Below are 57,671 nucleotides of genomic sequence, written 5' to 3' on the forward strand. Positions count from 1 at the left end.
GCTCGTCCAGCCGCACCGCGAGCCCGCCGCGCCCGACCCCCGGATCGATGAGCGTGCGCGCCCGGCAGGAACGATCCTGCTGGCGGCGGCCCGCGAACGTCACGGCCTGGTCGTCCAGCGACGCCCCGCGCGCCCGCAGCGTCAGCCAGCCCGGCCGCTCCGTGGTCGAGAAGTACCCCTCGGGCCGGGAGCGCACCGACAGCCAGTGCGGATGCAGCCGCGCGGCGTCGAAGTCGTCCCTGGCCGGCGGCGCGGGCACCGGCCGCGGCGGCCACGGCGGTGCCGCCATCGCCGGGGTGGCCGCGCCGATCACCGGCCACCCCCCATCCGTCCAGGTCACCGGCGCCAGGAAGGTCTCGCGGCCCAGCACGTGCCAGCCCGGGCTGCCGCCGCCGGGCCGCACCCCCAGGAACACCAGCCACCACGACCCGTCCGGGGCCTGGACGAGATCCCCGTGCCCGGTGTTCTGGATCTCCTCATCGGTGCTGCGGTGGCTCAGCACCGGATTGTCCGGGCAGGGCTCGAACGGCCCGTACGGCGCGGGCCCGCGCGCGATCGAGATGCCGTGGCCCCGTTCCGTACCGCCCTCGGCGATCAGCAGGTACCAGTGGTCACCGATCCGGTACAGGTGCGGCGCCTCGGGGGCCTTGGCCCCCGGCGTGCCGGACCACAGCCGGCGCGGCGCGCCGATCGTCTGCCCGGTGGCGGTGTCGATGGCGATCTGGCTGATCCCGGCCGTGGTGACCCAGCAGCGGCCGTCCTCGTCCCAGGCCAGGTCGGGGTCGATGCCCTTCACCCCGGGCAGCCGCACCGGGTCCGACCAGGGGCCGGCCGGGTCGGCGGCGCTGAAGAGCACGTTGCCGTCGTGCGAGACGTCCGTGGTGATCAGCCAGAACCGGCCGTCGTGGTGCCGCAGCGTCGGCGCGTACACGCCCCCGGAGGAGGGCGCGGTGTCCGGCAGCCGCAGCTGGGCCGGGCGCTCCATGACGTTGCCTATCTGCTCCCAGTGCACCAGGTCCTTGCTGTGGAAGACCGGCACGCCGGGGAAGTACTCGAAGCTGGAGCAGACGAGGTAGTAGTCCTCGCCGACCCGGCAGATGCTGGGGTCGGGATGGAACCCGGGGATCACCGGATTGCTGAATGTGCCGCCTGCCCAACCGTCAGCCGTCGCCTTCATGGGGCACCTTTCCTCATTGGTCACGGCCGTCTGGGTACCGGGATCCGGTCCAGGTCCTCGGCCACCGTCAGTTCGCCCGTGAACCCCGCCGCGCGGGCCTGCGCCCCGAGCGGGGCCGGGTCGGGGTAGCGCTGCGAGAAGTGCGTCAGCACCAGGTGCCGTACGCCGCACTCCGCCGCCACGGCGCCGGCCTCACCGGCCGTCAGATGGCCGTACTTCTCGGCGAGAGCGGCGTCCTCGTCGAGAAAGGTGGCCTCGATGACCAGCAGGTCGCAGCCCTGGGCGAGGGTGTACACCCCGTCGCACAGCCGGGTGTCCATGACGAACGCGAACCGCTGTCCCGGCCGTTCCTCGCTCATCTCCTCAAGACGCACCCCGCGCAGTTCGCCCTCCTGCTGCAACCGCCGCACCTCGGCCCCGCGGATGCCGGCCTCCGCCAGCCGCCGCGGCAGCATGCGGCGGCCGTCCGGCTCCACCAGCCGGTAGCCGAAGGACTCCACCGGATGGGAGAGCCGCGCCGCCGACAGGGTGAAGCGCTCCCCGGCGTCCAGCACGCCGTCCTCGCGCACCGGGTGCTCCTCGATGACGGCCCGCTCCTGATAGGCCGTCGCGTACCGCAGCCGCTCGAAGTACACCTGGCCGCTGGCGGGATAGTGCGCGCGCACCGGGTGCGGCACCCCGTCGCCGTTGATCCGCTGGATCACCCCGGCCAGGCCGAGCGAGTGATCGCCGTGGAAGTGGCTGACACAGATGCGGGTGATCTCGGTGGCGGAAACCCCGGCGTGCGTCATCTGCCGCTGGGTGCCCTCCCCCGGATCGAACAGCAGCCCCTCCCCGTCCCAGCGCAGCAGATAGCCGTTGTGGTTGCGGCGCCGGGTGGGCACCTGGCTGGCGGTGCCCAGCACCACCAGTTCGCGTACGGACATGGTGCCGGTTACCCGGGCGGCCACTCGAAGCCGCGCCCGCCCAGCACATGGGCGTGCACGTGGAAGACGGTCTGTCCGGCGCCCGCGCCGGTGTTGAGCACGACCCGGTAGCCGCTGGCGTCGATCTTCTCCTGCGCGGCGACCTCCGCCGTCTCGCGCAGCACATCGGCCGTCAGCCGCGGATCGGCGGCGGCCAGCGCGCCCGCGTTGGCGTGGTGGGCGCGCGGCACCACGAGCACATGGGTGGGCGCCTGGGGGTTGATGTCCCGGAAGGCGACCGTCGTCGGTGTCTCACGGACGACGGTCGCCGGCACCTCCCCGGCCACGATCTTGCAGAACAGGCAGTCCGCCTGGGCTTCTCCCGCCATCGCCGGGCTCTCCTCGGTGCGTTGGTCGTGCGTTCCCCGGGATGCTACCGGGCGCGGCCGGGGACCCGGGGCGGTACGGAGGCGGGCCGCTCGTCGAGTGCGGCCAGGAGGTGCCGTACGGCTTCGTCCAGTTGCGGGTCGGCACCGCTCGCCCAGTCCTGCGGGCGGCGCACCACCTCGATGTCGGGGTCCACGCCGTGGTTCTCGACGCCGAAGCCGATGCCGCCCTCCAGCCAGGAGGCGAAGGAGGGCTGGGTGACGCCGGTGCCGTCGGCGAGCTGGGGGCGCCCGCCGAGGCCGATCAGCCCGCCCCAGGTGCGGACGCCGATCACCGGGCCGAGGCCCAGCAGCCGTACCGCCGCGTTGATCTTGTCGCCGTCCGAGCCGGAGTACTCGTCGGCGAGCACCGCCAGCGGGCCGCGCGGGGCGTTCGCGGGATAGGTGTGGGTCTCCCGGCTGCGCGGGAACTCCCAGCCCAGCACCCGGCGGGCCAGCCGTTCCACCACCAGCTGGGAGGTGTGGCCGCCGCGGTTGCCCCGGACGTCCACCACCAGGCCCTCGTGCGTGGTCGCCGGCCGCAGGTCGCGGTGGAGCTGTGCCCAGCCGCTCCCCATCATGTCGGGGATGTGCAGATAGCCGAGCCGGCCGCCGGAGCGTTCGGCCACCTCGGCACGGCGCCCGGCCACCCAGGCGTGGTAGCGCAGCGGCTCCTCGTCGGGCAGCGGGACAACCACGGGATGCCGTACGGGGCCGCCGTCCGCCGGCGCGACGGTCAGCTGGACGGGCCGCCCCGCCGTACCTTCCAGCAGCGGTGCCGGGCCCGTCACCGGGTCCACGGGACGGCCGTCGACGGCGGTGACGGCGTCGCCCGCGCGGACCGCCACTCCAGGTGCGGCCAGCGGGGAGCGGGCGTGCGGGTCGGAGGGCTCGGCGGGCAGCACACGCGTCACCCGCCAGCGGCCGTCCTCCCCGGGCGCCAGGTCGGCGCCCAGCCAGCCCTGCGGGCGGGCCGGCTTCGGGGTGGCGGGGATGACGTAGGCGTGCGAGGTGCCGAGTTCGCCCTGCACCTCCCACAGCACGTCCACCAGATCGTCGTGGCTGCCGATCCGCTCCAGCAGCGGCCGGTATCGGGCCAGCTGGGCGGCGTAGTCGACGCCCGACATGTCGGTGCGCCAGAACCGCAGGCGCATGAGCCGGCCGGCTTCGTCGTACATCTGGCGCCATTCGGCGGCGGGATCGACGGTGAGCCGGATGCGGGACAGGTCGGGGGCGCGCTCGGGTCCGCCGTCGCCGGTGAGCGGCAGGACGCTCAGCCCGCCCGCGGTGTGCAGGACGGCGTGCCGCCCGTCGCCGCTGACGGTGGCGGTGGCGACGCCGGTGGCGATCTCCTCGGCCGTCGCGTCGTCCGCGCCGTCGAGCGGGAAGCGGTGCAGCGTCTGCCGGGGCTCGGGCGGTTCGCCGAGGGTGATCCAGGTGCCGTCGAAGCCGGTGACGGGGTGGGCGAGCCACAGCACGCCGCCGTCGTACGCGCACAGTCCGCTGTAGCGGCCGGCCGGTACCGGGAACGCCTCCACGCGCTGATCGAGGCCCTCGGTGTCCACCCGGACCTCGGGGGTGCCGGCGGCGGGTGCCGGGGGGACCGGTCCGAGCGGCGAGGGGACGTCGGCGGCCAGGGTGAGCAGGTGGGGCCGGGCGGCGACCGGGAAGGACACCTCGAAGACATGGGCGTCGTACACCGGCTCGAAGCTGCGCTCGGACAGGAAGGCGAGGTGCCGGCCGTCGCGGGTGAAGGCGGGCGCGTAGTCGCGGAATCGCAGGGGCGTGGCCTCGATGACGGTGTCGTCGGCGAGCCGGGCCAGCTTGAGCTGGCGCAGCGGCTCCGGGCCCGGGTGGGACCAGGCCAGCCAGGCCGCGTCGGGTGAGAACGCCGGTCCGGTGATGGGGCCGTGCGGGCCGCTGTCCAGCTCGCGTACGGTCTCGCGATCCAGGTCGGCCAGCAGCAGCCGGCCGTCCAGGAGGGCGAGGGCGGCGAGCCGCCCGTCCGGGGAGGCGGCGAGTTCGAAGACCTGGCCGAGTTCGCCCGCGCCGATGAGGGTGGGGGCGGTGCCGTCAGCCCCGGGCCCGGTGGGGCGGACGGCGAGAGCCTCCTCGCCTCCGGCGTCGGTGATCCACAGCGCGCGGTCCCCGGCGATCAGCGGCAGCCTGGCCCGGACGCCCGGCTCGGCGGCCAGCGCCCGGGCGGGGCCACGGCCGTGCGGCAGCAGGTGGAGGGCGCCCCGGGTCTCCACCAGGCTGGCGTCACCGGTGTGGTCGGGGGCGACGGCCGCGAGGTGGTCGGCGGCGGCCGGGTGGTGGGGGCGGCGGCCGGTACGCGGGCCGCCGAGGGTGATGTCCGGGCGGTACGGCTCGGTGCCCGGCTCCAGGTCGTCCAGCAGCCACAGCTCGCCGTGCGCGGCGTAGCTCACCCGGACGCCGTCGCCCGCCGCGTGCCGGGCGTAGGCCCCGCCCAGGGGGGTGTGCCGGCGCAGTCCAGTGCCGTCGGGGAGGGAGGAGTACAGGGCGCCGGTGCCCTCGTGGTCGGAGAGGAAGGCGATGCGCTCGCCCTGCCAAAGCGGGTATTCGATGTTGCCGTCGAGGTCCGGGTGGATCCGCGTGAAGTCGCCGCCGCCGGTGCGGTCGATCCACAGCTTGCCGGCCGCGCCGCCCCGGTAGCGCTTCCACGCCGAGGCGTCGCGGCCGCGCCCCATCCGCCCGGAGCGCAGCAGGACGCCGCCGTCCGGGCCGTACGCCACGGCGCCCACCGAGCCGTACGGGAGGGTGCGGGCCGGGCCTCCGGTCAGCGGCACCGCCCGGGCCCAGGTCCAGCGGAAGTCGGGCTGGCCCACGCCGCTGATCGCCAGTACCTCGTCGGGGCCGCACCAGCCGCGTACCGAGGTCTCGGGGTGGCCCCACCAGGTGAGCCGGGTGGCCGGGCCGCCGTCGACCGGCGCCATGTAGATCTCGGGGGTGCCGTCCCGCCACGAGGTCCAGGCGACCCGGCTGCCGTCGGGGGATATCCGGGGGTGGTTGGCGGGGGCGTGGTCGGTGCTGATCCGCCGGGCCCGGGCGGGCCCGCCGTCCACGGGGGCGACCCAGACGTCGTCCTCGGCGACAAAGGCCAGCAACGCGCCGTGCACATGCGGGAATCTCGCGTAAAAAGGCAGACTCATCCACCGACCGTAGCCGCGGGTCACCCGGCTGTCACCACCCTTTCCGTCCCCTGGTTGGACTCCTGATGCCGTACATTCATCACACTGGTACGGTTCGCGCAGTTGTACAGGGACGATAAGGACGCTCGAACCATGACCGACCAGCCGCCTCGCGAACAATGGGGAACCCGACTCGGGTTTCTCATGGCCGCGATCGGGTCAGCCATCGGACTGGGGAATATCTGGCGATTCCCCAAAGTCGCCTATGACAACGGCGGCGGATCCTTTCTGCTGCCGTATCTCATCGCGCTGCTCACCGCCGGAATCCCGCTGCTGATTCTCGAATACACGATCGGCCGCAAATACCGCGCCTCGCCACCCGCCGCACTGCGCGCGCTGTACCGCCCCACCCAGGTCATCGGCTGGTGGCAGGTGGCGATCTGCTTCGTCATCGCCACCTACTACGCCGTGATCCTGGCCTGGTCGCTGCGCTACGTCGGCTTCTCCTTCACCAGGGCGTGGGGGGACGATCCGAACGGCTTCTTCTTCAACGACTTCCTGAAAGCCGCCGATGAGCCGGGCACCATCGGCGCCTTCGTGCCGGGTGTCATGGTGCCGCTGATCGCCATCTGGATCGTGGTGCTGATCATCCTGGGCCTCGGTGTGCGGCGTGGCATCGAACGCGCCAATAAGATTTTCATTCCGCTCTTGGTGGTCTTCTTCGGCGCACTCGTGATCCGCGCCGTGACCCTGGACGGTGCGACGGAGGGGCTCAACGCCCTCTTCCAGCCCGACTGGGGAGCGCTCACCAACGGCAGCGTCTGGGTCGCGGCCTACGGCCAGATCTTCTTCTCGCTGTCCATCGGCTTCGGCATCATGATCACCTACGCCTCGTACCTCAACCGCCGCTCCGACCTCACCGGATCGGCGATGGTGGCCGGGTTCGCCAACAGCTCCTTCGAGATCCTGGCCGGCATCGGCGTCTTCGCCGCGCTCGGCTTCATGGCGACCCAGGCCGGGGTCGGGGTCAACGATGTGGCCAGCGACGGCGTCGGGCTCGCCTTCGTCGCCTTCCCGCAGGTCATCTCGGAGATGTGGTTCGGCCAGGCGTTCGGCGTGCTGTTCTTCGTCTCGCTGGTGATCGCGGGGCTGACCTCGCTGATCAGCATCGTGCAGGTCATCGTGGCCGCCGTGGAGGACCGCACCGGGATCAGCCGCACCCGCTCGGTGCTGATGGTCGGCGGCGCCACCGGCGTCGTGTCCATCCTGCTGTTCTCCACCGACGGCGGTCTGTACTTCCTGGACGCCGCCGATCACTTCATCAACCAGTACGGCATCGCGCTGGCCGGTCTGGTGCTGCTGATCGTGATGAGCTGGATCGCCCGCAAGCTCCCCATGCTCCAGCGGAACGCGGACGCCACCTCGGCGATCCTGCTCGGCCGCTGGTGGAAGATCTGCCTGGGCGTCATCACCCCCGTCGTGCTCGGCTGGATGATGATCGACAGCCTGGTGCACGAGTTCCAGCAGAACTACGGCGAGCTCCCCACCTCGTTCCTGCTCTACGCGGGCTGGGGCGTGGCGCTGGCCGCGCTCGTCGTCGGCATCGTGCTCTCCCTCATTCCCTGGCGGCGGCCGAGCCCGGCGCTGGCCGACGAGGACGAGGACCGTACCGACCGGCTGTCGAAGGGAGATCCGCGATGAGCACCGGAGCCATCATCATGATGATCGTCTCCATGATCATCGTCTGGGGCGGCATGATCGGCGCGATCATCAAGCTGGTCCGGCACCCGGACACCCCGGAGGACTGACACCCGTACGCACGCGCCGGAGGCCGCCGTCCCTGTGGGGGACGGCGGCCTCCGGAATGTCGTGCGGGGCTCAGCCCCAGCGGCCGGTCCTGGTCAGCAGCAGCGCCGCCGCCGCGGTCCCGGCCGTGGAGGTGCGCAGCACGGTCGGCCCCAGCCGGTACGGCCGCGCCCCGGCCGCCGCGAACGCCTCCAGCTCCTGCGGCGCGACCCCGCCCTCGGGGCCCACCACCAGGACGATGTCCCCCTCGGGGGGCAGTGGCACCGTGGCCAGCGGCTCGGTGCCCGATTCGTGCAGCACCCCGGCGAACGCCGCGCCCGCCAGCAGCTTCGCCACCGCCGCCGTCGCCATCGGCTCGCCGACCTCCGGGATCCACAGCCGCCGGGACTGCTTGGCGGCCTCGCGGGCGGTCGCCCGCCACTTGCCCAGGGACTTCGCGCCCCGCTCGCCCTTCCACTGCGTGATGCAGCGGGCGGCGGCCCAGGGCACGATCGCGTCCACGCCCGTCTCGGTCATGGTCTCCACGGCCACCTCGCCGCGGTCGCCCTTCGGCAGGGCCTGCACCACCGTGATCCGGGGGGCGGCCGGCGGCTCGGAGCGGACCGCGTCCACCGTCACCACCAGCCGGTCCTTGCCCTCGACGGCGGCGACCGTGCCGGCGGCGCCGGTGCCCGCGCCGTCGGTGAGGACGACCTCCTCGCCCACCCGCAGCCGCCGCACCGACACCGCGTGCCGGCCCTCGGCGCCGTCCAGGGTCAGCGAGGAGCCCGCCCGGGCCCCCGCCAGCGGTCCGTCCGTCACAAAGACCGGAGCCGTCATCGTTCTTCCGTAACGCCTTTCCTAGGTGCGGCCGTTGAAGGCGTCCTTCAGCCGCGAGAAAAGCCCCTGCTGCCCCGGCTGAAACTGACCGAGCGGCCGCTCCTCACCCCGGAGCTTCGCCAGCCGCCGCAGCAGCTCCTCCTGCTCGGGGTCGAGCTTCGACGGAGTCTGCACCTCGACATGGACCACCAGATCACCGCGCCCGTTGCTGCGCAGATGCGTCACACCCCGGCCGTGCAGCGGGATCGACTGGCCGGACTGCGTCCCGGGCCGGATGTCGACCTCCTCCGTGCCGTCCAGCGTCTCCAGCGGCACCTTGGTGCCGAGCGACGCCGCCGTCATCGGGATGGTGACCGTGCAGTGCAGATCGTCACCGCGCCGCTGGAAGACCGGATGCGCGCTCTCGCGGATCTCCACGTACAGGTCGCCGGCCGGTCCGCCACCGGGGCCGACCTCGCCCTCGCCCGCCAGCTGGATGCGGGTGCCGTTGTCGACACCGGCCGGGATCTTCACCGTGAGCGTGCGCCGCGACCGTACCCGGCCGTCGCCCGCGCACTCGGGGCACGGGGTCGGGACGACCGTGCCGAAGCCCTGGCACTGCGGGCACGGCCGCGAGGTCATGACCTGCCCCAGGAAGGAACGGGTGACCTGCGAGACCTCGCCCCGGCCCCGGCACATGTCACACGTCTGCGCGGAGGTACCGGGCGCGGCGCCCTCACCGTTGCACGTGTTGCACACGGTGGCGGTGTCGACCTGGATTTCCTTGGTCGTGCCGAAGGCCGCCTCCTTGAGGTCGATCTCCAGCCGGATCATGGCGTCCTGGCCGCGCCGGGTGCGCGACTTCGGGCCGCGCTGCTGCGCGGTGCCGAAGAAGGCGTCCATGATGTCCGAGAAGTTCCCGAACCCGGCCGCCCCGCCGAATCCAGCGGCGCCCGCCCCGCCGCCGGGACCCATCGGGTCCCCGCCGAGGTCGTACATCTGTTTCTTCTGCGGGTCGGAGAGCACCTCGTAGGCGGTGTTGATCTCCTTGAACCGCTCCTGGGTCTTGGGGTCCGGATTCACATCCGGGTGCAGCTCCCTCGCCAGTCTGCGGAAGGCCTTCTTGATCTCGTCCTGTGAGGCATCACGCTGCACGCCCAGGATCGCGTAGTAGTCCGTCGCCACCTAATTCTCCGCGAGGATCTGTCCGACGTACCGTGCCACTGCGCGCACCGCTCCCATCGTTCCGGGGTAGTCCATGCGGGTCGGTCCGACCACGCCGAGTTTCGCGACCGCCTCGTTACCGGAACCGTAGCCGACCGCCACGACCGATGTGGAGGTCAGCCCCTCATGAGCGTTCTCATGCCCGATGCGCACGGTCATACCCGTGTCCTTGGCCTCGCCGAGCAGCCGGAGCAGCACCACGTGCTCCTCCAGCGCCTCCAGCACCGGCCGGATCGTCAGCGGGAAGTCCTGGCCGAACCGGGTCAGATTGGCGGTGCCGCCGATGACCAGCCGTTCCTCGGTCTCCTCGACCAGGGTTTCCAGCAGGGTGGACAGCACCGTGGACACCGTGCCCCGGTCCTCGTTGTCGAAGGACTCGGGCAGGTCCTGCACCAGCCGGGGCACCTCGGCGAAGCGCTCCCCCACGATCCGGCTGTTCAGCCGGGCCCGCAGATCGGCCAGCGAGGTCTCCCCGAACGGCGCGGGGCAGTCCACCATGCGCTGCTCGACCCGCCCGGTGTCGGTGATCAGCACCAGCATCACCCGGGCCGGGGCCAGCGAGAGCAGTTCGACGTGCCGCACCGTGGAGCGGCTCAGCGAGGGGTACTGCACCACGGCGACCTGCCGGGTGAGCGTGGCCAGCAGCCGCACCGTACGGCCCACGACGTCGTCGAGGTCGACGGCGCCCTCCAGGAAGCTGGAGATGGCGCGCCGCTCGGCGGTGGTCAGCGGCTTGACGTCGGCGAGCTTGTCGACGAACAGCCGGTAGCCCTTGTCGGTGGGCACCCGTCCTGCGCTGGTGTGGGGCTGGGCGATGTAGCCCTCCTCCTCCAGCGCCGCCATGTCGTTGCGCACCGTCGCCGGGGACACCTGGAGGTTGTGCCGCTCCGTCAGCGCCTTGGAACCCACCGGCTCCTCGGTGCCGACATAGTCCTGGACGATGGCCCGCAGCACTTCCAGTCTGCGTTCACTGAGCATGCAGCGACACCTCCCGTCCGGCCGCATTCCCGTCAGTACCGTCCTGGCACTCATCCACTCCGAGTGCCAATCCCTGGTCCAGTGTACGGCCGGGTAGCAAGGCCAGGGAAAGCGCGACCGCCCGACGGTATCGCGGGAGTAGCCCCGTAAGGCAGAGCATGCCCCGCTCCGTGACGTTAACTTCGCACTGTGGAGACCTCTTGGGAAGAGCTTGCCCCGGGCGTACTGCGGATCCGGCTGCCCGGCTGGGACGAGACGGTGGGCGCGATCGCGGGCGCGCGCGGGGTGCTGCTGGTGGACGCGGGCCCCTCCCCGGGCGCGGCGGCGGCGATCCGGGCGGAGCTGCGCGGCCTGCTGGGACTGCCGGTGCGCTGGGTGGTGCTGACCCATCCGCACTTCGATCACGTCCTCGGGGCGGGCGGTTACCCCGGGGCACGGGTGTACGGGGAGCTGGGCGATCCGGTGGAGCTGGCGGCGGACGCGGTACGGCACGGGATGCCGGAGGCGGAGGCGGCGAAGGGCGCGGCGGCGCTGGCGGGGGTACGGGCGCAGCCGGTGGAATCGCGGCTCTCGCTGTACCTGGGGGGCGGGCGCACCGTGTCGGTGGCGCGGCTGGGCCCCGCGCACACCCCCCACGACGTGGTGGTGAAGGTGGACGACATCGTCTTCTGCGGCGACCTGGTCGAGGAGTCGGGCGAGCCGCAGGCGGGGCCCGACGCGGACCCGGCCGCCTGGCCCGCCGCGCTGGACCGGCTGCTGGAGCTGGGCGGCCCGGAGGCCCGCTACGTCCCGGGGCACGGCGCGGTGGTGGACGCCGCGTTCGTACGCGCCCAGCGCGCCTTTCTCGCCGCACGCGCCGGGGCACAATGACGGCCATGCGCAGCAGAGAGTACGGCCCCGACCTGACCCCGCCGTGGAAGCGGTCCGCCCCGGTGCCCGAGGTGCCGGCCGAGCCCGGTCTCGTCGTGGAGGAGGCCGGCACCGGGTACTGCGGGGCGGTGATCCGCTGCGAGAAGACCGCGCAGGGCCCGACGGTGACGCTGGAGGACCGGTTCGGCAAGCGGCGGGTGTTCCCGCTGGAGCCGCGCGGCTTCCTGCTGGAGGGCAAGCCCGTGACGCTGACCCTGCCCAGGCCGGCCGGCTCCCGTCCCGCGTCCGGGCCGGCGCGTACCGCCTCCGGCTCGGTGGCCGTCCCGGGGGCGCGGGCCCGGGTGGCGCGCGCCGGGCGGATCTATGTGGAGGGGCGCCACGACGCGGAGCTGGTGGAGAAGGTCTGGGGCGACGACCTGCGGATCGAGGGGGTGGTCGTCGAGTATCTGGAGGGCATCGACGACCTCCCGGCGATCGTGCGGGAGTTCGGGCCGACCGCCGACGCCCGGCTCGGGGTGCTGGTGGACCATCTGGTGCCGGGATCGAAGGAGTCCCGGATCGCGGCCGGGGTGACGGACCCGAACGTGCTGATCGTGGGCCACCCGTTCATCGACATCTGGGAGGCGGTCAAGCCGTCCTCGGTGGGCATCGCCGCCTGGCCGCGGGTGCCGCGCGGCCAGGACTGGAAGACGGGGGTGTGCCGCGCCCTGGGCTGGCCGGCCAACACCGGCGCCGCCTGGCGGCACATCCTGGGGAAGGTGCACAGCTTCCGCGACCTGGAGCCCACCCTGCTGGGCCCGGTGGAACACCTGATCGACCACGTCACGGTGGGCGGCCCGGTGCCCTGAGCACGGATGCCGGACAATGGAGGGCATGCCCTCCGTCCTGCCCGATGGCGAGCCCGTCCCCGAGGACGGCTCGCTGCCCGCCGCCGCCCTGACCGGGGCCGCCGGCCGGCCGCTCGCGTTCTACCTGCACGTGCCGTACTGCGCCACCCGCTGCGGCTACTGCGACTTCAACACCTACACGGCCGCCGAGCTGCGCGGCGCGGACGGGGCGATCGCCTCCCGGGAGAACTACGCGGCGACCCTCGCCGAGGAGATCCGGCTGGCCCGCAAGGTGCTGGGCGATGACCCGCGCCCGGTGTCGACGGTCTTCGTCGGCGGCGGCACCCCCACCCTGCTGCCGGCCGCCGATCTCGGCGCGATGCTGGGCGCCGTGCGCGAGGAGTTCGGACTGGCGCCGGACGCCGAGGTGACCACCGAGGCCAACCCGGACTCGGTGGACCCCGGCTACCTGGAGGAGCTGCGCGCGGCCGGCTTCAACCGGATCTCCTTCGGCATGCAGAGCGCCAGCCCCCACGTGCTGAACATCCTGGAGCGCACCCACACCCCGGGCCGCCCCGAGGCGTGCGTGGCCGAGGCCCGCGCCGCCGGGTTCGCGCACGTCAATCTCGACCTGATCTACGGCACCCCCGGCGAGTCCGACGCGGACTGGCGCGGCACGCTGGAGGCGGCGGTGGCCGCCGGGCCCGACCACGTCTCGGCGTACTCGCTGATCGTCGAGGAGGGCACCCGGCTCGCCGGGCGGGTGCGGCGCGGCGAGATCCCGATGACGGACGACGACGTGCACGCGGACCGCTATCTGATCGCCGAGGAGACGCTGTCGGCGGCCGGCTTCGGCTGGTACGAGGTGTCCAACTGGGCCACCTCCGAGGCCGCGCGCTGCCGGCACAACGAGCTGTACTGGACCGGCGCCGACTGGTGGGGCGCCGGGCCCGGCGCCCACAGCCACGTGGGCGGCGTCCGCTGGTGGAACGTGAAGCACCCCGCCGCGTACACCCGGGCGCTGGCCGCCGGCCGCTCCCCCGGGGCCGGGCGCGAGCTGCTGTCGGCGGAGGACCGGCGGGTGGAGCGCGTCCTGCTGGAGCTGCGCCTGGTGGACGGCTGCGAGCTGACGCTGCTGCGCGAGGCCGGAACGGCGGCGGCCGCCCGCGCGCTGGCGGACGGCCTGCTGGACCCGGCGGCGCACGCCGCCGGCCGGGCGGCCCTCACCCTCAAGGGCCGCCTGCTGGCCGACGCGCTGGTCCGCGACCTGATCGACTGACGCACCGCCCGGCGGCGGTGCGCTCGCCGTCTCAGGTGCGCGGGGCGTACATCTCGTCGATCAGTTCCTTGTACTCGCCCTCGACGACCGGCCGCTTCATCTTCAGGCTCGGCGTCAGCTCCCCGTGCTCCACATCGAGGTCGCGGGGCAGCAGCCGGAACTGCCGGATGGTCTGCCAGCGCTGGAGGCCCTCGTTCAGCTGCCCCACGTACCCGTCGATCAGTTCACGGGTGCGCGGGTCGGCCATGACCTGGGCGTATGTCTTGCCGGCCATGCCGTTCTCGGCGGCCCAGCCCAGGATCATCGCCTCGTCCAGGCCGATCAGCGCGGAGCAGAACTTCCGGTCCGCGCCGATGACGAGCACGTTGGAGACGTAGGGACAGACCGCCTTGAAGCGCCCCTCGATCTCGGTGGGCGCCACGTACTTGCCGACCGAGGTCTTGAACAGGTCCTTCTTGCGGTCGGTGATCTTCAGATAGCCGTCGTCGGACAGCTCACCGATGTCCCCGGTGTGGAACCAGCCGTCCTCCTCCAGGACCTCCGCCGTCAGCTCCGGCTTCCCGTGGTAGCCCTCCATGATCCCCGGGCCGCGCAGCAGGATCTCGCCGTCCTCCTCCGCGATACGCACCTCGCAGCCGGGCAGCGCCTTGCCGACCGTCCCGGTGCGGTAGCCGACCTCGGGGTTCACGAAGCTCGCCGCGGCGGATTCGGTCAGCCCGTAGCCCTCCAGGATGTGGATCCCGGCGCCGGAGAAGAAGTAGCCGATGTCGGGGGCCAGCGCGGCCGAGCCCGAGACCGTACCGCGCAGGTTGCCGCCCATGGCGGTGCGCAGCTTCGCGTAGACGAGGGTGTCGGCCACCTTGTGCCGGGCCGACAGGGCGAAGGGCACGGACGCGGAGCCGGTGCGCCGGTAGTTCTCCTGCGAGACCTTCGCGTACTCCACGGCCGTGCGCGCCGCCCACTCGAAGATCTTCAGCTTGGCGGCGCCGCCCGCGCGCGCCTTGGCCTGCGCGCCGTTGTAGACGCGCTCGAAGATGCGGGGCACGGCGGCCATGTAGGTGGGCCGGACCACCGGAAGGTTCTCGACGATCTTGTCGGCGCGGCCGTCCACCGCGCTGACGTGGCCGACCTTGATATGGGCCGAGATCAGCACCTTGCCGAAGATGTGCGCCAGCGGCAGCCACAGGTACTGCACGTCGTCGGGGCGCAGCAGGTTGATGGCCTCGATCGCGTGGCCCATGTAGGACCAGGTGTCCTGCTTGAGCCGGACGCCCTTGGGTCTGCCGGTGGTGCCCGAGGTGTAGATGAGGGTGGCCAGCTGCTCGGGGCGCAGCGCGGCCACGGCCTCCTTGACGGCCTCGGGGTGCTTGTCGAGGTAGGCGGCGCCGCGCTCGGCGAGGTCCGACAGGGAGAGCACCCAGCCCTCCGGGTCGCCCTCGGCGGGCACCGCGTCGGCGTCCTCGATCACCACGACGTGTTCGAGGGCGCCCAGCTCGGCGCGGCGCTCGCGCGCCTTGGCCAGCTGCTCGGCGTCCTCCGCGATCAGGATTTTGCTGCCGGAGTCGGCGAGGATGTACGCGGTCTCGTCGGCGTTGGTCTGGGTGTAGATGGTGGTGGTGGCCGCGCCGGCGCACATCACGCCCAGGTCGGACAGGATCCAGTCCACGCGGGTGGTGGAGGCGATGGCGACGCGCTCCTGCGGGCGCACCCCGAGGTCCATCAGCCCGGCGGAGATGGCGAAGACCCGGTCGGCGGCCTGGGCCCAGGTGTACGAGGCCCAGTCGGCCGGTCCGGTGCCGGAGGCCGGCGGGACGGGGTAGCGGAACGCCTCCCGGTCCGGGGTGGCGGCCACACGGTCGAGGAACAGCTGCGCCAGGGACGGTGGACGGTTCTCGATCGACTGGTGCTGCTGCTCGCTCACGGCTTCCTCCGGTCCCGCGCCCATGCGGGCGACACATGGGTGACTGATGAGTAACTCATGGGTAACTTGGGACGATCAGATTACGGGCCAACCCTCCCGGGCGTAAGGCCCGTAACGCCCACACCTCGCTCTACTTCTTGTTCTTCCCGTCGGCGCCGCCCGCGCCGTCGGAGTCGGAGGACAGCGCGGCGATGAAGGCGTCCTGCGGGACCTCCACCCGGCCCACCATCTTCATGCGCTTCTTGCCCTCCTTCTGCTTCTCCAGCAGCTTGCGCTTGCGCGAGATGTCACCGCCGTAGCACTTGGAGAGCACGTCCTTGCGGATCGCGCGCACCGTCTCGCGGGCGATCACGCGCGAGCCGATGGCGGCCTGGATGGGCACCTCGAACTGCTGGCGCGGGATGAGCTCGCGCAGCTTGGAGGCCATCTTGACGCCGTACGCGTACGCCTTGTCCTTGTGCACGATCGCCGAGAACGCGTCGACCGGGTCACCGTGCAGCAGGATGTCGACCTTCACCAGCTGGGAGGGCTGCTCCCCGGTGGGCTCGTAGTCCAGCGAGGCGTAGCCGCGGGTCTTGGACTTCAGCGCGTCGAAGAAGTCGAAGACGATCTCGGCCAGCGGGAGGGTGTAGCGCAGTTCGACCCGGTCCTCGGAGAGGTAGTCCATGCCCTGCATCGCGCCGCGCCGGCTCTGGCACAGCTCCATGATCGCGCCGACGAACTCGTTCGGGGCGATGAGGGTGGCCCGCACCACCGGCTCGCGCACCTCGGCGACCTTGCCGGTGGGGTACTCGCTGGGGTTGGTGACCGTGTGCTGCGAGCCGTCCTCCATGGTCACCTGGTAGACGACGCTGGGGGCGGTCGCGATCAGGGAGAGATCGAACTCGCGCTCCAGGCGCTCACGGATGACCTCCAGGTGCAGCAGCCCCAGGAAGCCGACCCGGAAGCCGAAGCCCAGCGCGGCGGAGGTCTCCGGCTCGTACACCAGGGCGGCGTCGTTCAGCTGGAGCTTGTCGAGGGCGTCGCGCAGGTCGGGGTAGTCGGAGCCGTCCAGCGGATACAGCCCGGAGAACACCATCGGCTTGGGGTCCTTGTAGCCGCCCAGCGCCTCGGTGGCACCGCCGCGCTGCTGGGTGACGGTGTCGCCGACCTTCGACTGGCGGACGTCCTTCACGCCGGTGATGAGGTAGCCCACCTCGCCGACCGCGAGCCCGTCGGAGGCGGTCATCTCCGGCGAGTTGGTGCCGATCTCCAGCAGTTCGTGGGTGGCGCCGGTGGACATCATGGCGATGCGCTCACGCTTGCCGAGCCGGCCGTCGACGACCTTGACGTAGGTGACGACGCCCCGGTACGCGTCGTACACCGAGTCGAAGATCATCGCGCGGGCCGGGGCGTCGAGCTGCCCGACGGGGGCGGGCACCTGGCGCACCACCTCGTCCAGCAGTTCGGTCACGCCCTCGCCGGTCTTGGCGGAGACCTTCAGCACGTCGGAGGGATCGCAGCCGATGAGATGGGCCAGCTCGGCGGCGAACTTCTCGGGCTGGGCGGCCGGCAGGTCGATCTTGTTGAGCACCGGGATGATGGTGAGGTCGTTCTCCATCGCCAGGTAGAGGTTGGCGAGAGTCTGCGCCTCGATGCCCTGCGCGGCGTCCACCAGCAGGACACAGCCCTCACAGGCGGCCAGGGAACGGGAGACCTCGTAGGTGAAGTCCACGTGCCCCGGGGTGTCGATCATGTTCAGCACGTGCGAGGTGCCGCCGGTGTTCTCCGAATTCCAGGGCATCCGGACGGCCTGTGATTTGATCGTGATGCCGCGCTCGCGCTCGATGTCCATCCGGTCGAGGTACTGGGCGCGCATCTGCCGCTGCTCGACGACCCCGGTCAGCTGTAGCATCCGGTCGGCGAGCGTCGACTTGCCGTGGTCGATATGGGCGATGATGCAGAAGTTGCGGATCAGTGCCGAATCCGTGTTACCGGGCAGATGCACGTACTCTGACCTGCACTTTCTTCAATGTCTCGGTGATGTCGTGGTGCTCTTGGCGCCCTGCGGGAGCCGCACGCGGTGACCGCCGCGGCGCGGGGCGGCCGGGCCATTGTCCTGCGGCCGGCCCGGAGGCAGCCCATGGAAGCCTACGGGACCGTACGGGGGCGCTGGTAAGCTGGCCCACTGTGTCTGCTGGCGGACCCGGCGGACACGGAAAGCACATCAAAACCTGTAGCGAATCTGTAGAGGCTCCTTCGTGGCGAACATCAAGTCCCAGATCAAGCGGATCACGACCAACGAGAAGGCGCGGCTGCGCAACAAGGCGGTCAAGTCCGAGCTGAAGACCGCCGTCCGCGCCGCCCGTGAGGCCGTGGCCGCCGGTGACGTCGAGAAGGCGGAGGCCTCGTACAAGGTCGCCTCCCGCAAGCTCGACAAGGCCGTCAGCAAGGGCGTGCTGCACAAGAACAACGCGGCCAACAAGAAGTCCGCGCTGGCCACCCAGGTCAACGCGCTCAAGGGCTGACCTCTTCACCTCTCCGCTTCTCGTACGTCCCACCGGCTCCCGGGCAAGGCGGCCCCTCTCTCCGCCCCGGACGGTCCCGAGCGCCGCGTTGTCCAACGTTCGCCACGCGGACGCGGCGCCCGACGTACGGCCTGTACGGCACACGTACAGCAGCAGCGTTCCGAAGGCCCTGGATCCTCCCCTTCCCCGGGACGGTCTGGGGCCTTCGGCATGGAGGCGGTAGGTTACCGCTCATGTCCATACCGGGGGGCTCGCCCAATCCCTACATGCAGCCGCAGCAGCCGAATCCGTACGGCGCGGGGTACTCCCCGTATCCGCCGCCGCCCGCTCCCGCGCCGGGTGGCAGGGGCGGTGGCGTCCCCGGCTGGCTGTGGGGGATCGGCGGCGTGCTGCTCGCCTCGGCCGCCTGGGGCGGTGTGCTGTTCGCCACCGGCGCGCTCGGCGGCGACGACAAGCCCGACCTGGCCGGCCACGCCTTCACCGACGACCTGTGCGCGGCCGCGGACATCTCGGCCTTCGAGGACGACTACGACCTGGACTCCGAGCCGCTGGCACGCTCCTTCAACGGCGACACGCTCGCGATCGGGACGTGCGACTTCACCCTCGCCCCGATCGGCGACGACGACTACAACTCCGCGTACGTCACCTACGACGCGAGCTGGCACCGGGGCAGCGACCCCGCGCCCGAGTTCGCCGACTCCTACCGGTTCTTCGAGCAGTACGGCGACGACGGCTTCGCGTACACCGTGGAGGAGCTGTCGGGGCTCGGCCAGGAGGCGTACCTCGTCACCCGCACCAATGACGCGGAGGAACTCGACTGGGTGATCCTGGCCGTGCGGGACGGCTGGTTCCAGGCCAGCGTGACCTGGAACGCCTTCCTGGACACCCCGGAGTACGCGGAGCTGGTGGACCCCCGCCGGGTCACCGAGATGCTGCGCTCCGCCACCGAGACCACGCTGGCCGCGCTCAAGGAGTAGGCCGGCTGCGGTGGATCTTCGCGGGGCCGCGCCTCCCCCGGCCCCCGGCCGGGGAACAGCCTGCTCCACGGAGACCGACAGGGAACGGGCCCGGGCGGAACGGACCGCGGCCCGGGACCGGGACCCGGCGCTCAGCGGGTGCGGGCGGCCCTGGCGATGGTGACGACGGCCTTCTCCAGGGCGTAACCGGGGTCCTGGCCGCCGCCCTTGACCGCGGCGTCGGCCTCGGCGACCGCGCGCAGCGCGACCCCGACCCCGTCCGCCGACCAACCGCGCATCTGCTGCCGCACCCGGTCGATCTTCCACGGCGGCATGCCCAGTTCGCGGGCCAGATCGCCGGGCCGCATGCCGCCGGGGGCCGAGGCCAGCTTGCCGATCGCGCGCACCCCCTGGGCCAGCGCGCTGGTCACCAGGACCGGCGCCACCCCGGTGGACAGCGCCCAGCGCAGCGCCTCCAGCGCGTCGGCCGCCCGCCCCTCCACCGCCCGGTCGGCGACGGTGAAGCTGGACGCCTCGGCCCGGCCGGTGTAGTAGCGGGCCACCACCGCCTCGTCGATGGCCCCCTCCACATCGGCGGTCAACTGGGCGACCGCAGAGGCCAGTTCGCGCAGGTCACTGCCGATGGCGTCCACCAGTGCCTGGCAGGCGCCGGGGGTGGCGCTGCGTCCGGCGGACCGGAACTCCCCGCGCACGAAGGTCAACCGGTCGGCGGGCTTGGTCATCTTCGGGCACAGCACCTCCCGCGCCCCGGCCTTGCGCGCGGCGTCCAGCAGCCCCTTGCCCTTGGCGCCGCCGGCGTGCAGGAGCACGAGGGTGATCTCCTCGGCGGGGTCGGCGAGATAGGACTTCAGCTCCTTGACCGAATCCGCGCCCAGATCCTGCGCCCCCCGGACGACGATCACCTTGCGCTCGGAGAACAGCGAAGGGCTGGTCAGCTCGGCCAGCGTGCCGGGCTGCAACTCGCCGGGCGCCAGGTCCCGCACGTCCGTGTCGGGGTCCACCGCCCTGGCGGCGGCGGTGATCTCCCGCACGGCGCGGTCCAGCAGCAGCTCCTCCTGCCCCACGGCGAGCGTGAGGGCGGCGAGCGGGTCGTCGGCGGTGTTCTGCGTCTTCCTGGCCATCGCCCCCAGCATCCCACGCGCCACTGACACGCACGGGCGGCGACAATGGGCCGGTGACCGAAGCGACCACCCTGATCCTGGTACTGCCCGACCGCGACGCGGCCGAGGAGGTGGCGGGCGAAGTGACCGAACGCTTCCCGCTGCCGAGCGAACCCCGGCTGGTGCGGGAGGCCCTGGCCGGCGAGGACGACGCGGAGGACGCCCAGTGGCTGGTCGTCCTGGAGCCGGCCCCGGCCACCCTGGACGTGGCGGCACTCGCCGCGCTGGCGGAGGCGCACGAGGGCTGGCTGGAGCGGTCCTAGGAGGTGCCCGGACGGCACCTCGCAGCGTCGTCGCATCGACCGGATGACCCGTGACGAGGGCGATGCGCCGCCGTGCGGCGCTCCCCCGGCACAGAACGCCGTGCTCCCCGTACCAGTGCGCGGAATCAGGCGCGCGGATCGACCAGCACCTTGGCATGAGCGCTCTTGCCCGAGTCGAGCTCCTCCAGCATGGCGCCGAGCTGTGACAGGCCGACGGTGCCGGTGTGCAGGGCGGCGACGTCGATCCGCTTCTGGGTGATGGCGCGCATCGTTCCCACGAAATCCTCGTGGTTGTAGGCGAGCGAACCGATGACGGTCAGTTCCCTGCTCTGCCAGTCCCCGTAACTGACCGTCGACTCGGTCAGGGGGAAGCCGAGCAGCGCGAGGACTCCGCCGCGCCGGACCAGCTCGGCGGACGGCTGCAACAGGGACGCGACACCCGCGCACTCGAACAGCACGTCGGCTCCGAGTCCACCGGTGGCCTCCGAGAGGAGCTCCGGCAGGTCCTGGGGCGCCACCACCTCACTGAACCCCAGCTTCTCGGCCGCGTTCCGGCGGGCCGGCGAGGGCTCCGAGACGATGACCTGGCCGGCGCCCGCGTTGCGCGCGTGCTGGGCGGTGAGCAGGCCGATCGGCCCCGCGCCCTGCACCACGACCACGGACCCGGGCTCCAACGCGGTGCGCCGCACCGCGTGGAAGGTCACGGTCGCCGGCTCCACCAGTGCGGCTTCGACATCCGAGATGCCTTCGGGCACGGGGATCACCCGACGCTCCGACACCCGGACGCGCGTCGCGAAGGCGCCGTGCGCGGGAGCGGCCTCGTCCACGCCGTTGGCCTCGGCGAACGCCGTGTCGCACTGCCGGTAGTGGCCGGCCAGGCACTGGCGACACGCCCCGCAGGCGGGTCCGACGCCGCCGATCACGCGCTGGCCGACCCGCACGGTGGACACCTCGTCCCCGATCGCCCGGACGGTCCCCGTCCACTCGTGCCCGAAAACGGCGGGCGGCAGCATGTGCCCGTCGGTGTATCCGTGGACGTCCGTGCCACAGATCCCGCTGTACGTGATGTCGACGACCACCCCGTCCGGCGCGGGTCGCTGCTCGTCCCCGGCCAACTCCTCCAACTGCCGCGGCCCCGACACCCTCACATAGCGCTGTTCAGCATTCATGACACTCGTGTTCCTTCGGTCCAGGTGCCGCACCAGGGAATGAGTCCGGCACATCGGACCCAGTACAACACCTCCGGGGAAAGAGCCCTGTCACGCCCCTACCCGTTTGACCTGCGGGATCATCGACCCGGGCGAACAACGGCCGCTCCGGCACGGCTCCGGCGCGCTCGCCGGACACGTTCACTCCGACGCAAGAGGCCCGTGCCACGCCCCGCTCCCACGGCGCCGTCCCGCCGGGTGCCCTCCGGGCCTGGCGGCCACGCTCGTGTACGCCTCCCCCGGCACCTCGTGGCGGCGCTCGCCACACCGGCAGAGGAGCACGGGGGCCGGCTGGAGCGGTCCTAGGACCGCTGCCCGATGTACCGGTTCGTGTGCGCCGCTACGTTGTCGATCATGACGAACCAGGCAGAGAGCGCAGACCCACCCCCGGCACGGCCGATCAGCCGACGCAAGCAGGACGCCCTGGCCCGGCTGGCCGGGGACGAGGACGCCTGGGTCGCCACGGCGAGCCAGGACGGGGTCCCGACCATGGTCCCGCTGTCCTTCCTGTGGACGGCCGGCACCCTGCTGATGGCGACCCGCACCACCAACCCCACGGCGGTCAACATCGGCCGGATCGGCCGAGCGGTGATCTCGCTGGGCACCACCCGCGACGTGATCCTGATCGAGGCCGACGCCGAACTCCTCACGAGCGACAAGGTCCCCGAGGCCGAGCACGACGCCTTCGCGGCCAAGCACCACTGGGACCCCCGCGGCTACTCCGCCTGGAGCCACCTGCGCTTCCACCCCCGTGCCCTGCGCGCCTGGCGCGAGGAGAACGAACTCTCCACTCGCCTTCTGATGCGGGACGGCGTCTGGCTGACCTGAACCTTGACTTCGGAATACGTTCCGAAGTAGTCTCTGGTGTTATGGCCACTCCCACGGTGTCGTTCTCCGAGCTCTCGAAGAATTCGCGGCATGTCGCCGAGACTCTGGACCGGGTCCAGCGCCTGCACGTCACCCGACGGGACGGCGAAGACTTGTTTCTCACCACAGCACGCCACGACCAGCAGCGCGAGGAAACCGCCGAGATCACCGCCCGGCTCATCAGCGCGCTGATGGCCAGTGAAGAGGGCAGCCGGGCGGTGCGGCGCGCGCTGCCCACCGTCTTCCCCTGGACCCGCCATCTGTCGGCGGCGGAGAGCCGCGAGTTCGCCACCGAACTCATCGCCGCCACCAGTGATGTCGCCGAACTGGACGTGCACGTCAACCTGCACCGGGTGATCGTGGAGTGGCGCGCCACGGCGCGCATCCTGGCGGACCCGGAGCTGGCCGCGCAGCTCACCCGCCCCCTGCCCGACGAGGACCACGGCGAGGTGCCTGCCCCGTGACGCCCAAGCGCGGCGACGAATGGCGCTTGAGGTTCGCCACCAACGAGGCCGCGAAGGGCTGGGGCGAGCTGTGCGCCGAGGCACCGGGAAACTCCCGGCGCTGCTACGAGAGCCTCCGGCTCCGCCCGGCCTCGCACCACGACCCGGATCGCCAGCATCAGTTACGTGGCCGACTGGCCACCGGCGTACTCGGAGGCCGGGAACTCCCCCAGTGGGAGTACGAGGTGACCTCCGGCGGCCGGGTCCGCTACCTGGTGGACCAGGACCGCCGCACCGTTCACCTCGTGTACGCCTCGCCCCGGCACCCCAGGGACACCGACCGCTCCGGATGATGCCCACGGGCCCGGACCGGCCCTCGACAACGGCCAGTGCGCCGTGCAGATCCGTGCGCAGGACCGTCGCTCCGACGGCCTCAAGAGCGTCGAGGGTGGGGGCGGCCGGGTGGCCGTAGGCGTTGTCCGCGCCGACCGGGATCAGTGCCAGCCGGGGCCGCAGCCGCTCCAGCAGCGGCCCGTACTGCTCGCCCGAACCATGGTGCGCGACCTTGAGCACCGCCACCTCGCCGAGGTCCGGATGCGCCGCGAGCAGCCGCCGTTGGGCCGGTGGCTCCAGGTCGCCCGGCAGCAGGACGGTCAGCCCGCCGGTCCGCACCCGCAGCGTCACGCTCGCGTCGTTGGCCCCGTACCCCTGCTCCGCCGCGTCCGCCGGCGGCCACAGCACCTCCCAGCTCAGCTCCTCACCCACCGCTGCTCCGGCGCCCACGGCCACCGGCAGCACCGGAACGCCCTCCTCGGCTGCGGTACGCGCCACGAATTCCGCCTGGTCGGCGTCCCGCCGTACCGGTGAGGTGTGGATCGCGTCCACCGTGCGGCCCCGCAACACCCCGGGCAGCCCGGCGACATGGTCGGCGTGGAAGTGGCTGAGCACGAGCAGCGGGATGTGCCGCACGCCCAGCTCCCGCAGACAGCGGTCCACCGCCACCGGGTCGGGGCCCGCGTCCACCACCACCGCGGAGCCCGCCCCGGCCGCGAGCACCAGCGCGTCCCCCTGCCCCACGTCGCACACCACCAGCCGCCAGCCCGCCGGCGGCCAGCCACTCAGTGCCCGGGTCAGCCCGTCCACCGGGGCGGGCCGCAGCACCGCCGCCAGCAACAGCAGGGCGCAACCCGCCCCCAGCACCGGCCGGCGCAGGGCCCGGCGCAGCAGCGCCACCACCGCCACGGTGAGGACCCCGAGCAGCGCCGCACCGGCCCAGCCGCCGGGCCAGGCCAGTTCGGCGCCCGGCAGCCCGGCCCCGGTGCGGGCGATCAGGGCGATCGCCCCGGCGGGCCAGCCCGCCAGCCAGGCCAGCGCCTGGGCGAGGGGCATGGCCACCGGCGCGCACACCAGGGCCGCCCAGCCCGCCACCAGGGCGGGGGCGAAGGCGAGTTCGGCCAGCAGGTTCGCCGGCACCGCCACCAGACTCGTCCGCTCCGTGAACACGACCACCACCGGCGCGCACACCGCCTGCGCGGCCCCGGCCGCGGCCAGCCCCTCCGCCAGCCGCCCGGGCACCCCGCGCCGCCGCAGGGCCGCGCTCCACCGGGGTGCGAGGACGAGCAGCGCGCCGGTGGCCAGCACCGACAGCAGAAACCCGAAGGAACGGGACAGGGTGGGGTCATGGAGGATCAGCAGCAGGGCGGCGGCGGCCAGCGCGGGCAGCAGTGAGCGGCGCCGGCCGGTGGCGACGGCGAGCAGCGCGATCCCGCCGCAGACGGCGGCCCGCAGCACGCTGGGGCCCGGCCGGCAGATGAGCACGAACCCCACCAGGAGTCCGCCGCCCAGCACGGCGGTGGTCCGCAGCCCGATCCCCAGCCGCCCGGCCAGACCGCCGCGCTCGGCACGCCCGGCCGTCCCCGCGGGCCCGATCAGGACGAACAGGACGATCGCCAGATGGGCGCCGCTGACGACGATGATGTGCGTCAGGTCGGTCGCCTGGACGGCTTCCCGCAGTTCCGGGGTGATCCGGGAGGCGTCCCCGATGACCAGCGCCGGCACCAGGGCGCGGGCATCGGGCGGCAGACCGTCCGTGGCCTCGCGCAGCGACTGACGCAGCAGTCCGGCGAACCGCTGGGGCCCGCTCGGCGAGGCCGTGAGCAGGGGCGGCCCGTCCCCCAGGACTTTCAGCACGGCCGCGAACTCGCTCTCCCGGCCGGGCATCGGCTCACCCGTCCTGGCCTCGACCAGTACGCGGGTGGAGGGCAGCAACGCGGCCCACTCCGCCCGGTGTTCGGCCGCCGGGGCGGCCACCAGCACGACGGGGCCGCTGCCTTCCGCCTCGCCCGTCATCACGATCACCTCTCCCCGCCGGTTCGCGGCCACCTTCGGGTCGCCGCTGATCTCCACCTCGACGGTGGCCCGTTCCCCGATCGACTGCGCGAGCGGGCTGCCCCGTACCGCCGCGCCGTGCAGCGCGGCCACCACCGCCCCGGCGGCGGCCGAGACCAGCGCCATGGCCACCGCCACCCACACCCCCGAGCGGGAGCACAGCAGCACCGCCAGGGCCAGCCCGACCGCGCCCGCCGCCCCGCCCAGCGCCCACGGCAGCGGCCCGCCGAGGGCGAGCGCGGCGGCCGCCCACGCGGCGACGGCCGGGGCCACCAACCGCAGGTCCGCCGTGCGGCCCCCGAAGTCCCCGCCGACCGCGGCCAGTGCTCCGGAGGGCAGGAAGCCGCCACGGGAACCGGCCTGCTCCGTCGCGGCCACCGCGCCTGCGTCCCCCGCCCCCGGGCTCTCCCTGCCGTCCTCCCCCGCTGCGGGTGCCGTTCGCGGGGCGGGCGGCTCAGAGCGTGACACGGGATTCCAGATCGCTCAGCCGGCGTTCGCCGATGCCGGAGACGTCGAGCAGTTGGTCGACGGAGCTGAAGCCGCCGTGCTGTTCGCGGTAGCCGATGATGTTGCCGGCGAGGACCGGGCCGACGCCCGGCAGCGTCTGCAACTGCTCCGAGGTGGCGGTGTTGAGACTGACCGGCCCGCCCACCCCGGCCCCCGCCGCCACTCCGTCGGCGGCGAGCGGCTCGGGCCTGACGCCGACCAGGATCTGTTCGCCGTCGCTCAGTGCCCTGGCCCGGTTGAGGCCGTCCGTGTCCGTGCCGGGCAGCACCCCGCCGGCCGCCTCGACCGCGTCCGCCACCCGCGCGTCGGCGGCCAGGGTCTGGAGCCCGGGGCTGCGTACCTCACCCGCCACATCGACGACGAGCGTGGCCGGCCCGCTCTCCTCGTCGGCCGCCTCCCCCGCCCCGGCCCTCTCCCCCACCCCGTCCTCGGACGCGGCAGGCGAGGGCAGGGCGACCAGCTCCGTGCTCGCCGTGACGGTACGCGGCCGGCCGCTCCAGTAGTGGTGCGCGGCGAATCCGGCCGCCACCACCAGCACCACGGCCAGTGCCGCCAGCGTCCGTGGTTCCACGGCGCAGCGGTCCAGCAGGGCGAGCCGTAACCGCACCCGCCACGACAGCGGTGCCCCGCCCACCGCCTCCCGTGGCGGCGGCGGATCGGGGACGGCCGGTGCCCTCGACAGCACCCGCGCGCCCGCCGCCCCGGCATCCGGCAGCGGAGGCCCCGCCGTCCCGATGGCCCGGCTCACCTCTTGGGGGAACAGCTCTCCGGCCCGCCGCCGGGCGCCCGGGGCGCCGGCGTTCGGCGGCCGGCCCGCCCCCGGCCGCCGGATGGTGGCCGCACTCTTGCCGCCCCGGCTCGCCCTACCGGCCCCGGAGCTGCTCGTCTTCCCGCTGTCGATCTCCATGGGCAGGACCGTACGGACATTCCCCCAGCAGCGGGGAACAGCGCCGGATTCTGTGGACAACCCGGCACCTGTGGATAACTCCGTCACTCATGTGGGTGACCACCGCCCCCTCACGGCCGCCCACCGGCCCGCTTCCCGCCTACTTCGGGGCGATCACGGCCCCCAGCAGCCCCGGCCCGGTGTGCGCACCGATCACCGCGCCCACCTCACTCACCCGCACGTCCTCAAGACCCGGAATCCGCTCCCGCAGCCGCTCGGCGAGGGCCACCGCCCGTTCCTCCGCCGCCAGATGGTGCACCGCGACCTCCACCGGGCCAAGTCCCGCGTGACCGGCGGCCAGTTCCTCCAGCCGCGCGATCGCCTTCCCGGCCGTGCGGACCTTCTCCAGCGGCTCGATCCGCCCCTCCACCAGCTCCAGCAGCGGCTTCACCGCCAGCGCGGACCCCAGCAGCGCCTGCGCCGCACCGATCCGCCCGCCCCTGCGCAGATGTTCCAGGGTGTCCACGTAGAAGTACGCCCGCGTTGACTGGGCCCGCTTGACCGCGGCCGCCACCGCCTCGTCCGCCGAGCCGCCCGACTCCACCGTCTCCGCGGCGGCCAGCACGCTGAACCCCAGCGCCATGGTGACCATGCCGCTGTCCACCACCCGCACCGGCAGCGGCGCGTCCCGCCCCGCCAGCACCGCCGCGTCGTACGTCCCGGAGATCTCCGCCGACAGGTGCAGCGACACCACCGCCTCCGCGCCCTCCTCGGCCGCCCGCCGGTACGCCGCCGCGAACGTCTCGGGGCTGGGCCGGGAGGTGGTCACCGGCAGCCGCTCCCGCAGCGCCCGCTCCAGCCGCCGCGCCGCGTCCGGCGTGCCGTCCGGCACGGCCTCGCCGCCCAGCACCACCGTCAGCGGGACGGAGGTGATCGCGTGCCGTGCCAGCTCCGCCGGCGGCAGATAGGCGGTGGAATCGGTGACGATGGCGACAGATCGGGGCATGGTCCGGAGATTAGCGGACGTCCCTACCGGCGCTCCTGCGGCCCCTTGCCGCCCTCGAGACCGCCCTCGACTCCGCCTTCGATGCCGGGCTCCGGCTGCGCGGCGGGCGCCCAGTGGCGCAGCGCGCTGGCCTCCACCGCGATCTGTTCGTGCAGCGCGTTCAGCGCGTCCGCGTCGTGCCGGTGCGCCCGTTCCAGGGCCGCCTGCCGCAGCGAGTCGGCCGACCGTACGATGCGCTGGGCCCGCTCCCGCAGCGCGGGCAGCCGGGAGGCCACCCACCCCCGGTCCGGGTCGCCCGCCACCAGCGTCTCCAGCTCCCCGTCCAGCTGCCGCCCGTGCGCGTACAGCTGGTCAAGCAGCGCCAGCGATTCGCGCAGCGCCGGATCGTCCGCCGCCCCCGCGCGCAGCACGCCCCGCGTGCCGTCCAGCGCCGAGCGCAGTTCCCTGCGGGTCCGCGCGGCCTCCCCGATCACCCCGGGCTGCACCGCGCGCGCCGCCAGGGTGGCCTCGGAGACCGTGCGGTTCACCTTCTGACGCAGCTCCCGCCCCGCCCGCTCGGCCCGCCGTTTCACCGACCGCACCGTGCGGACCGCCAGCGCCACGAACACCAGGAAGGTCAGCACCATCACCGCGACAGCGATCTCCATCCCGCCCTCCACACATCCGTGCCACACACAGTCCTGGCCACCAGCCTAGGCGGACCGCCCCCGAATGGGGACGGGGCCGGACCCGGAAGAAACCCGGATCCGGCCCCGCACCACCCCTCAGCCGCTCAGCCCCTCACGCGGGGACGATGTTCACCAGCTTCGGCGCCCGCACGATCACCTTGCGCACCCCGGCCCCGCCCAGCGCCGCGACGACACCGGGATCGCCCAGCGCCAGCGCCTCCAGCTCGGCGTCGCCGATCCCCGGCGGCACCTCCAGCCGCGCCTTCACCTTCCCCTTCACCTGCACCACGCACGTGACCGTCTCCTCAACCACGTACGCCGGATCTGCGACCGGGAAGTCCGCGTGCGCGACGCTGCCGCCCTCGTGCCCCAGCCGGTGCCACAGCTCCTCGGCGATGTGCGGGGCCAGCGGCGCCGTCAGCAGCACCAGCGTCTCCGCGACCTGGCGCGGAACGGCCCCGCCCCGCTTGGTCACGTAGTTGTTCAGCTCGGTGATCTTGGCGATGGCGGTGTTGAAGCGCAGCCCCTGCAGATCGCGGGTCACCCCGTCGATCGCCCGGTGCACGGCCCGCAGCATCTCCTCGTCCGGCGCGTCCTCGGTCACCGTCACGGCGCCGGTGGTCTCGTCCAGCACGTTGCGCCACAGCCGCTGCAGCAGCCGGTACTGCCCGACGACCGCCCGCGTCTCCCACGGCCGCGAGACGTCCAGCGGACCCATCGCCATCTCGTACAGGCGCAGCGTGTCCGCGCCGTACTGCGCGGCGATGTCGTCGGGCGAGATCGCGTTCTTCAGCGACTTGCCGATCTTGCCCAGCTCGCGGGTGACCTGCTCGCCGCCCCACCAGTACGTGCCGCCCTCGCGCTCCTCCACCTCGGCGGCGGGCACCGGGAAGCCGCGCGCGTCACGGTAGACGTACGCCTGGATCATGCCCTGGTTGAACAGCTTGTGGTACGGCTCGGCCGAGGACACGTGCCCCAGGTCGAACAGCACCTTGTGCCAGAACCGCGCGTACAGCAGGTGCAGCACCGCGTGCTCGGCGCCGCCCACGTACAGGTCGACGCCCCCGGTGGGCATGCCCTCGCGCGGGCCCATCCAGTAGCGCTCGATCTCCGGGTCCACCAGCCGCTCGCTGTTGTGCGGGTCCAGGTAGCGCAGGTGGTACCAGCAGGAGCCGGCCCAGTTGGGCATGGTGTTGGTCTCGCGCCGGTAGCGCTGGGGGCCGCGCCCGTCCCCCAGATCCAGGGTGACGTGCACCCACTCCTCGTTGCGGGACAGCGGCGTCTCGGGCTGGGTGTCGGCGTCCTGCGGGTCGAAGGTGCGCGGCGTGTAGTCGTCGACCTCCGGCAGTTCCAGCGGCAGCTGGGAGGCGGGCAGCGCGTGCGCGATGCCGTCCTCGTCGTACACGATGGGGAACGGCTCGCCCCAGTACCGCTGCCGGCTGAACAGCCAGTCACGCAGCCGGTAGTTGACGGTGCCCTCGCCCAGGCCGCGGTCCGCCAGCCAGGCCGTGATCGCCGCCTTGGCGTCCTCGACCCCCAGCCCGTCCAGCGACACCTCGGCGGAGGCCGAGTTGATCAGCCGCGCGTCCTTGGCGTTGAACGCGTCGTCCCACGCGGCCGGGTCCGTGCCCCGCCCGTCCGTGGGCTCCACCACGCAGCGCATCGGCAGTTCGAAGGCGCGCGCGAAGGCGAAGTCCCGGCTGTCGTGCGCCGGCACGGCCATGATCGCGCCGGTGCCGTAGCCCATCAGCACGTAGTCGGCGATGAACACGGGAACGCGCTCGCCGTTGACCGGGTTCGTGGCGTAAGCGCCGGTGAACACCCCGGTCTTGACCTTGGCGTCCGCCTGCCGCTCCACGTCCGACTTGGCCGCCGCCTGCTTGCGGTACGCGGCCACCGCCGCACCCGGCGTGGCGTGCCCGCCCGTCCACACCGCGTGGGTGTCCTGCGGCCACGCGGCCGGCACGATCGCATCGACCAGATGGTGCTCGGGCGCCAGCACCATGTAGGTGGCGCCGAACAGGGTGTCCTGACGCGTCGTGAAGACCGTGACCGTGCCTCCGTCACCCGGCTCGCCGGCCTGGAAGTCGACCCGCGCGCCCTCCGAGCGGCCGATCCAGTTGCGCTGCTGCAGCTTGATGGCCTCGGGCCAGTCCACCGTGTCCAGGTCGTCCGCCAGCCGGTCGGCGTAGGCGGTGATCCGCATGTTCCACTGGCGCAGCTTCGACTTGAAGACCGGGAAGTTGCCACGCTCGGAGCGACCGTCGGCGGTCACCTCCTCGTTGGCCAGCACCGTGCCCAGCCCGGGGCACCAGTTGACGGGCGCGTCGGAGGCGTACGCCAGCCGGTACCCGGTCAGCACGTCGGCCCGCTGCGCCGCCGTCAGCTCGCTCCACGGCTGCCCGTCCGGGGTCTCGCGGGTGCCGGCCTCGAACTCGGCGACCAGCTCGGCGATGGGACGGGCCCGGCCGGCGCCGGTGTCGTACCAGGAGTTGAAGATCTGCAAGAAGATCCACTGCGTCCAGCGGTAGTACTCCGGGTCGATGGTGGCGATGGTGCGCCGCTTGTCGTACCCCAGGCCCAGCCGCCGCAGCTGCGCCTCGTACTTCTCGATGTTCGTCTCGGTGGACACCCGCGGGTGGGTGCCGGTCTGCACGGCGTACTGCTCGGCGGGCAGGCCGAACGCGTCGTACCCCAGCGTGTGCAGCACGTTGTGGCCGCTCATCCGCAGGAAGCGCGCGTACACGTCGGTGGCGATGTAGCCCAGCGGATGCCCCACGTGCAGGCCCGCGCCCGAGGGGTACGGAAACATGTCCATGATGAACTTCTTGGGCCTGGCCGCCTGCGCCGGGTCATCCGCCAGGTCGCCCGAAGGGTTGGGCGTGCGGTACGTGCCGTGCTGCTCCCACCAGTCCTGCCAGCGCGCCTCGATGTCCGCTGCCAGGGCGGCGTCGTACTTCTGTGTCTCGCTCATGGTCCTCGAAGCTCCATCGGGTCGTCTCTGCCGCGCCATGAAAAAACCCCTCGCACAGGAGGGGGTCGCCGCGCCGATTCCGGGCCCGGCTCAGCGGCGGGCACCGGCGGTGACTCAGCGCGGCCGGCTAAGCAGAAGGCGTACGGCACGCATGGCCTCAGAATACCGCACGGGGACAAACCGAAAGCGGGTCATCCATCAACTGGATGACCCGCTTGGTGATTGTGGAGCTAAGGAGAATTGAACTCCTGACCTCTTGCATGCCATGCAAGCGCTCTACCAACTGAGCTATAGCCCCTTGTTCTGTTGTTCCCCGCCGGGCTTCCTTCCGGTTTCCCTTCCGGCCCCTTGCGGCGATGCCCTTACTCTACACACTCACCCGGGTGGTTTGCCAAATCGGCTGCGGCGGCCCGCCGTCCGGGGGTTCATCAGGCACTCGCGAAGGAGTAGAACCGCTTCAACGCACAGTGCTCGTCCAGCAGCCGGCCATAGATCGGCTCGCCCTCCAGCTCCCGGTACACCTCGATCGGGTCGCCCTTGATGATGAGCGCCCGCGCGCACTCCACGCACCAGTACTGATAGCCCGTGTTCACGGGCTGGAGATCACGGACGATGGGCGTACCGCAGCCGCACCAGTCGCACTTCCTGCTGTGGGCACCCAAGGGAAACGCCTCCGTCAACGCCGGACAGGCCAAGCCGGGGACCCCTCGCCCGACGCCTTCCGATTGTGCCACGCGGGACCCCGGCGAATAAGTCCCGCGTCACACGTCGTGAGCGAAGGGAGACGCTTTCGAGATCGGCGTCACCCTCGCCGCCCGCGCCGTACGTGCCCACCAAGCCGTACGGGCGTCGGCTACCCGCCGACGCCCGTGCCACACCCCGCCGCCGGGTCGCCCCGGCTCTCCCGCTCCCCCGTGGGTCCCCCCGGCCGCGTTCCGCCGTCTCAGACGTCGTCGCCGATGACCGGCTCCGGCAGCGAACCCGCGTTGTGCTCCAGCAGCCGCCAGCCGCGCTCGCTCTCGCCCAGCACCGACCAGGAGCAGTTGGCGAGCCCGCCCAGCGCCTCCCAGGTGGCCGGCGCGAGGCCGAGCAGCCGGCCGATGGTGGTCCGGATCGTCCCGCCGTGGCTGACGACCACCAGAACCCCGCCCGGCGGCAGCTTCTCCGCCGTGCGCTCCACCAGCGGCGCCGCCCGGTCGGCGACCTCGGTCTCCAGTTCGCCGCCGCCGCGCCGCACCGGCTCGCCGCGCTTCCACGCCGCGTACTGCTCGCCGAAGCGGGCCTTGATCTCCTCGTGCGTCAGCCCCTGCCACTCGCCGGCGTACGTCTCGCGCAGCGCCTCGTCATGGGTGACCGGCAGCCCGGTGACGGCCGCGAGCTCGGCGGCGGTGGCCACCGTACGCCGCAGGTCGGAGCCGATGATCGTGTGCGGCGACAGTCCGGCCAGCAGCCGCGCGGCCCGCTTGGCCTGGGCCACGCCGGTCTCGGTCAGCTCGATGTCCAAGGTGCCCTGGAAGCGGTTCTCCAGGTTCCAGGCGGTCTGTCCGTGCCGCCACAGGACGATGCGCCGTCCGTGGCTCCGCGCGGCGCTCAGCTGAACTCACCGCCGGGCGCCGGACCCTCGTCCGCCGTACCCGCCTCGCCGGCGTGCGCGGCTGCCTTGCCCCGGGTCGCCTTGGCGTCCTCGGGCAGTTCCAGCTGCGGGCAGTCCTTCCACAGCCGCTCCAGCGCGTAGAAGACGCGCTCCTCGGCGTGCTGCACGTGTACGACGATGTCGACGTAGTCCAGCAGCACCCAGCGGCCGTCGCGCTCGCCCTCGCGGCGCACCGGCTTGGCGCCCAGCTCCTTGTTCAGCGTCTCCTCGATGCCCTCGACGATGGCCTTGACCTGCCGGTCGTTGGGCGCGGAGGCGAGCAGGAAGGCGTCGGTGATGGCGAGGACGTCACTGACGTCGTAGGCGATGATGTCGTGCGCCAGCTTGTCGGCCGCGGCCTGGGCGGCGGCCTCGATCAGCTCGGTGGCGCGATCCGTTGCGGTCACAGGCGAAGCTTCTCCATCGTTACGGCGGCAGTGGTGGTTCGGCAGCGTCAGCGGATTTCTCCGACGATGTCCCCCCAAGGGTCTCACGGCCCACTGACAGGCTCAGCCCGGTTTACCCCTGAGCCTGTCACCCACCGCTACCGCACTTACTCCCCGTAGTCCTCGCCCAGCACGATCGTCACATCGGCGTTCGGCGCGCCGTCGCCCGCCTCCACCACGTCCTCCGGCAGCCCCAGCGTCCTGGCGGCCTCCACCGCCGTCTCCCGGTGCTCCTGCGCCCGGTACGTGATCCGCGAGGTCTCGCCCGGCTCCGGCGCCGTACGGCTGTCGACGACCGAGAAACCGCCGTTGATCAGGGCCACCCGGGCGGTTTCCCCGCCCGCCTCGCTGCCGGTCGCGTCGGTGACCGAGATCCGCAGCGCCGCGCCCGGGTCGGCGTTGACGACCGTGCCGCCCAGCACGTCCAGCACCAGGCCCTCGGCCGTCTCGGTGCTCAGCGTGCCATCGCTCTCCACCGGCAGCAGCAGGGTCTCGTACGCGTCGTCCTGCGCGTAGCCGCCGAGCTGGGCCAGGCTCAGCGCCAGCTCCTCCTCGGACAGCGAGGGGTCCGCGATCAGCCCGACCGCGTTGATGGTCCTGGTGGCGCCCTCGGCCCCCGTCGGCATCTTGGCCAGCATCCCGGCCAGCACCTGCCCGAACCGTTCCAGGCGCGCGTTCTCCGGCTCCTCGGGCTCCCGGTAGGTCACGTAGGCGACCGCGGCCTCGCCGCTCAGCGACACGTTCTCGCCCAGCGGCACCAGCGGTTCCTCGTCCTTCTTGCCCGGCACCTCGGCGTCGGTGGTGATGGTGATCCCGCCCAGCAGGTCGACGAGCGTCTCCAGATACGGGCTGCCGAGCCGCCAGGTCCCCTTGATGTCGGCGCCGAGCAGATCGCCCGCCGCCTCCCGGACCGACCCGGCGGCCTCCTGGGTCACGGCCTGGCCCAGCGTGGTGGTGCCGCCGTCCGGGGTGATGGTCAGATCGCCGGGCAGCAGCACGGTGTACCCGCCGCCCGTCGTCTCATTGGCGACCAGCAGCGCGGTGGACGCGGTCTCCCCGTCCAGCTCCCGCAGATGCACGATGATCACATCGCGCTTCTCGGCCACCGCCGACCCCCCGTCGTCCCCGCCGGGGCCCGACAGGAACGGCAGCCGGTCGGTCGCCCACAGCGCCCCGACCGAGCCGATCAGCGCCAGCACCAGGACGATCACCAGCAGCCGTACCCGGCCCCTGCCGCGCCGCTTGGCCTCCTCGCGGCGCTCGGTACGGCTCTCGCTGAACTTCAGCCAGTCGATGACGTCTTCCGAGCCGGCGTCCTCCTCCTCGATGAAGGCGAACTGCTCGGTGGCGTACTCCTTGACCTCGGCGTCATCGCCCCCGGCCCGGTCATCACCCCCGGCCCGCGGTTCCGCCCCGCCCTCCGGACCGGAAGGCGGCTCCGGCTCCGGATCGGCCCCGGCCCCCGCCCCGGTCTCCGGCTGCCGCTGCTGGGGCACCGCGCCCGCCGGCGCCGCGTCGACGGCCGGCTGCTCGCCGGTCCCGTACGCCGGGTAGCCGGGCGCGTCGGTGACCCGCGGCTGCTGCCCGCTCCCCCAGTCGTAGGAGTCCTGCTGATAGCCGTCGTACCCCTGGTACTGCTGCGGGTACGGGTCGTACCCGTAGCCCGGCTGCTGGTAGTCCGACGAGGGATAACCCGGCTGCTGGTAACCGGACTGCTGGTAGTCCGCCTGCGGGTAACCCGACTGGTCCTGCTGCGGCTGCTGGTACTGCTGCGGGTAGTACTGCTCCTGCTGCGGTTCCTGCTGCTGCCCCGGGGATCCGGGCGCCGGCTGGTACAGGGGGCGCCCGTACTCGTCATAGCCGTAGATCTGCCCGTACGGATCCTGTCGGTCGTTCACCCGTGCCGCCCCTTCAGTCCCTCAGCCGGTTCAGCCTGTCCGCTCCGGAAGCTCGGAGTCCCCGTCCCGGTAGAGGGCGCGCTTGTTGATGTAGCGCACCACCCCGTCCGGCACGAGATACCAGACCGGATCGCCGCGGGCGACCCGCTCGCGGCAGTCGGTGGAGGAGATCGCCAGGGCGGGCACCTCCACCAGGGAGACCCCGCCGTTCGGCAGCCCCGGATCGGTGAGGGTGTGCCCCGGCCGGGTGACGCCGATGAAGTGGGCGAGCGAGAACAGCTCGGGGGCATCCCGCCAGGTCAGGATCTGGGCGAGCGCGTCCGCGCCGGTGATGAAGAAGAGATCCGCGTCCTGGTGCTGTGCCCGCAGGTCGCGCAGCGTGTCGATGGTGTACGTCTTGCCGCCGCGGTCGATGTCGATGCGGCTGACCGAGAACTGCGGATTGGACGCGGTCGCGATGACCGTCATCAGATACCGGTCCTCGGCGGCCGAGACCTGCCGGTGCTCCTTCTGCCACGGCTGCCCGGTCGGCACGAAGATGACCTCATCGAGGTGGAACCGGGCCGCCACCTCACTGGCGGCGACCAGGTGGCCGTGATGGACCGGGTCGAACGTCCCGCCCATCACGCCGAGCCGCCGCCTCCCGGGGGTTATCCCGTCTGCCATGAGCGGACCTTAACTGCTTCGGGGCCGTGAGGCTCAGCGGTCGCGGTTGAGACGGGTGGTGATCCACAGGAGCAGCAGCAGCGCCGCGAGCGCGCCACCACCGATGAAGTACGCGTTGAGGCTGTCGTGCGGGCCGCCTTCGCTCGCGAGCGTAGTGAGGGCTTCGGCGGTGCTGCTGGGCAGGTTCATGAACGGACCTATCCGGAACGAGACGGCTGGGACGTAGGCTCATCGTAAGCGGACGCGTCCGTCGCGGCCTCTTGCCCCCACCGCTCCCGATGCGATGCGGTGGACAGAGCCACGTCCGGAGCCGACGAACACAGACTTCACAAGGGGGCCCGATGAGCGACGACACCGGCTCGAACAACGGGAACGACGGTCAGGGGAGTGACGGCGGCGACGGTCACGGGGCGGCGACGCCCGACCCCGCGGCCCTCAACCGCGAGCGGCTCCCCGGCCGCAACCGCCGCCGCTTCCCCGGCATATCGTCCCGCGCCTACGAACACCCCGCCGACCGCTCGGCCCTGGTCGCGCTGCGCAAACTGACCGGCTTCGACACGGTCTTCAAAGCGCTGAGCGGCATGCTCCCCGAGCGCAGCCTGCGCCTGATGTTCCTGTCCGACTCGGTCCGCGTCGACGAGCGGCAGTTCGCACACCTGCACCAACTCCTCCTGGAGGCCTGCGACATCCTGGACCTGGAAACGGTCCCGCCGATGTACGTCACCCAGGACCCCAAGCCGAACGCCATGTGCATCGGCCTCCAGCAGCCCATCATCGTGCTCACCACCGGGCTCGTCGAACTCCTCGACGAGGACGAGATGCGTGCCGTCATCGGCCACGAGGTGGGCCACGCCCTGTCCGGGCACGCCGTCTACCGCACCATCCTGCTCTTCCTCACCAGCATCGCCGTCCGGGTGGCGTGGATCCCGCTCGGCAACATCGCGATCATGGGCATCATCACGGCGCTGCGCGAATGGTTCCGCAAGTCCGAACTCTCCGCCGACCGCGCCGGACTGCTCGTCGGCCAGGACCCGCAGGCCTCGCTGCGCGGCCTGATGAAGCTGGCCGGCGGCAACCACCTGCACCACATGAACGTCGACGCCTTCCTCGAACAGGCCAAGGAGTACGAGGCGGGCGGCGATCTGCGCGACTCGGTGCTCAAGATCCTCAACGTGCTGCCGCGCACCCACCCCTTCGCCGCCGTCCGGGCCGCCGAGCTGCACCGGTGGGCGGCCACCCGCGACTACCAGCGGATCATGGACGGGCACTACCCGCGCCGCGACACGGATGCCGACGCGTCCGTCAGCGGCTCCATCCGGGAATCGGCGGGCCACTACGCCCAGTCGGTCAAGTCCAGCAAGGACCCGCTCATGAAGCTGGTCTCGGACGTGGCGGGCGGGGCCAGCGATCTGGGCGGCAGGCTCCGCGACTTCGCCACCGGCCGCGGCAGCAACGGTGGCGGCGGCACCGCGGGGGGCGGCACCGCAGGGGGCCCTAAAGATCCCGGGCCGCAGAGTCCGGGTTAGGCAATGCCTTGGCGTCCAGCGCCCCGCACAGCGGAATGTGGTCGGCATCGGTGGTGTAAGGATCGGTGCCGGCCGGCCGCGAGTCCCCGGCCCGCTCCCCCGCCAGCAACGGCCGCAGCGGGCCGTCCGGGTCCACCCCGCAGTCCATCGGGCCGGCCAGCAGATCCGTCTGGCGCAGGATGACGGTCCGCTCCTGAAGCCCCTCCTCGGCGAACAGCATGACCACCTCGCGCCGCACCGTGAACAGCGTCGTCTCCCCCGGCTCCTCCCCGGGTTCGCGCGGCGCCGCACCGGCCTCCCGTACCGCGTACACGGCGACATGGCGCGCGGTCACCTGGAGCATGTCGTCGGCGATCTCGGTGAAGGCGAACGTGCCCTCGATCCGCACCTGCGGATCGGCGAGTTCCACCTCCAGCGGATCGAAGCTCACCAGCCACGCGGTCAGCGGCGCCGCGGCGATCCCGCCGCTCACCGCCCGGTCCAGCTGCCGCCGCTGCTGCGGATCCAGCAACTCGCGTACCGGCACGGCCGAGACCCCGGTCAGCACGTCCTGGGTGAGAGCGCTGGCCACGATGTACTCCTTGGCCAGCGTGAGCGCGGTGAACACCTGATCGCGCGAGAAGTGCGCGGTCGCCCGCGCGTCGGGCAGCAGCACCCCGGCCGCACCGGAGCCGAACCCCTGCGCCGGACTGGCCTCGAACAGCTCCGCCGGCTCCGCCGCGCCCGGCACCACCCCGGCGGGTGCCAGCGGCACCAGGGTGGTCAGCGGCGGCTGAACGGCGTGCCCGCCGTCCTCGCCGTACGGGTTGTTGTTGCCCAGGTACACGGCCGCGGCGAACGCCAGCAGGATGATCACGCCGAGCGCCAGCCCCTGCCGGGGCACCGTACGGTGCGGCGTGCGATCGCGGACCGCCGTGCTGTGGTCCTGCAGCCGCTCCTGCGCCGAAAACTCCTGGAGACGTGCCGCATTGACGAACGACTCGTCGAAGACGGTCGACGCGTACTCCTCGTCCCCACTGCCCGGGACACCCCCGGGGTCCGAACTCCCGGCCACCCGACCAGAGTACGGTCACCGGCAGAGCCCCGGCACCCCCGATCGCGCCTTACATCCCGTTGTCGGGCTCGTCGTGCTCGGTGGCCGGGGGCGGACGGTCCTGCCCGTGCTCACCCGCACCGCCGGAACGCTGAACGGCTATGAGGGCGAAGGCGATCACACTGATCCCCATCACCACGGCGAGTACGCAGGCCACCGGCCGCTGCCAGCGCAGCGGACGCCAGGCGGGCGGCGGACCGCTCTGCGCGGGGCCGGCGATGGCGGGGCCTGGGGCGGGCGGCGGCACGGAGTAGTCGGTGCCGAGGGCCTCGTCCTCGTCCTCGTCCTCCTCCTCGGGCGGGAGATAGCGCAGATAGTCGGAGCGGTCGAAGCGCCCCTCGTCATCGTCGTGTTCGCCGTACAGGCCCTGGGCCTCGGCGGCCTCCGACTCGGCGCGTTCCAGAGCGGCGTACAGAATCCGCTCGGCGGCGGTCGGTTCATGGATCTCGGCGGCTTGGACAAAATCGTCGTCGAGCACCACCGAGGCGAAGACCTCATCGGCGGTGCGGCGTTCCTGGCTGTCTGGCCTGTCTCCGTCCGGGAACGGCAGGCCCCCCACGTCATCCGGCACGCGTCCCAGCGTAGGCGGATTGGCGGCGTGGGGGGAGGGTCGCAGTGAATTCACTCGCGGGTGTGACCGTCCCCGGTGACGACATAGGTGGTCGAGGTCAGCTCGGGCAGCCCCATCGGGCCCCTGGAGTGCAGTTTCTGGGTGGAGATCCCGATCTCGGCGCCGAAGCCGAACTGTCCGCCATCCGTGAACCGCGTCGACGCGTTGACCATGACGGCCGCCGAATCCATCCGGGCCGTGAACCGGCGGATGGCACCGGCGTCCCGCGCGACGATCGCCTCGGTGTGGCCGCTGGTCCAGCGCCGGATGTGTGCCACGGCCGCGTCCAGGTCCTCGACGACGGCGGCGGCGATGTCCAGGCTCAGATACTCGTCCGCCCAGTCCTCGTCGCCCGCCTCCAGCACGTCGACGCCGGCTTGCTCACCGGTCTTGCGCCACCGCTCGTCGCCGTGCACGGTGACCCCGGCCCCGGTCAGCGCCTCCAGGGCCAAGGGCAGGAAACGGTCCGCGATCGCGGCGTGCACGAGCACCGTCTCGGCGGAATTGCACACCGAGGGCCGCTGCGCCTTGGAATTCACCAGGATCTTGACCGCCGTCTCCAGATCGGCGCTCTCGTCCACATACACGTGGCAGTTACCGACGCCCGTCTCGATGACGGGCACGGTCGACTCGTTCACCACGGTCCTGATCAGCGAGGCACCGCCGCGCGGGATGAGCACGTCGACCAGGCCGCGGGCGGTCATGAGCTCCCGTACGGAGTCGCGGCTCTCGCCCGGCACGAGCTGGACGGCGTCGGCGGGCACCCCCGCCGAGGCGACGGCGTCGCGCAGCACGGCCACGATGGCCGTGTTCGACGCGTAGGCGGAGGAGGAACCCCGCAGCAGCACGGCGTTCCCCGACTTCAGACACAGGGCGGCGGCGTCCACGGTCACATTGGGCCGGGCCTCGTAGATGATCCCGACCACCCCGAGCGGAACGCGCACCTGGCGCAGCTCCAGGCCGTTCGGCAGGGTCGAACCGCGCACGACCTCCCCGACCGGATCGGGCAGCGCCACCACGTCGCGTACGTCGGAGGCGATGGCGGCCACCCGCTGCGGGGTCAGCGTCAGCCGGTCGACGATGCCGGCCGGCGTACCGGCCTCCCGGGCCCGCTCGACATCCACGCGGTTGGCGGTGACGATCTCATCGGCCCGCACCTCCAGGGCGTCCGCCACGGCCAGCAGCGCCGCGTCGCGCACGGCACGCGGCAGCGGGGCCAGCTCGGCGGCGGCCTCCCGGGCCCGCCGGGCGGTGGCGATGACTGGAGAATCCACGACGCTGCTCATAGGACCAGCGTAACCGCGCGCTCACCGACTCCCGCCCGCCGTCCACAGTGCGGTCAGAAGGGATGCACCCCGACCGGGACGGCCCGTGGCGGCCCGCTGCCCTCGGCGACGCGCTGGTGGTACGTCTCCCGCCCGATCACCTCGAGCCCGACGATCTCCCACGCCGGCAGCTGCGCGGTACGGCGGTGCTCGCCCCACAACCGCAGCGCCACGGCGGCGGCGTCGTGCAGATCACGGGCCTCCTCCCAGTACCGGATCTCCGCGTGATCGCAGGCGTAGCGACTGGTGAGCAGGAACGGGTGATCATGCGCCAGCCGTTCGAGCCCCCGGCGCACCTCGCTCAGCGCGACCGCGCTCCCGGCGACGCTGAGCGTGATGTGCCACAGCCGGGCCGCCTCCCGCTCTCCCGCGATGGTGCGGGTGGCGGCTTGCTGGCGCTGCTCTCCGACGCTGGCCAGTCGTCTCACCGGCAGCCTCCTGACGTGGTACTGACATGACGCCGGTCCGACGCGCAAGGACCGCGTCTCAAAGTTGACCAGCTCATGCGCGGCCGTGGGGCCATTTCCTGGATCCTTGCCGGAAAGGCTTATGCCCGCATCAGCACAAGGTCATCGCGATGGACGACCTCTCTTTCGTAGGCGGGGCCCAATTCACGGGCCAGCTCGTAGGTGGACCGGCCGATGAGCTGGGGAATCTCGCGGGCGTCGAAGTTGACCAGCCCGCGCGCGACGGCCTGCCCGGCGCCGTCCCGCAGTTCGATCGGTTCGCCCGCCGTGAACTCCCCTTCGACCGCGGTGATCCCGGCGGGCAGCAGCGAACTGCCCCGCTCGGTGACGGCGCGCACCGCTCCGTCGTCCAGGACGACGGCGCCCCGGGGCACGGAGGCGTGCGCCAGCCACAGCAGCCGGCCGGCGGAGCGCCGCCCGGTGGCGTGGAAGTAGGTCCCGGTGGGCCCCCCGGCCAGTGCTTCCCCGGCGTGGCCGGCGGAGGTCAGCACCACCGGAATCCCGGCCTCGGTGGCGATGGAGGCGGCCTCGACCTTGGTGACCATCCCGCCGGTGCCCACCCCGGACTTCCCGGCCTTCCCGATCTCGACGCCCACGAGATCCTCGGAGCCTGCGACCTCCTCGATCCGCCGGGTCCCGGGCTTGCGGGGGTCGCCGTCGTAGAGCCCGTCCACATCGGAGAGCAGCACGAGCAGGTCGGCCCGCACCAGGTGGGCGACCAGGGCGGCCAGCCGGTCGTTGTCACCGAACCGGATCTCGTCGGTGGCCACGGTGTCGTTCTCATTGACCACCGGGACCGCGCCCAGCTCCAGAAGCTGGTCGAGCGTCCGGTAGGCGTTGCGGTAGTGGGCGCGCCGGCTGGTGTCGTCGGAGGTGAGCAGCACCTGCCCGACGCGCCGCCCGTACCGGGCGAAGGAGGCGGTGTACCGGGCGAGCAGCAGCCCCTGCCCGACACTGGCGGCGGCCTGCTGCCGCGCCAGATCGGAGGGCCGCCGCGCGAACCCCAGCGGCGCGAGCCCGGCGGCGATGGCGCCGGAGGACACCAGCACGATCTGCCGGTCCTCCTGCTTCACCAGCACATCGACGAGCGCGTCCACCCGATCGGCGTCGAGCCCTCCGGCCGCCGTCGTGAGCGACGACGACCCCACCTTGACCACGACCCGCCGGGCCCCAGCAACCCCCTGCCGCACCACACCCACCGACGTACACCCTCACCGACTAGCTCCAGCTTTGCTCTCCCAACCTATGCCACGACCAGGCGGAGCTTGAGCTAATTTTGGAGAATAACACGACCGAGATTGGCCAAATATTCATTTTCCTTGAGTGCGGGATGAACCGAACAAATCAATCGCATCGCCGGCCTGAAAGCGCAACTTGGAATCTCTTTAAATTCCTCCAATCCAATTCTTGAAATCACTCCAGAGAAACTGTATGAAATTTCCACAAAGTCACCAACTTTCATCGCTGTGATCGAGTCCTGACTCTGGGACGACTCCACCGTCGATAGACCTGATGAAATCGTCTCACGGCGCAACTGGACGAGCATCAGAACAAAATCTACAACCGGCAGACCAGGAGTCATTAGCGGAATCTCGTTCAGCCCGTCATTGATCAGAACATCGGATTTAAAGTAATAGAACGTGAAATCGTCGGCACCCATTTCTTGAAAGCATGAATCCAGCTTTCCCTCAGGCTGCCATGACAAGTCTTCGCCGCGCGGGAAGAATTCGAAAGAAAACACTCGTCCACCTAGTATATAAATCTCGGCATCGCGGTTACGAAATTCCCTTCTCCGTCAACTGCGATCCTCATTCCATTTTGCCCCATCGCACCGACTTCCACATCCCCGAAGTCGTAGTCAATATAATGACCGCCGCGCGCGTCTGCCGTAGACCTCTTGACAACCTCTCCCTTTTCTATCGCCTGATTCACCATCGACCCGAACTGCTCTTTGTTGATATTCTCAGCAAGCACATTTCCCATATTGCCTTCCTGATGGTATGCACCTCCATATGAGTGCTGATCCCAAGCGTGATCGAACTGTCGACTTCCAATAAAACAGTTTGCGTTGTGCGCGAGAACTGAAATGCTTCCCGATTGCACGTAGTAAGTGTGCACGCCTTCGACAGTGAGGTTGAAGACGCTTGCTACCGCCCTCTCTTTGCGCACCTCGACCACCTGAGCCCGTTCTCCTGAGCTTGTCAAGAGCAACGTGCCAGTCTCCAGCTCCCCGGCCTCTACCCACGCGCCAAGGTTCGCGTCCCAGAAGGGGTGCCCTTCCGTTGCGACCAGGATGGATCCCTGTTCATTTCCTTCTTCTGGTGAGATGGAGAGGGTGACCAGGTTCTTGTAGCCGGCGTTGTTCAGCTCTGCAGTGACGGCCCGAGCGGAAGTTTCCCCAGTTTCTGGGTCGGTTGCCAGAACCTCGTCGCCCACCTCGACATCTTCTATGGGCTTCGTGGAACCATCGGCCATCAGGACATGGGTTCCCGGGATGAAGCTGTTGCAGCGGGTTGCCGAACGGGCGCCGTCGGCAACGTCGTCAGATTTCCTGGTAGCCCACTTGAAGATTCCCACTGCACCCTCGAAGAGCTTCCCAGCTGGGAAGATATCCGCCGCCAGCCCCGCGCAATCCCAATTGATTGCGGGATCTTTTATACAGCGCATGGCGCCCTCAATATCGGGCACAAAGAAATTCACCCCTTCTCGGCCGGCCGTTTCGAAGGAGTCGATCATAACGTCGTTCATTTTCTTGACCGCGCCGAATGCCCGTTCGAGGGGGCCGCCCGGCCCCATTCCGGTGGGGCCTCCGGTCGATCGGAAACTCGCGGAGGTTGCCCGGGATCCTGATCCTCCGCTTGTGTTTCTCGAAATGGCCGTTCGCTGGGATCGTGGACCTGCCTTCAGGTAATTCGATGCCACCTTGACCGCGCGTGAAACGGCCTTTCCGATGATGGAGCCGAGGCCACCGATTCCCCCGAAGAACAGGCCGGTGGGGTCGCTGAATACGAGGGGGCTGTTGTTTCCGTAGGTATATCCATGAATCTGCTGAGGGTCAGTCAGGTCCATAACGGGATCGAGGGAAATGAAGCGGCCCAGATTCGGGTCGTATTCCCGGGCTCCCAAATGAGTCAGCCCGGTGGACGTGTCCTTCGTGCCGCCGACGAAGCCCCGCGTTCCGGGCCAGTACGCGGGTGCCGCGCCTCGGTCCCCGCCGAAGGGGAGTGTACGGCGGTGGTTGACCTCCATCGTGTAGCCGTCCACCGACACTCGGCCCGTGCCATGGTGGTCGGCGAGGCTGAAGGAGATGTCGCCGTTGTCCTCGAAGATGACCATGTGGCCGCCGCCGGCATCCACGTAGCGGGTGCCTCGGGCGGTCGCCGAGCCCTTGGCGACGGTGACCTCCGTGTGCCCGAGGTAAAGCGTCGTTTCCGTCGGGGTGCGTCCGATCAGGCGCTGGCCGTCCGCGTCGTAGAGGTAGTCCGTGACCGCGCCATCGGCCTCCTCGACCTTCTCCAGGCCGCCTTCGGCGCTCCAGGTCAGTTCCTGGGTGTCGCCGCCGATCTGCCGGGAGATCGTGTTGCCGGCCTCGTCGTAGGCGTACTCCTCCAGCGATCGGATACCCGGAGCCTCTTGGACGACGGAGGTCACCCCGTGCGACTGGGGTTCACCCGCCTCCGGGTAGTGGTAGGTGCGCTCAACACTCTGCTCATGGCGGGTTTCCGTGAGGCGGTTGCCCGTCTTGTCATACGTGTAGGAGTGCCAGTAAGGGGCCGGACCGGCCAGCAGGTTTGCCGTCGGGTTCCCCGCGCAAACCGTGTTCGTGCCCTGCGTCCATGCCTCGGTCAACCTTCGGAGGTAGTCGTACTGGAAGCACTGGACCTCTGCACCGGTGGCCGTCCTACTGGAGAGAGACAGGACATTGCCCGCCTGGTCGTACTGGTATTCCTCCATCAGCTGATTGCCGGGAACATTAAATGCCAAAGCCTGCACGGATTGGAGTCGCTGTGTTCCGTGCTCGTACCTGTTTCCGACCCTGACCGACTCATCCGCGAACTCGTTCGCCCGGAGGGTGAAGACAGAGGGCTTACCCGTATTCATGTATGTCGTTGCGACATGCAACCGCTGCGGCGTCCGCAGATGGGTCAGCCGGAGCGTTCCGTCCTCATACGTCGGCTGAAGAGTGAGGGCCGGCAGGCGGCCCGCCGCCGGGTAACGGATCTGTTCCGGCTTTCCGGATTCCGCGTACGTCGTGCCCGACTCGTAGCGTCCCGCGAGTGCGCCTTCGCTCTCGGGGATCTCGACCTCGGTACGCACCGGCCGATACAGGGCGTCGACCTCGAGGACCCGGTTCGTGTAAGCGCTGTCCTCCTCATACCGGGTGGACGAGGCCAGGAGCCCCTGCGCATTGGGGAGCGTGTCGTACTCCCACTCCGCACGCACCGGGCCCTGGAGGTCGGTCTCCCGCAGCCGGATCTTGCGACCCAGACCGTCGTACTCGTAGGCCAGGGTCACATCACGGGCGTCGGTGCGATGGGTCAGCAGGTCGCGGTCGTCGAAGACGGACACCGTCGTGCCCGCGTCCGGGTCGGTGGTGGAAACGCGCCGGCCCAGTTGGTCGTACGTGTACGTCCACTCGTTCCCGGCCGGGTCGGTCACCTTCGCCAGTTCGCCGCGTGGAGTGAACGCGTAGTGCGTGCTGTCGAAGGCTGCACCCGCCGAACGCTGGTGGTGCTGGCGCAACTCGGTGAGCTGCCCGCGGGCATCGGTGAGCGTGGTCGTTGCCGTCGCGCCCTCCGGTGGAATGACCGTCGTGCGATCGCCCCGATAGGACGTCTGGGTGACGGCGAGCACGCTGCCGCCGTCGCCGTCCCCAGCCATCATCCGGTTCTCGGTCTCACGGCCCAGCCCGTCGTAGCGATAGCGGAACTGGGTCTCGACCCCCGAGGCATCCTGACCTGGCAGGAAGAAGCTCTGCGCTGGTGCCCTGTCGTTGAAGTAGGGAGCGAAGGACTTCGACACCAAGCCGCGCTCGTCGTAGAACGTGTCCGTCAGCAACCGGCCGCCCTGCGGACCGGGTGCCTGGGTCTGCCGTTCCCGCAGGAAGCCGTCGTAAAGAACGTAGGAAGTGTCCTGAACTCCCCGATTACCCAGTGTTTTCGTTCCCACCACGACAGGCTGGTTCTCGGCGAACCTGTACGTGAACTCGTAGTTCGGTGTGGCCGAGGATGCACGGTCGGGAAGCCACACCTTGGTTGAGCGACCGAAAGCGTCATATGCCAACTGCGTTACTTTGCCGTTGGTATCGGTCAGCTTCACCGGCACGCCGCGCAGCGGCTCCACTTCCGTGATCGTGCGCTGAGCGGTCGAGGCGTCTCCCACTGTCGCCGGCGGAGTGGTCTGCGTCATCCGGGAAGGGAAACCTGTCGCCGGACTGAACGCGGTGCTGTTAGTCCGCCCGTCCGTACGGACTCGACGGGTGATGTCCGATCCTGTGACCAGCACATCGGCGGAGAGGTCAGTAAGAGAAAGAACTCGACCGTAGTTGTCATACGTCCTTGCAGACTCCAGATAAGTTCCTGTTGTGCCGTCGTGCTCCTTCAGAACCGCACTTCGGGTAACTTCCCCCCGCGTGGGAGTTGCGCCATAGCTCCCGTCGTCGTACGCATAGCGCTTGTCGGAGATCACATCCGCCGAACGGTCCGGCGTGGTCGAGCATCGGACTGCCACCGTCTCGACCCGAGACGGGACGGAGAGAATGTTCTTCGCCGTGTTGTCGGTGTACGTGACTCTTGTGCACTGATCGTCCGCAGTGGCAGCCGTGTCCCCTCGGTCATCGGTCTGGATGACCCGGCCGGCAACCGTGTCGTACGACTGGTACACCTCCGTGGTGCGCCAACTGCTGCCAGCCCCCGCGTCCAACGATGTCCAGGACTTGCTGTGAGCGGCACCACTGAAGTTCGCGGTGATCGTGCCCCAGTCGCGGACGTCCTTCGCCGTCTCGTGGTGCCACGGGCGGGCGACCGTCTTCTCCAGGACCTTGCCACCGGGCGCGTCGAAGTCGACCGACTTGTAGAGGAAACCGGCCAGCGGGGCGTGGTCCGTGATCGGGTCGCCCTCTCCGGAGTCGAGCGTCACCGTGACCGTCTTCGTCCCACCGGACCGCGTGCGCCGGTCGCCGTGCATACCGCGCAGGAAGTACGAGTCGGACTGGCTGAGCATGCCGCTCTGGCCACCGCTCTGCACCCGGACGTGGCCGTAGCCGCGCCACTGGGACCAGGTCTTCTCCTTCTCGGGCACCATGCCGTTGTCGTCGTCGTAGTGCCACGCCGCGCCACCGCGGTAGTCGTACCGCGTCAGCTGGTCGTCCGCACCACCCGTCCGGTCGGTGGCCGAAACGGCGGTGACCACGTACTTGTTGAACCACTCCAGATCCGGGGCGATGTCCGGCCCGTTGCTCAGATACTGCGGGAAACACCGCGTGGTGTTCGTCTCCGGTGTGGGCAGGGAGCCCCTGACGCAGGCCGGCGCCGAGTACGTGACGTCGATCTGCCCACCGGATTCGTCCGCGATGGAGGACAGCCGTGCCTTGATGAAGGGCGCGAAGCCGTCCCCGGTCGCGTCCAGCCGGTTGGTGAGCTGGGTATAGCCGAAGGTCACCGGCGGCAGGGTGCTGGGCGCGGCGGCGGTGTGTCCGGTGTGCCGGATGTCGGCCAGCAGCAGCTGGTAGTCCACATCGGCCGTCCCCCACCGGTGGTTGAGCTTCCAGGAGTCGACCTTCTGGTAGCCCGTCCCGACGCGCACCTGCGTGGTCACCTCGGTGAGGCGCTTCGTGGTCCAGAACGTCGGGGAGAGACGCCCCTTGTCACAATCCGCGCTGGCGCCGCAGTTGAGATCCCACGGGGTGTCGTACCAGTACTGGGGATACGTGCCGATGCTGGAGCAGTTCGCCCCGCCACCGGGCAGGCACCGGTCCCCGTTGGTGAAGTCGACCTTGGCGAGGGCGGTGCCGTACAGGTTGTCGGAGGAGAGACCGTACTCGATGCGGTCCAGGCTGCCGCCGCGGGTGTAACGGGTGTTGTCCTTGGCCGTGAGGAACCGGCCGTAGGAGTTCTCCTCCTTGTTGTAGTAGTACGCGATGGCGTTGCCCCGCACGTCGACCACGTAGTCGAGATTCCAGCGCCACGCCTGCTGGCACCAGGAGTCCTTCATCGCCGAGGCATGACACGGGTCGCCCGAGTCGTTCCCGTACACCGGGACGGTCCACGTCGAGTTGGTGGCCGTCGCGCCGCTGGTCCAGCCGGGAAGGCGGTGGTACCCGAAGTAGTACTGGGTTCCGTCCGGAGTGGTCATCCGCCAGTGCTCGTCGTTGCGGGCGCCGTTCGCGCGACCGGTGCCGGTCAGCTTCTCGATCCTGGTGCCGTCGTCCTGCTGAAGCTTCCAGGTGTTGTTACCGTCCGGAACCAGCTCCCCGGCCGCTCCGTTGACCGAGATGAACGCATTCTCGTGGTCCCAGCACAGATCACCGATGTGGTTGCCGTTGGAGTCCTTCACCCCCTCCTCGGCACACGGCTTGTAGCGCCGTTCGATGTAACCGGGCCAGAGGTCGAAGCCGTCTCCCACCCAGGAGCCCTGGTTGTTGGTACCGCCGGTGCGCCCGTCGATGCCGCCGGCGGAGTACGAGAGCCCGATCTCGGGGGCGAGACCGCCGGGGACATCGGGTACGTCCATGCCGTACGACCAGCTGAAGTCACCGGTGTTCAGCCCGACGTCCCACGTCGCCGAGGCGGACAGATCGGTGGCCTTGTAGTCGCCCTTGTCGCCTTCCTCCTGGGCCACGACCGCGAAGACGGACGGACCGGATCCGTGACCGAGAGCGGTCTCGGGGAGCGTGAGGACCTGCCGCTCGGTGTCGTTCTGCGCCGGGAGAGGACTCAGCTGCGCGCATGCGGAGACTTCCGGGGTCTCCACCACACACTCGGGGAGTTCGACCAGCGTCAGACGGGAACCGAACCCGCCGCCGAAGGCGTGGGCGAACCCGGAGTAGTCCAGTTCAACCCCCACACTCTCCTCGGACTGCCGCAGCGGCACGGCCCCGGAGCTCTCGGGGAGTTCGATGCTGAACAGCAGACCCGCCAGCCCGGCAGCCTCCGCGTGCTCCGGGTCGAAGAACTCGACCTCCGCGTTGGCCCGGCCTCCGACCCCCTGCGCGGGAAGCGCCGTGGTCCCGGCCGGCGGGAGCAGGTTGACCGGTGCGCGCCGGTCGAGGCGCAGCGGTACCGCTCCGGATCCGGGCAGCGGGATCTCCGCGATGCCCGTCTCCGGCCATACGACGTCGGGCAGCTCCGGAGGGGTGTAGTCGGTGTGGGAGTCGGGCCGCGGTGTGACCGGAAGCCCGTCGACCCCCTCGACCGGATGCTCCTCCGGGATTTCTATGTCAGGGAAGTCGTCCGCCGAGGCGGTGGGAGCGGTGATCGCCTGGAGGAGCGAACCCACCATGAGCATGGCGATGCCCAAGGACACTCGCTGTCTCATCGCGGTCCGCACACGGCGGGGTCTGGCTGGGGCCTTCATCTGCTGTTCCCCTCGGAGACAGGCCCAGCCCACCCATCGGTGAGGGCCCGGAATGATCAGGAAGTCTGTCGAAACGCACGCCTGGGGTGGTGAGCCGCGGTCCCATGGGGACCACCGCTCACCACCTTCGGGCGGGCCCTACTCCGCTTGCTCGGTCGGCGGTGGAACGGCTGTTGGCATGTCCGGTTTGCCGAGACTCAGCTGGCGGATCTGCTCCTGCTCAAGGACGCCCTGGATCACCCAGACGTCATCCATCGCTCCGGGCCATGACGGCTGGTTCCACACTCCACCGCTGAGAGATCGCCCGAGATGGAGATTGCTCTGTGCCTGGAAGGGGTGCACGTTCTCCGCCCACGACAGGCCGGGCGTGCAGTTGTCGGCTTCTTCATCGAGGCAGGTGATCTCTTCCAACTCGCCATTGATGTACAGGCGAGCTTGGGCGGTCAAGCCGTCGTAGACGAAGGCGATGTGGTGCCATTCGCGTACGTCGTACAGCCGTTGATGGCCGAACCGGGAAATGGTCGCATTCGTGTTGTCCGCGTCGGCGAGTGTCGCCTCCCAACGCCCCCAGCCTTCGCCACTCTCCGCGTCGGGTACGAAGTGCACCGCGAAGGCGCTCTGATGCCCTCCTGCGACGCTCATGAAGGACGCGGGGCTGCTGGGGGGAGCCGCGGCACGGACGAATCCGGTCGCCGTGAAGCTGATCGACGTGTCGATCGGCACCCCCGCGGAGTAGGCGTAGCCACCCCAGCCGTCGACGTACATGGAGGTGCTGTCGACGAACCCCGGGCTGAGGCCCGCTCCGCCCCACAGATAGAGATCATGGCCGAAGTCCGAGGAGTCGGGAGTGCTGACGGGGTTCTGGTTCATCTCGGCGAACTGCCAGCGCGCCTGGACCACCGGCGCCTGGTGGTAGATCTGGCGCACCTCGTAATCGGTGAGGATGCGGTCGTACAGGCGCACGTCGTCGATCACACCGGGGAAGAAGGTCCGGTTGCGGCCATTCAGTTGTCCGGCGCCGATCTGGACGTGCTGGTCGGCGTGCCAGGCATTGGGCAGCGAGGCGGTGCCGGCCAGTTCTCCGTCGACGTAGAGCTTCAGGGTCTTGGCGTAGGAGTCATGGACCCCCACCAGATGCACCCACTCCCCGACCTTGGCCTGAGTACCGGACGGCTGCATGGCTCGGATCGGAGTGCCGTTGGCCGAGTTCTCGCTGTACTGGTTGAAGACCCAACGGTCGTAGCCGGCTGAGTAGTACAGCTCGAAACCAGGTGCATAGGTCCCGACCTGTGTCGCGATGACCCCTGCCGATGTCGGCCGGTGATCGAGCTTGACCCAGCTGGAGACGGCGAAGTTCCGTCCCGTCTGCAGCATGGCTGTACTCGTGCGTGCGTAGCCATCCGTACCGTTCAGCCACAGGCCGTCTCCGTGCACGGCCGCGACGCCGGGCTGGACTCCACCGTGATAGGTGGCGGGCAGCGTGTCCGATGCGGCGGAAACGCGGCGTGATCCTTCGGCCTCGTCGAAATCGATGAGTGCGACGGCCGGCCGCCCATTGGGAGTGTGCAGACGTTCCTTCCGGTACAGCCTGGACACGAGGGTCGCGGAAGGCCCGAGGTCGAAGACCTGAACCTCGTCTATCGCGCCGGGAAACCAGTTCCTCACCTCACCGCTGTAGCCGCCCGCTCCGATCAGGAGGTCCGACGGAGCGCTCCACGGCCCTGTGTGGGGTGTGCTTCCGGCGAGTTGCCCGTTGACGTAAAGCCTCAGCTCATTCGCTGAAGGGACGTAGGCGCCCACGAGGTGCGTCCACTCTCCGGTCCGCACGGTCGCACTCTGAGCGAGGGCACGGGACGCCGAAGCGCCGGGCTCGTCCGCACGGTACTGAGCGAAAGCCCATCGGTCCTGTTCCGCCGCGTAGTACAGCTCGAAACCGGGGCGATGTCTTCCTGTCTGGGACGCCACAACGGCGTCGCTGCTCGGTTTGCGATCCAGTTTCACCCATGCCGATACCGCGAAGGACCGGATGGTGTCGGTCGCCGGACCGGTGACCGAGACGTAGCCGCTCGTTCCGTCGAAGCGCGCTGCCGTGCCCACCGCACCGTCGACGCCAAGAGTTGTGCCCCCGTGGACCGTGCCCCAGCGTGCCCCGGCCGTACCCGTGGCCGCAGTGGCCCCTTCGGAATCGTTCATCGACCATGTCGCCCTGGGCGGGGCACCCGAGTTGGCCCGGAAGAAATAGGTCGTGACCTCCGATGCGTTCCCGGCCCGATCGATGGCCTGCGCGGTGACGAAGTGCAACCCCGGCTGATCGGGAGCCATGGCGGCCACACGTGGTGCACCGTTGGTCGTGGCCAGCTCGTTGCGCGACATCGGGTCCTGGTTCACCCCGTACCAGTAGCGGGTGACGTCGTTGTCCCGCGCCGTAATCCGAAAGTCGGCGTACTGCCCGGTCCCCCTGTACCAAGGGTCGAACGGGTCGTCGTTATCGATTTCCGGGTACAGGGTCGCGTTGATATCGGGGCCCTGCGGCACCGAAGTGTTGTAGACGAAGTGACAGTGATGTCCACTTGACCCGGATGTGGACCACGGACTGTACGCCCTTCCGTCGTGTGAGCGCGCCGACCACTGCACCTCTCGGTCCGGGGGGAGATTGGCCGGCAGCTTGACGGAGAAAGCTGAGCCGGATGCCTTGGAGGAGAGGAGACCGGACTCCCAGCGCACTGCGTTTCCGCGGCCGTCTCCGGCGTCCCAGCGGGCGCGGAACTCCACCGCGACGCGGTCACCGTCGGGGTCGGTGATGTTGCTCGCGTAGATCTTGCCAAGGGTCCGAGCGTGCGCCTCCTTGCCCGAGGGCTTGCACACCCCTCCGTACTCCATGGCGAGCTGGGACGGCTTGATCTGGTGCGGTACCCGGTTGTAGGAGACACGGAGGTGCGCCTTGTCGGAGAAGCGCTTCCACGACAGTGCGGCGGACTCGTCCTCGGCTCTCAGGCCGAACGTCATGGTGGACCAGCTCTTGTCCGCTGCCTCCTGGACAGCGGCCTTCACATCGAACTCGGCGTCCCTCACCGCACACCCCTGGTGGCCGTGGGAGAACGATTCCGTTTTCAGGCGCTTGATCCAGAAGCCACTGCTGTTCTGGGTGTTCCACGTGGTCTTCGCGTCTATGTCCTTGGTACGCCACAGCTCCACCGGCTGGGCGGTGCAGGACGCCGAGTGGACATTCCGCACGGAGAATTCGGCGGAGAGGATCTGCGTCCCCGCGTACTTCGATGTCGGTATCCGGTACATGAGCCGCTTGAGGTCCTGCGGCATGCACGCGGCCCAGCCGCAGTAGCCCATACCGGCGTTGGAGTCGCCGTTGAACTTCCACTGCGGTGAGCCGGCCCAGTAGCGGGACACCATCGTCCAGGCGGTCGAGCGGGGACTGTGCCACTGCGGATCGATGTACACCGGATACACGGTGTCCTCGCCGCGGAGAATGTCGGCGTCCGGGGTCAGGATCAGGGCGTCGCGTTCCACGGTCAGCTCGGTGCCCACGTGGCCGAGGTTGCCCGACTCACCGGCTCCCGGGGGTCCCACCGCGGCTTCCTCGTCCTCGACCTGGGCGAGCCGTGCCTCGGCATCGCCGCCGCCGCCCACACTGGAGTCCCACATGAGCGGGGGCGGTGCTTCGAACACCGCGGTGTCACCGTTCGCTTCCCGGGCCTCGATGCCTCCACCCTCGGTCAGTCGCAGCACCACGCCGGAGGAGTCGACGCCCAGCCGGAGGCGTTCGAGCGACGTACTGCCGGCGGCTTCGGCGGAGTTGACCACGATGAGCTGGCTGAAGCCATCCGGGTGTGCCCGGACATGGAGATCCACGTCGGGCAGGACATCGTGGTAGATCGCTGTGTCACCGATCAGTTCCGGCGCGGGAAGAGCGTCCGGCCATTCGAGCGCCAGTTCCCGGCCGCTCCGCTCCAACTGCACGAGAGGGTCTCCCCCGCCGCCGGAGAACACCATCTGAGCGGTGGCTGCCTTCGGGGCCACGAGTCCGTCGGAGTTCACCTCAAGATCGGTGTCGACAGACTGCCACTCACCGTCCACCCGCGCCCACACGGGGCGCAGGTACTCATAGGCCTCCAGTTCACCTTCGGGCGTGGCGAAGACCTCACTCGTCTCCGAGCGGAGCGACTCGACTTCTACCCGTTCACCCGTCTCAACTGCCGCTGCCAGGGCCAGCGATTCCGCTGTCTCGGCGGGCAGGGAGGGATCATAAGGCTCCCCAGCCGACTCCGCAGAATCGGCGGAGGCCGTCGGCGCGGCCGTCAGCACCACCACCGGCAACAACCCGGCGAGCAGCGCCGCGCTGAGCCCCGTAGCCGCAACACCCCGAACACCACGACGCCGCACTCGACGCACGATGTGCACTCCCCCCACATTCACCACAAATTATCAACACACATAACGCGGCGATCACCGTAAGCAACGCTGTGCGATATGAACAGGTGAACGATTGGGGCAAGTGAGAGAAGGCGTCACAGAAGGGAGTGAATCGATGACGTGATGAAGTGCACGTTTACGAGGGCATGTCAGGAGCCATAGAGGCTGCCCGGCTCGGACCGGTCACACCCGCTCGGGCACCGAGCAGGCAGAAGGAGCACCCGGGCGGATCCAGTGGGCACGCCACGGATGGCACCACCCAGCACCCACGGCCGGCTGATCTCCGATCGGGGGGGTGCCTCGGCGGAGGGCGACCAGTAGCGTTCCACCGATCACCGCCAGTTCTGCGAACGCTATTCATCCTCGATTTGATGGGCCCACAATGAGCACGCACACCGGTCACGTACCGGACGTCAGCGTCATCATCGCTGCGTACAACGCCATGCCCTACCTCACCAAAAGCGTCACCTCCGCTCTTGAACAAAGCATCGGACACGACCGGCTGGAGATCATCGCCGTCGATGACGGCTCCACCGACGCCACCGGTGCCGAACTCGATCGGCTGGCGGCCAGCCACCCCGGCACGCTGAAAGTCATTCACCAGGAGAACTCCGGAGGCCCCGCCCGCCCCCGCAACAGGGCTTTGGACATCGCCCGGGGGCGCTTCGTGTTCATCCTCGACGCGGATGACTACCTCGGCCCGGAAGCCCTCGAGCGCATGGTGGCGGTGGCTGACGCCAACGGGACCGACGTCGTCCTCGGCAAGACCATCGGGGTCGGCGGGCGCAAATCGCCCACCATGTACAAGAAGAACGAGGAGAACACGGACGTCTTCTCCTCCAGGGCCTATTGGACTCTGAATCCGATGAAGCTCTACCGCCGGGAGCTGCTGGAGAAGCACAGCATCCGCTTCGGATACGAACTCCGGGTGTGCGAGGACCAGCCTTTTGTCATGCTTGCCTATCTGCGGGCCTCGGGCATTTCGGTCGTCGCCGACTACGACTGCGTCTACTGGTCGTACCGTGACGACGGAGGGAACATCACGCGGACCATCCAGGATCTCCACTCGCGTGTCGAGGTGCTCCAGTACATGTTGCCGCTGGTCGCCAGTGAGGTGCCCGCCGGGCCCCGCCGCGACCTCCTCATCCACCGCCATCTGGAGATCGATCTGCCGTGGATATTACGGCGCATCGCCCATGTCGAAGAGCGGGCCGAGCAGGAGAAAGTCCTCGCCGACCTCCGCCCCCTCTTCGATGCCTACTACACCGAAGCCCTCGCCGCAGGCCTCCCCGCCATGCTGCGGCTGCAATGTCATCTCCTCCAGCACGGCATGCTCGACGAACTGCTCACGGTCCGCCGCTTCAATGAAGTCCCCTCCGCCGACCGGGTCTTCGATGTCACCGTCGAGGACGGCAGGGCGTATGCGCACTACCCCTACTTCCGCGATGACGCCGTCGCCATCCCGGACTCCGTCTACGACTACACCGCTCAGCTCAGCATCCGTCAGGACGCCGGATCACTGTCACTCGACGAGGAATCGGCCGTCCTGTGGGTTGAGGGCAGCGTACGGTTGCACCGCGTTCCGCAGGAGCAACAGGCGACCCTCATCCTCCGGGAGCGCGACGGAGCGGGGGAGCACCACGTCGCCCTGGACTCCACCGACCGGCTGTGTCTCCCCCTCCGCACGGCCGCCGACGGCCGGCCGCTTGCGACCGGGACCTGGGACGTCTTCGTCAGTCTGAGGACCGGCGGCCACACGCAGGAAGCCCGGCTCGGCAGCCAGGCCGAAGCGAGCGGCGCAGCGTCCATCAGCCATGCACTGCGCGACGGCACCCAGCTCCGGCCGGTACGTGCCTACGTCACCCAGCACGGCAAGCTCAGCGTCAAGGTCGCCGCGCCGGTCTCGCGGCTCAGGCGCGATCTCGAGCCGGACGATGTTCACTGGTCCCCGGCCGATCCCTCCCGTGTCCTCCTCAGCGGCGCCATGCGTGGCCTCGACCGGGGCGAGCGCCTGCTGGTGCGGCTCACCAACGCGGTGGGCAGCAAGCAGGAGTTCACCGTCGCCGTCGACCGGGAGTCCGGCCGGTTCGAGCAGGCCGTCCCGCTCACCGCCCCCGGTGACTGGCGCGTCCAGTGGCTGCTCGATGTCCCCGGTGCCACCCCGCGCCGTGCCACCCGCTCCGTCTCCGTCCCCGGGGACCTGGACGTCACCCAGTGGCGCCGCCGCCTGCTCCAGTTCTGGTACGCCAAACCGCTGCCCGCCGGCAAGACCAAGACGCTCACCCTCCGGGTCGGCCGCAAGAGCCTCGTCAAGGGTCTCCTGCGGAAGTAGTCACCCAGGGGCGAGGGGCCCGGATCGCCACCGATCCGGGCCCTTCGACTCGACACCGCGGGAACCCTCGCTCAGAGGGACGAGACGCCGTCCACCGGACCGGCCGGACGGTAGACCGTGACGGCCTGCCGGCGCTTGCCCAGGACCAGGGAGCCGCTGGTGAGTTCGGTGACCTCGCCGTCGTACGCGAACAGCACCTGCCGCTCCGCCGTCTCCAGCCGCAGCCGGGACACCTGCCCGGTCACCAGCACCCGCGAGTTGTGCAGCGTCCCGGTGAGCACCGCCAGCAGCAGCCGCGTCCTGGCCAGCGGCAGCGAGCCGTCGACCGTGCGGATGTCCAGCAGCCCGTCGTCGAGGCTCGGCCGGTAGCTGGGGGTGAACCCGGCCGGGTGGTAGACCCCGTTGCCCGCGAACAGCAGCCACAGCCGCCGCTCCACCCCGTTGATCGTGACGGTGGTGGGGCGGCTGGTGGCCAGGACGGCGGCCAGGGAGACCGCCAGCGCGGGCCACTTGCCGATCCACTTCCCCAGCCGCTCCCGCAGATGCACCAGTTCGGGGTAGACGCCCAGGCTGAACGTGTTGAGGAAGATCTTCTCGCGGGCCCCGTCGGCCGACGCCACCCGGCCCAGGTCGACCCGGACCGCGTCCCCCGCCCGGACCGCCTGCGCCACCTGCTCCATCGTCTCGATGCCCAGGTCGGCGGCGAAGTGGTTGAACGTTCCGCCGGGGAAGACGGCGAGCGGAACCCCGTGCCGTACGGCCGCCCCGGCCGCCGCGTTGACGGTGCCGTCGCCCCCGCACACGCCCAGCGCGCCACCGGTACCGGCGGCCGTTTCCGCCGCCTCGTCCAGCAGAGCGGTCAGGTCGTCCTCCGGCTTCAGGACGCGGATGTCGGCCCCGGGCAGCAGGTCCCGCAGCGAATCGTCCACCTGGCCGGTGAGCCCGGAGCCGGGGTTGACGACCAGCGAGAGCCCGGCCCCGTCCGCCAGCTCGGGCGCCGGGAGCCGGGGTTGCACGGCGGTGGCGGGCGCCTCCGGGCGGGTCGGCCACCAGTGCGAGGTCAGCGCGGCAGCCGCCGCGCCGATCGCCACGCCCGCCAGCACGTCGCTGGGGTAGTGCACGCCGACGTAGATCCGGGACAGCGCCACGGCTCCGGCCAGCGGGGCGATCAGCAGCGCGGCCCGGGGCGACTCCAGCGCCACGCCGAACGTGAACGCGGCGGCCGAGGCGGAGTGCCCGGAGGGGAAGGAAGTGGTGTGCGGCGTCCTGGCCAGCCGCCGGGCGACCGGCACCTGGTCGATGACGGGCCGGGTACGCCGGGTGGTCGGCTTGGCCACCAGGTTGCTGACGGTGGAGGCGATAGCCAACGATCCCAGCCCGCGCAGCGCCGCCCGCCGCGCGCTCCGGCCGCCGAACACCCCCAGTGCCGCCGCCGCCCCCGCCCACAGCACGCCGTG

Annotated in this window: 41 protein-coding genes, 1 tRNA gene and 1 pseudogene (2 of these 43 cut by a window edge); 11 read left to right on the plus strand and 32 right to left on the minus strand. The window is 70.6% G+C overall.

Going from position 1 to position 57,671, the window contains the following annotated elements:
- The 4 genes in view from ACTFAP_RS07680 to ACTFAP_RS07695 are tightly spaced (at most 44 nt apart) and all read right to left on the minus strand, a layout consistent with a single transcriptional unit that may run on beyond the window.
- Positions 1-1,177, minus strand: the 5' portion of a protein-coding gene (locus ACTFAP_RS07680; RefSeq protein ID WP_500468576.1) for a glycoside hydrolase family 43 protein. It extends 350 nt beyond the left edge of the window; 1,177 of the gene's 1,527 nt are visible here — the first part of the coding sequence; the start codon lies at positions 1,175-1,177; the stop codon falls past the left edge of the window.
- Between the two features lie 20 nt (positions 1,178-1,197).
- Entirely contained in the window at positions 1,198-2,103 is a 906-nt protein-coding gene (locus ACTFAP_RS07685; RefSeq protein ID WP_500468577.1) for a ribonuclease Z, read from the minus strand.
- An 8-nt stretch (positions 2,104-2,111) separates the two neighbouring features.
- A complete protein-coding gene (locus tag ACTFAP_RS07690; protein WP_390116369.1) occupies positions 2,112-2,471 on the minus strand; it encodes a histidine triad nucleotide-binding protein in 360 nt (119 codons plus the stop codon).
- 44 nt (positions 2,472-2,515) lie between these two features.
- Positions 2,516-5,680 carry a S41 family peptidase gene (locus ACTFAP_RS07695; RefSeq protein WP_500468578.1) on the minus strand — a complete coding sequence of 1,055 codons (3,165 nt, stop codon included), beginning with the start codon at positions 5,678-5,680 and terminating at the stop codon, positions 2,516-2,518.
- A gap of 132 nt (positions 5,681-5,812) precedes the next feature.
- Here ACTFAP_RS07695 and ACTFAP_RS07700 point away from each other — a divergent pair, with 132 nt between their 5' ends.
- Positions 5,813-7,360 carry a sodium-dependent transporter gene (locus ACTFAP_RS07700; RefSeq protein WP_495683974.1) on the plus strand — a complete coding sequence of 516 codons (1,548 nt, stop codon included), beginning with the start codon at positions 5,813-5,815 and terminating at the stop codon, positions 7,358-7,360.
- Positions 7,357-7,467: a methionine/alanine import family NSS transporter small subunit gene (locus tag ACTFAP_RS07705; RefSeq protein WP_390116364.1), complete on the plus strand. Its 111-nt coding sequence runs from the start codon at positions 7,357-7,359 to the stop codon at positions 7,465-7,467. Before ACTFAP_RS07700 ends, ACTFAP_RS07705 begins: the two co-directional genes overlap by 4 nt.
- A 70-nt stretch (positions 7,468-7,537) precedes the next feature.
- Here ACTFAP_RS07705 and ACTFAP_RS07710 read toward each other — a convergent pair whose 3' ends face one another.
- Genes ACTFAP_RS07710 through hrcA form a run of 3 tightly spaced genes read right to left on the minus strand, consistent with a single transcriptional unit; the run spans position 7,538 to position 10,465 of the window.
- The gene (locus tag ACTFAP_RS07710; RefSeq protein WP_500468579.1) at positions 7,538-8,284 is read right to left on the minus strand and encodes a 16S rRNA (uracil(1498)-N(3))-methyltransferase; all 747 of its coding nucleotides are present in this window, start codon (positions 8,282-8,284) and stop codon (positions 7,538-7,540) included.
- A 21-nt stretch (positions 8,285-8,305) separates the two neighbouring features.
- A complete protein-coding gene (dnaJ, locus tag ACTFAP_RS07715; protein ID WP_030725791.1) occupies positions 8,306-9,448 on the minus strand; it encodes a molecular chaperone DnaJ in 1,143 nt (380 codons plus the stop codon).
- The gene (gene hrcA / locus ACTFAP_RS07720) at positions 9,449-10,465 is read right to left on the minus strand and encodes a heat-inducible transcriptional repressor HrcA (RefSeq protein ID WP_400009679.1); all 1,017 of its coding nucleotides are present in this window, start codon (positions 10,463-10,465) and stop codon (positions 9,449-9,451) included.
- Between the two features lie 189 nt (positions 10,466-10,654).
- On the opposite strand from hrcA, the gene ACTFAP_RS07725 reads away from it, so the two are divergent.
- From ACTFAP_RS07725 to hemW, 3 genes are read left to right on the plus strand one after another with little or no spacing between them, the layout of a single operon-like run.
- On the plus strand, positions 10,655-11,335 hold the full coding sequence (locus ACTFAP_RS07725) for an MBL fold metallo-hydrolase (protein WP_495683976.1): 681 nt from the start codon (positions 10,655-10,657) through the stop codon (positions 11,333-11,335).
- Between the two features lie 5 nt (positions 11,336-11,340).
- Positions 11,341-12,183 (plus strand): DUF3097 domain-containing protein, encoded by an 843-nt coding sequence (locus tag ACTFAP_RS07730; RefSeq protein ID WP_500468580.1) that lies wholly within the window; start codon positions 11,341-11,343, stop codon positions 12,181-12,183.
- Between the two features lie 25 nt (positions 12,184-12,208).
- The gene (gene hemW / locus ACTFAP_RS07735) at positions 12,209-13,441 is read left to right on the plus strand and encodes a radical SAM family heme chaperone HemW (RefSeq protein WP_390116355.1); all 1,233 of its coding nucleotides are present in this window, start codon (positions 12,209-12,211) and stop codon (positions 13,439-13,441) included.
- Positions 13,442-13,472: 31 nt separating this feature from the next.
- On the opposite strand, the gene ACTFAP_RS07740 is transcribed toward hemW, so the two are convergent.
- Together ACTFAP_RS07740 and lepA are read right to left on the minus strand one after the other, a co-directional pair.
- Positions 13,473-15,386, minus strand: a complete 1,914-nt coding sequence (locus tag ACTFAP_RS07740) for an AMP-binding protein (protein ID WP_495683979.1) — start codon at positions 15,384-15,386, stop codon at positions 13,473-13,475.
- A 106-nt stretch (positions 15,387-15,492) separates the two neighbouring features.
- Positions 15,493-17,349 (minus strand): translation elongation factor 4, encoded by a 1,857-nt coding sequence (gene lepA / locus ACTFAP_RS07745; protein WP_500468581.1) that lies wholly within the window; start codon positions 17,347-17,349, stop codon positions 15,493-15,495.
- A 253-nt stretch (positions 17,350-17,602) separates the two neighbouring features.
- On the opposite strand from lepA, the gene rpsT reads away from it, so the two are divergent.
- Both rpsT and ACTFAP_RS07755 read left to right on the plus strand, forming a co-directional pair.
- Positions 17,603-17,869, plus strand: coding sequence for a 30S ribosomal protein S20 (gene rpsT, locus ACTFAP_RS07750; protein WP_495683981.1), 267 nt, complete (start codon positions 17,603-17,605; stop codon positions 17,867-17,869).
- Positions 17,870-18,102: 233 nt separating this feature from the next.
- Complete coding sequence (locus ACTFAP_RS07755; protein WP_500468582.1) at positions 18,103-18,846, plus strand: hypothetical protein; 744 nt, start codon at positions 18,103-18,105, stop codon at positions 18,844-18,846.
- A 131-nt stretch (positions 18,847-18,977) separates the two neighbouring features.
- Here the strand turns inward: ACTFAP_RS07755 and holA are convergent, their stop codons facing one another.
- Positions 18,978-19,967, minus strand: coding sequence for a DNA polymerase III subunit delta (holA, locus tag ACTFAP_RS07760; RefSeq protein WP_386536187.1), 990 nt, complete (start codon positions 19,965-19,967; stop codon positions 18,978-18,980).
- Positions 19,968-20,020: 53 nt separating this feature from the next.
- On the opposite strand from holA, the gene ACTFAP_RS07765 reads away from it, so the two are divergent.
- Positions 20,021-20,269: a hypothetical protein gene (locus ACTFAP_RS07765; RefSeq protein WP_400009688.1), complete on the plus strand. Its 249-nt coding sequence runs from the start codon at positions 20,021-20,023 to the stop codon at positions 20,267-20,269.
- Between the two features lie 125 nt (positions 20,270-20,394).
- On the opposite strand, the gene ACTFAP_RS07770 is transcribed toward ACTFAP_RS07765, so the two are convergent.
- A complete protein-coding gene (locus tag ACTFAP_RS07770; protein ID WP_495683984.1) occupies positions 20,395-21,438 on the minus strand; it encodes a zinc-binding dehydrogenase in 1,044 nt (347 codons plus the stop codon).
- Between the two features lie 393 nt (positions 21,439-21,831).
- Between ACTFAP_RS07770 and ACTFAP_RS07775 the strand changes: the two genes are divergently transcribed.
- The gene (locus ACTFAP_RS07775) at positions 21,832-22,305 is read left to right on the plus strand and encodes a pyridoxamine 5'-phosphate oxidase family protein (RefSeq protein ID WP_495683985.1); all 474 of its coding nucleotides are present in this window, start codon (positions 21,832-21,834) and stop codon (positions 22,303-22,305) included.
- Positions 22,306-23,165: 860 nt separating this feature from the next.
- On the opposite strand, the pseudogene ACTFAP_RS07780 reads toward ACTFAP_RS07775, so the two are convergent.
- From ACTFAP_RS07780 to ACTFAP_RS07835, 12 genes and pseudogenes are all read right to left on the minus strand, one after another.
- Positions 23,166-25,301, minus strand: a pseudogene (locus tag ACTFAP_RS07780) (ComEC/Rec2 family competence protein); the annotation flags it as partial.
- 328 nt (positions 25,302-25,629) lie between these two features.
- On the minus strand, positions 25,630-26,589 hold the full coding sequence (locus ACTFAP_RS07785) for a ComEA family DNA-binding protein (RefSeq protein WP_500468583.1): 960 nt from the start codon (positions 26,587-26,589) through the stop codon (positions 25,630-25,632).
- 139 nt (positions 26,590-26,728) lie between these two features.
- Positions 26,729-27,574: a DegV family protein gene (locus ACTFAP_RS07790; RefSeq protein ID WP_495683988.1), complete on the minus strand. Its 846-nt coding sequence runs from the start codon at positions 27,572-27,574 to the stop codon at positions 26,729-26,731.
- Between the two features lie 23 nt (positions 27,575-27,597).
- On the minus strand, positions 27,598-28,221 hold the full coding sequence (locus tag ACTFAP_RS07795) for a hypothetical protein (protein WP_390116336.1): 624 nt from the start codon (positions 28,219-28,221) through the stop codon (positions 27,598-27,600).
- Positions 28,222-28,354: 133 nt separating this feature from the next.
- Complete coding sequence (leuS, locus tag ACTFAP_RS07800) at positions 28,355-31,216, minus strand: leucine--tRNA ligase (protein WP_500468584.1); 2,862 nt, start codon at positions 31,214-31,216, stop codon at positions 28,355-28,357.
- Between the two features lie 225 nt (positions 31,217-31,441).
- Positions 31,442-31,514 (minus strand) — tRNA-Ala (locus ACTFAP_RS07805).
- A 130-nt stretch (positions 31,515-31,644) separates the two neighbouring features.
- Entirely contained in the window at positions 31,645-31,878 is a 234-nt protein-coding gene (locus tag ACTFAP_RS07810; RefSeq protein ID WP_495683990.1) for a hypothetical protein, read from the minus strand.
- 281 nt (positions 31,879-32,159) lie between these two features.
- Entirely contained in the window at positions 32,160-32,810 is a 651-nt protein-coding gene (locus ACTFAP_RS07815) for a histidine phosphatase family protein (RefSeq protein WP_200368729.1), read from the minus strand.
- Positions 32,807-33,256, minus strand: a complete 450-nt coding sequence (rsfS, locus tag ACTFAP_RS07820) for a ribosome silencing factor (protein ID WP_386536207.1) — start codon at positions 33,254-33,256, stop codon at positions 32,807-32,809. Before rsfS ends, ACTFAP_RS07815 begins: the two co-directional genes overlap by 4 nt.
- 146 nt (positions 33,257-33,402) lie before the next feature.
- The gene (locus ACTFAP_RS07825; RefSeq protein ID WP_500468585.1) at positions 33,403-35,193 is read right to left on the minus strand and encodes a LytR C-terminal domain-containing protein; all 1,791 of its coding nucleotides are present in this window, start codon (positions 35,191-35,193) and stop codon (positions 33,403-33,405) included.
- 30 nt (positions 35,194-35,223) lie between these two features.
- The gene (gene nadD / locus ACTFAP_RS07830; protein WP_078635049.1) at positions 35,224-35,859 is read right to left on the minus strand and encodes a nicotinate-nucleotide adenylyltransferase; all 636 of its coding nucleotides are present in this window, start codon (positions 35,857-35,859) and stop codon (positions 35,224-35,226) included.
- Positions 35,860-35,892: 33 nt separating this feature from the next.
- Complete coding sequence (locus tag ACTFAP_RS07835) at positions 35,893-36,048, minus strand: hypothetical protein (protein WP_168222754.1); 156 nt, start codon at positions 36,046-36,048, stop codon at positions 35,893-35,895.
- Positions 36,049-36,200: 152 nt separating this feature from the next.
- On the opposite strand from ACTFAP_RS07835, the gene ACTFAP_RS07840 reads away from it, so the two are divergent.
- Positions 36,201-37,385 (plus strand): M48 family metallopeptidase, encoded by a 1,185-nt coding sequence (locus ACTFAP_RS07840; RefSeq protein WP_500468586.1) that lies wholly within the window; start codon positions 36,201-36,203, stop codon positions 37,383-37,385.
- Here the strand turns inward: ACTFAP_RS07840 and ACTFAP_RS07845 are convergent.
- The 8 genes from ACTFAP_RS07845 to ACTFAP_RS07880 form a co-directional block, all read right to left on the minus strand.
- The gene (locus tag ACTFAP_RS07845) at positions 37,354-38,439 is read right to left on the minus strand and encodes an SCO2583 family membrane protein (RefSeq protein ID WP_500468587.1); all 1,086 of its coding nucleotides are present in this window, start codon (positions 38,437-38,439) and stop codon (positions 37,354-37,356) included. The genes ACTFAP_RS07840 and ACTFAP_RS07845 overlap by 32 nt on opposite strands.
- Positions 38,440-38,488: 49 nt before the next feature.
- Entirely contained in the window at positions 38,489-39,049 is a 561-nt protein-coding gene (locus ACTFAP_RS07850) for an SCO2584 family spore wall biosynthesis protein (protein ID WP_495683994.1), read from the minus strand.
- A 50-nt stretch (positions 39,050-39,099) separates the two neighbouring features.
- The gene (locus tag ACTFAP_RS07855; RefSeq protein ID WP_500468588.1) at positions 39,100-40,374 is read right to left on the minus strand and encodes a glutamate-5-semialdehyde dehydrogenase; all 1,275 of its coding nucleotides are present in this window, start codon (positions 40,372-40,374) and stop codon (positions 39,100-39,102) included.
- 53 nt (positions 40,375-40,427) lie between these two features.
- Positions 40,428-40,841 carry a DUF8830 family protein gene (locus ACTFAP_RS07860; protein ID WP_495683996.1) on the minus strand — a complete coding sequence of 138 codons (414 nt, stop codon included), beginning with the start codon at positions 40,839-40,841 and terminating at the stop codon, positions 40,428-40,430.
- Positions 40,842-40,960: 119 nt separating this feature from the next.
- A complete protein-coding gene (proB, locus tag ACTFAP_RS07865) occupies positions 40,961-42,079 on the minus strand; it encodes a glutamate 5-kinase (RefSeq protein ID WP_500468589.1) in 1,119 nt (372 codons plus the stop codon).
- A 71-nt stretch (positions 42,080-42,150) separates the two neighbouring features.
- Positions 42,151-42,621 (minus strand): hypothetical protein, encoded by a 471-nt coding sequence (locus tag ACTFAP_RS07870; protein WP_500468590.1) that lies wholly within the window; start codon positions 42,619-42,621, stop codon positions 42,151-42,153.
- An 8-nt stretch (positions 42,622-42,629) separates the two neighbouring features.
- Complete coding sequence (locus tag ACTFAP_RS07875) at positions 42,630-49,403, minus strand: polymorphic toxin-type HINT domain-containing protein (RefSeq protein ID WP_500468591.1); 6,774 nt, start codon at positions 49,401-49,403, stop codon at positions 42,630-42,632.
- A 189-nt stretch (positions 49,404-49,592) separates the two neighbouring features.
- Positions 49,593-53,870 (minus strand): LamG-like jellyroll fold domain-containing protein, encoded by a 4,278-nt coding sequence (locus ACTFAP_RS07880; protein ID WP_500468592.1) that lies wholly within the window; start codon positions 53,868-53,870, stop codon positions 49,593-49,595.
- A 394-nt stretch (positions 53,871-54,264) separates the two neighbouring features.
- On the opposite strand from ACTFAP_RS07880, the gene ACTFAP_RS07885 reads away from it, so the two are divergent.
- Entirely contained in the window at positions 54,265-56,214 is a 1,950-nt protein-coding gene (locus tag ACTFAP_RS07885; RefSeq protein ID WP_500468593.1) for a glycosyltransferase family 2 protein, read from the plus strand.
- A gap of 71 nt (positions 56,215-56,285) precedes the next feature.
- On the opposite strand, the gene ACTFAP_RS07890 is transcribed toward ACTFAP_RS07885, so the two are convergent.
- A protein-coding gene (locus ACTFAP_RS07890) for a phosphatase PAP2 family protein (protein ID WP_495684003.1) crosses the window boundary here: on the minus strand, positions 56,286-57,671 show its 3' portion. 123 nt of this gene lie beyond the right edge of the window; 1,386 of the gene's 1,509 nt are visible here — the last part of the coding sequence; the start codon falls outside the window, past its right edge; the stop codon is at positions 56,286-56,288.

The sequence above is a fragment of the Streptomyces sp. PH9007 genome, assembly GCF_059813725.1.

Excerpts from the sequence above, each read along its gene's own strand:
- ACTFAP_RS07685 (WP_500468577.1), bottom strand. The coding sequence starts at position 2,103 with ATGTCCGTACGCGAACTGGTGGTGCTGGGCACCGCCAGCCAGGTGCCC.
- ACTFAP_RS07690 (WP_390116369.1), bottom strand. The coding sequence starts at position 2,471 with ATGGCGGGAGAAGCCCAGGCGGACTGCCTGTTCTGCAAGATCGTGGCC.
- ACTFAP_RS07695 (WP_500468578.1), bottom strand. The coding sequence starts at position 5,680 with ATGAGTCTGCCTTTTTACGCGAGATTCCCGCATGTGCACGGCGCGTTG.
- ACTFAP_RS07700 (WP_495683974.1), top strand. The coding sequence starts at position 5,813 with ATGACCGACCAGCCGCCTCGCGAACAATGGGGAACCCGACTCGGGTTT.
- ACTFAP_RS07705 (WP_390116364.1), top strand. The coding sequence starts at position 7,357 with ATGAGCACCGGAGCCATCATCATGATGATCGTCTCCATGATCATCGTC.
- ACTFAP_RS07710 (WP_500468579.1), bottom strand. The coding sequence starts at position 8,284 with ATGACGGCTCCGGTCTTTGTGACGGACGGACCGCTGGCGGGGGCCCGG.
- hrcA (WP_400009679.1), bottom strand. The coding sequence starts at position 10,465 with ATGCTCAGTGAACGCAGACTGGAAGTGCTGCGGGCCATCGTCCAGGAC.
- ACTFAP_RS07730 (WP_500468580.1), top strand. The coding sequence starts at position 11,341 with ATGCGCAGCAGAGAGTACGGCCCCGACCTGACCCCGCCGTGGAAGCGG.
- hemW (WP_390116355.1), top strand. The coding sequence starts at position 12,209 with ATGCCCTCCGTCCTGCCCGATGGCGAGCCCGTCCCCGAGGACGGCTCG.
- ACTFAP_RS07740 (WP_495683979.1), bottom strand. The coding sequence starts at position 15,386 with ATGGGCGCGGGACCGGAGGAAGCCGTGAGCGAGCAGCAGCACCAGTCG.
- ACTFAP_RS07755 (WP_500468582.1), top strand. The coding sequence starts at position 18,103 with ATGTCCATACCGGGGGGCTCGCCCAATCCCTACATGCAGCCGCAGCAG.
- holA (WP_386536187.1), bottom strand. The coding sequence starts at position 19,967 with ATGGCCAGGAAGACGCAGAACACCGCCGACGACCCGCTCGCCGCCCTC.
- ACTFAP_RS07770 (WP_495683984.1), bottom strand. The coding sequence starts at position 21,438 with ATGAATGCTGAACAGCGCTATGTGAGGGTGTCGGGGCCGCGGCAGTTG.
- ACTFAP_RS07775 (WP_495683985.1), top strand. The coding sequence starts at position 21,832 with ATGACGAACCAGGCAGAGAGCGCAGACCCACCCCCGGCACGGCCGATC.
- ACTFAP_RS07785 (WP_500468583.1), bottom strand. The coding sequence starts at position 26,589 with ATGGAGATCGACAGCGGGAAGACGAGCAGCTCCGGGGCCGGTAGGGCG.
- ACTFAP_RS07790 (WP_495683988.1), bottom strand. The coding sequence starts at position 27,574 with ATGCCCCGATCTGTCGCCATCGTCACCGATTCCACCGCCTATCTGCCG.
- ACTFAP_RS07795 (WP_390116336.1), bottom strand. The coding sequence starts at position 28,221 with ATGGAGATCGCTGTCGCGGTGATGGTGCTGACCTTCCTGGTGTTCGTG.
- leuS (WP_500468584.1), bottom strand. The coding sequence starts at position 31,216 with ATGAGCGAGACACAGAAGTACGACGCCGCCCTGGCAGCGGACATCGAG.
- nadD (WP_078635049.1), bottom strand. The coding sequence starts at position 35,859 with ATGGCAGACGGGATAACCCCCGGGAGGCGGCGGCTCGGCGTGATGGGC.
- ACTFAP_RS07835 (WP_168222754.1), bottom strand. The coding sequence starts at position 36,048 with ATGAACCTGCCCAGCAGCACCGCCGAAGCCCTCACTACGCTCGCGAGC.
- ACTFAP_RS07840 (WP_500468586.1), top strand. The coding sequence starts at position 36,201 with ATGAGCGACGACACCGGCTCGAACAACGGGAACGACGGTCAGGGGAGT.
- ACTFAP_RS07855 (WP_500468588.1), bottom strand. The coding sequence starts at position 40,374 with ATGAGCAGCGTCGTGGATTCTCCAGTCATCGCCACCGCCCGGCGGGCC.
- ACTFAP_RS07885 (WP_500468593.1), top strand. The coding sequence starts at position 54,265 with ATGAGCACGCACACCGGTCACGTACCGGACGTCAGCGTCATCATCGCT.